General features: G+C 40.6%; 51 protein-coding genes. 34 read left to right on the top strand and 17 right to left on the bottom strand.

What is annotated here, in order from left to right:
• Positions 1-175 precede the first annotated feature (175 nt).
• The 4 genes from IQ264_RS13670 to IQ264_RS13655 all read left to right on the top strand — a co-directional run bounded on the left by IQ264_RS13670 (position 176) and on the right by IQ264_RS13655 (position 4167).
• Positions 176-853, top strand: a complete 678-nt coding sequence (locus IQ264_RS13670; RefSeq protein WP_193981335.1) for an energy-coupling factor ABC transporter ATP-binding protein — start codon at positions 176-178, stop codon at positions 851-853.
• A gap of 149 nt (positions 854-1002) precedes the next feature.
• Positions 1003-1551 (top strand): NYN domain-containing protein, encoded by a 549-nt coding sequence (locus IQ264_RS13665; RefSeq protein ID WP_193981334.1) that lies wholly within the window; start codon positions 1003-1005, stop codon positions 1549-1551.
• A gap of 453 nt (positions 1552-2004) precedes the next feature.
• Positions 2005-3213: an aminotransferase class V-fold PLP-dependent enzyme gene (locus IQ264_RS13660; RefSeq protein ID WP_193981333.1), complete on the top strand. Its 1209-nt coding sequence runs from the start codon at positions 2005-2007 to the stop codon at positions 3211-3213.
• A 66-nt stretch (positions 3214-3279) separates the two neighbouring features.
• The gene (locus tag IQ264_RS13655; RefSeq protein ID WP_193981332.1) at positions 3280-4167 is read left to right on the top strand and encodes an ATP-binding protein; all 888 of its coding nucleotides are present in this window, start codon (positions 3280-3282) and stop codon (positions 4165-4167) included.
• A gap of 139 nt (positions 4168-4306) precedes the next feature.
• On the opposite strand, the gene IQ264_RS13650 is transcribed toward IQ264_RS13655, so the two are convergent.
• Positions 4307-4552, bottom strand: coding sequence for a hypothetical protein (locus IQ264_RS13650; protein ID WP_193981331.1), 246 nt, complete (start codon positions 4550-4552; stop codon positions 4307-4309).
• A gap of 158 nt (positions 4553-4710) precedes the next feature.
• Here IQ264_RS13650 and IQ264_RS13645 point away from each other — a divergent pair, with 158 nt between their 5' ends.
• From IQ264_RS13645 to IQ264_RS13635, 3 genes are read left to right on the top strand one after another with little or no spacing between them, the layout of a single operon-like run.
• The gene (locus IQ264_RS13645; RefSeq protein ID WP_193981330.1) at positions 4711-5217 is read left to right on the top strand and encodes an SHOCT domain-containing protein; all 507 of its coding nucleotides are present in this window, start codon (positions 4711-4713) and stop codon (positions 5215-5217) included.
• Between the two features lie 19 nt (positions 5218-5236).
• Entirely contained in the window at positions 5237-5431 is a 195-nt protein-coding gene (locus IQ264_RS32975) for a hypothetical protein (protein ID WP_228061518.1), read from the top strand.
• A gap of 32 nt (positions 5432-5463) precedes the next feature.
• Positions 5464-5568: a DUF3368 domain-containing protein gene (locus tag IQ264_RS13635; protein WP_228061517.1), complete on the top strand. Its 105-nt coding sequence runs from the start codon at positions 5464-5466 to the stop codon at positions 5566-5568.
• A 316-nt stretch (positions 5569-5884) separates the two neighbouring features.
• Here the strand turns inward: IQ264_RS13635 and IQ264_RS13630 are convergent, their stop codons facing one another.
• The 3 genes from IQ264_RS13630 to IQ264_RS13620 all read right to left on the bottom strand — a co-directional run bounded on the left by IQ264_RS13630 (position 5885) and on the right by IQ264_RS13620 (position 9637).
• On the bottom strand, positions 5885-6589 hold the full coding sequence (locus IQ264_RS13630) for a pentapeptide repeat-containing protein (RefSeq protein ID WP_193981329.1): 705 nt from the start codon (positions 6587-6589) through the stop codon (positions 5885-5887).
• An 8-nt stretch (positions 6590-6597) separates the two neighbouring features.
• The gene (locus IQ264_RS13625) at positions 6598-7968 is read right to left on the bottom strand and encodes a DICT sensory domain-containing protein (RefSeq protein WP_193981328.1); all 1371 of its coding nucleotides are present in this window, start codon (positions 7966-7968) and stop codon (positions 6598-6600) included.
• Positions 7969-8068: 100 nt separating this feature from the next.
• Complete coding sequence (locus IQ264_RS13620; RefSeq protein ID WP_193981327.1) at positions 8069-9637, bottom strand: photosystem II high light acclimation radical SAM protein; 1569 nt, start codon at positions 9635-9637, stop codon at positions 8069-8071.
• A gap of 457 nt (positions 9638-10094) precedes the next feature.
• Between IQ264_RS13620 and IQ264_RS13615 the strand changes: the two genes are divergently transcribed.
• The 6 genes from IQ264_RS13615 (at position 10095) to IQ264_RS13590 (ending at position 13438) form a co-directional block, all read left to right on the top strand.
• Entirely contained in the window at positions 10095-10442 is a 348-nt protein-coding gene (locus tag IQ264_RS13615; protein WP_193981326.1) for a DUF1830 domain-containing protein, read from the top strand.
• A gap of 177 nt (positions 10443-10619) precedes the next feature.
• Entirely contained in the window at positions 10620-11057 is a 438-nt protein-coding gene (locus IQ264_RS13610; RefSeq protein WP_193981325.1) for a DUF4079 domain-containing protein, read from the top strand.
• Positions 11058-11200: 143 nt separating this feature from the next.
• Positions 11201-11470 carry a hypothetical protein gene (locus IQ264_RS13605; protein WP_193981324.1) on the top strand — a complete coding sequence of 90 codons (270 nt, stop codon included), beginning with the start codon at positions 11201-11203 and terminating at the stop codon, positions 11468-11470.
• A gap of 326 nt (positions 11471-11796) precedes the next feature.
• Positions 11797-12369, top strand: a complete 573-nt coding sequence (locus tag IQ264_RS13600; protein WP_193981323.1) for a hypothetical protein — start codon at positions 11797-11799, stop codon at positions 12367-12369.
• Between the two features lie 69 nt (positions 12370-12438).
• On the top strand, positions 12439-12624 hold the full coding sequence (locus IQ264_RS13595) for a hypothetical protein (protein ID WP_193981322.1): 186 nt from the start codon (positions 12439-12441) through the stop codon (positions 12622-12624).
• 55 nt (positions 12625-12679) lie between these two features.
• Positions 12680-13438 carry an ABC transporter ATP-binding protein gene (locus tag IQ264_RS13590; RefSeq protein ID WP_193981321.1) on the top strand — a complete coding sequence of 253 codons (759 nt, stop codon included), beginning with the start codon at positions 12680-12682 and terminating at the stop codon, positions 13436-13438.
• 168 nt (positions 13439-13606) lie between these two features.
• Here the strand turns inward: IQ264_RS13590 and IQ264_RS13585 are convergent, their stop codons facing one another.
• Positions 13607-14419 (bottom strand): response regulator transcription factor, encoded by an 813-nt coding sequence (locus IQ264_RS13585; protein WP_193981320.1) that lies wholly within the window; start codon positions 14417-14419, stop codon positions 13607-13609.
• A gap of 799 nt (positions 14420-15218) precedes the next feature.
• On the opposite strand from IQ264_RS13585, the gene IQ264_RS13580 reads away from it, so the two are divergent.
• Positions 15219-15467 (top strand): DUF6761 family protein, encoded by a 249-nt coding sequence (locus tag IQ264_RS13580; RefSeq protein ID WP_193981319.1) that lies wholly within the window; start codon positions 15219-15221, stop codon positions 15465-15467.
• 209 nt (positions 15468-15676) lie between these two features.
• On the opposite strand, the gene IQ264_RS13575 is transcribed toward IQ264_RS13580, so the two are convergent.
• Entirely contained in the window at positions 15677-16426 is a 750-nt protein-coding gene (locus IQ264_RS13575) for a phosphatase PAP2 family protein (protein WP_193981318.1), read from the bottom strand.
• A gap of 250 nt (positions 16427-16676) precedes the next feature.
• On the opposite strand from IQ264_RS13575, the gene pyk reads away from it, so the two are divergent.
• On the top strand, positions 16677-18098 hold the full coding sequence (gene pyk / locus IQ264_RS13570) for a pyruvate kinase (protein WP_193981317.1): 1422 nt from the start codon (positions 16677-16679) through the stop codon (positions 18096-18098).
• Positions 18099-18173: 75 nt separating this feature from the next.
• Here pyk and rbsK read toward each other — a convergent pair whose 3' ends face one another.
• Positions 18174-19094 carry a ribokinase gene (rbsK, locus tag IQ264_RS13565; protein ID WP_193981316.1) on the bottom strand — a complete coding sequence of 307 codons (921 nt, stop codon included), beginning with the start codon at positions 19092-19094 and terminating at the stop codon, positions 18174-18176.
• A gap of 16 nt (positions 19095-19110) precedes the next feature.
• Between rbsK and IQ264_RS13560 the strand changes: the two genes are divergently transcribed.
• From IQ264_RS13560 to IQ264_RS13510, 11 genes are all read left to right on the top strand, one after another.
• The gene (locus IQ264_RS13560; protein ID WP_193981315.1) at positions 19111-19650 is read left to right on the top strand and encodes a nucleoside 2-deoxyribosyltransferase; all 540 of its coding nucleotides are present in this window, start codon (positions 19111-19113) and stop codon (positions 19648-19650) included.
• 11 nt (positions 19651-19661) lie between these two features.
• Entirely contained in the window at positions 19662-20651 is a 990-nt protein-coding gene (locus tag IQ264_RS13555) for a nucleoside hydrolase (RefSeq protein WP_193981314.1), read from the top strand.
• Positions 20652-20905: 254 nt separating this feature from the next.
• Entirely contained in the window at positions 20906-21319 is a 414-nt protein-coding gene (locus IQ264_RS13550) for a gamma-glutamylcyclotransferase (RefSeq protein WP_193981313.1), read from the top strand.
• Positions 21320-21354: 35 nt separating this feature from the next.
• The gene (locus IQ264_RS13545; RefSeq protein ID WP_193981312.1) at positions 21355-22608 is read left to right on the top strand and encodes a Zn-dependent hydrolase; all 1254 of its coding nucleotides are present in this window, start codon (positions 21355-21357) and stop codon (positions 22606-22608) included.
• 74 nt (positions 22609-22682) lie between these two features.
• Positions 22683-23843 carry an FAD-dependent urate hydroxylase HpxO gene (gene hpxO / locus IQ264_RS13540; protein WP_193981311.1) on the top strand — a complete coding sequence of 387 codons (1161 nt, stop codon included), beginning with the start codon at positions 22683-22685 and terminating at the stop codon, positions 23841-23843.
• Positions 23844-23886: 43 nt separating this feature from the next.
• A complete protein-coding gene (gene uraH / locus IQ264_RS13535) occupies positions 23887-24246 on the top strand; it encodes a hydroxyisourate hydrolase (protein WP_193981310.1) in 360 nt (119 codons plus the stop codon).
• A 233-nt stretch (positions 24247-24479) separates the two neighbouring features.
• A complete protein-coding gene (locus tag IQ264_RS13530) occupies positions 24480-26519 on the top strand; it encodes a DUF4365 domain-containing protein (protein ID WP_193981309.1) in 2040 nt (679 codons plus the stop codon).
• Between the two features lie 168 nt (positions 26520-26687).
• Entirely contained in the window at positions 26688-26897 is a 210-nt protein-coding gene (locus IQ264_RS13525; protein WP_193981308.1) for a type II toxin-antitoxin system HicB family antitoxin, read from the top strand.
• Positions 26890-27117 (top strand): type II toxin-antitoxin system HicA family toxin, encoded by a 228-nt coding sequence (locus IQ264_RS13520; RefSeq protein WP_193981307.1) that lies wholly within the window; start codon positions 26890-26892, stop codon positions 27115-27117. Before IQ264_RS13525 ends, IQ264_RS13520 begins: the two co-directional genes overlap by 8 nt.
• Positions 27118-27339: 222 nt before the next feature.
• A complete protein-coding gene (locus IQ264_RS13515) occupies positions 27340-27867 on the top strand; it encodes a hypothetical protein (RefSeq protein WP_193981306.1) in 528 nt (175 codons plus the stop codon).
• Positions 27868-27887: 20 nt separating this feature from the next.
• On the top strand, positions 27888-28169 hold the full coding sequence (locus tag IQ264_RS13510; protein ID WP_193981305.1) for a hypothetical protein: 282 nt from the start codon (positions 27888-27890) through the stop codon (positions 28167-28169).
• A 77-nt stretch (positions 28170-28246) separates the two neighbouring features.
• On the opposite strand, the gene ilvD is transcribed toward IQ264_RS13510, so the two are convergent.
• Positions 28247-29920: a dihydroxy-acid dehydratase gene (gene ilvD, locus IQ264_RS13505; protein WP_193981304.1), complete on the bottom strand. Its 1674-nt coding sequence runs from the start codon at positions 29918-29920 to the stop codon at positions 28247-28249.
• A 394-nt stretch (positions 29921-30314) separates the two neighbouring features.
• Between ilvD and IQ264_RS13500 the strand changes: the two genes are divergently transcribed.
• Positions 30315-31151 (top strand): pentapeptide repeat-containing protein, encoded by an 837-nt coding sequence (locus tag IQ264_RS13500; RefSeq protein ID WP_193981303.1) that lies wholly within the window; start codon positions 30315-30317, stop codon positions 31149-31151.
• 217 nt (positions 31152-31368) lie between these two features.
• Here IQ264_RS13500 and sir read toward each other — a convergent pair whose 3' ends face one another.
• Entirely contained in the window at positions 31369-33399 is a 2031-nt protein-coding gene (sir, locus tag IQ264_RS13495) for a sulfite reductase, ferredoxin dependent (RefSeq protein ID WP_193981302.1), read from the bottom strand.
• 502 nt (positions 33400-33901) lie between these two features.
• Between sir and IQ264_RS13490 the strand changes: the two genes are divergently transcribed.
• Positions 33902-34444 (top strand): hypothetical protein, encoded by a 543-nt coding sequence (locus IQ264_RS13490; RefSeq protein WP_193981301.1) that lies wholly within the window; start codon positions 33902-33904, stop codon positions 34442-34444.
• A 136-nt stretch (positions 34445-34580) separates the two neighbouring features.
• Here IQ264_RS13490 and IQ264_RS13485 read toward each other — a convergent pair whose 3' ends face one another.
• From IQ264_RS13485 to IQ264_RS33870, 4 genes are all read right to left on the bottom strand, one after another.
• Positions 34581-35648, bottom strand: a complete 1068-nt coding sequence (locus IQ264_RS13485) for a tetratricopeptide repeat protein (protein ID WP_193981300.1) — start codon at positions 35646-35648, stop codon at positions 34581-34583.
• Between the two features lie 20 nt (positions 35649-35668).
• On the bottom strand, positions 35669-36397 hold the full coding sequence (locus IQ264_RS13480) for a 16S rRNA (uracil(1498)-N(3))-methyltransferase (RefSeq protein WP_193981299.1): 729 nt from the start codon (positions 36395-36397) through the stop codon (positions 35669-35671).
• 121 nt (positions 36398-36518) lie between these two features.
• On the bottom strand, positions 36519-36983 hold the full coding sequence (locus IQ264_RS13475) for an NADAR family protein (protein WP_193981298.1): 465 nt from the start codon (positions 36981-36983) through the stop codon (positions 36519-36521).
• The gene (locus IQ264_RS33870; RefSeq protein ID WP_413470350.1) at positions 36980-37111 is read right to left on the bottom strand and encodes a hypothetical protein; all 132 of its coding nucleotides are present in this window, start codon (positions 37109-37111) and stop codon (positions 36980-36982) included. The genes IQ264_RS13475 and IQ264_RS33870 overlap by 4 nt, the downstream gene beginning before the upstream one ends.
• A 353-nt stretch (positions 37112-37464) precedes the next feature.
• Here IQ264_RS33870 and IQ264_RS13465 point away from each other — a divergent pair, with 353 nt between their 5' ends.
• Both IQ264_RS13465 and IQ264_RS13460 read left to right on the top strand, forming a co-directional pair.
• Entirely contained in the window at positions 37465-37581 is a 117-nt protein-coding gene (locus IQ264_RS13465) for a photosystem II reaction center protein I (protein ID WP_073592861.1), read from the top strand.
• Between the two features lie 115 nt (positions 37582-37696).
• On the top strand, positions 37697-39973 hold the full coding sequence (locus IQ264_RS13460; RefSeq protein WP_193981297.1) for a DUF3769 domain-containing protein: 2277 nt from the start codon (positions 37697-37699) through the stop codon (positions 39971-39973).
• An 82-nt stretch (positions 39974-40055) separates the two neighbouring features.
• On the opposite strand, the gene IQ264_RS13455 is transcribed toward IQ264_RS13460, so the two are convergent.
• Positions 40056-41594, bottom strand: a complete 1539-nt coding sequence (locus IQ264_RS13455) for a hypothetical protein (RefSeq protein WP_193981296.1) — start codon at positions 41592-41594, stop codon at positions 40056-40058.
• A 157-nt stretch (positions 41595-41751) separates the two neighbouring features.
• Between IQ264_RS13455 and IQ264_RS13450 the strand changes: the two genes are divergently transcribed.
• Together IQ264_RS13450 and IQ264_RS13445 are read left to right on the top strand one after the other, a co-directional pair.
• Positions 41752-45069: an alpha-mannosidase gene (locus IQ264_RS13450; protein ID WP_193981295.1), complete on the top strand. Its 3318-nt coding sequence runs from the start codon at positions 41752-41754 to the stop codon at positions 45067-45069.
• A 225-nt stretch (positions 45070-45294) separates the two neighbouring features.
• Positions 45295-45765 carry a hypothetical protein gene (locus tag IQ264_RS13445; protein WP_193981294.1) on the top strand — a complete coding sequence of 157 codons (471 nt, stop codon included), beginning with the start codon at positions 45295-45297 and terminating at the stop codon, positions 45763-45765.
• A gap of 60 nt (positions 45766-45825) precedes the next feature.
• Here IQ264_RS13445 and IQ264_RS13440 read toward each other — a convergent pair whose 3' ends face one another.
• The 3 genes from IQ264_RS13440 to IQ264_RS13430 form a co-directional block, all read right to left on the bottom strand.
• A complete protein-coding gene (locus IQ264_RS13440) occupies positions 45826-47013 on the bottom strand; it encodes an anion transporter (RefSeq protein WP_193981293.1) in 1188 nt (395 codons plus the stop codon).
• Complete coding sequence (locus IQ264_RS13435; RefSeq protein WP_193981292.1) at positions 47013-47573, bottom strand: GNAT family N-acetyltransferase; 561 nt, start codon at positions 47571-47573, stop codon at positions 47013-47015. The genes IQ264_RS13440 and IQ264_RS13435 overlap by 1 nt, the downstream gene beginning before the upstream one ends.
• Positions 47574-47635: 62 nt before the next feature.
• Complete coding sequence (locus tag IQ264_RS13430) at positions 47636-48997, bottom strand: UDP-N-acetylmuramoyl-tripeptide--D-alanyl-D-alanine ligase (RefSeq protein ID WP_193981291.1); 1362 nt, start codon at positions 48995-48997, stop codon at positions 47636-47638.
• 595 nt (positions 48998-49592) lie between these two features.
• On the opposite strand from IQ264_RS13430, the gene IQ264_RS13425 reads away from it, so the two are divergent.
• Both IQ264_RS13425 and rpsU read left to right on the top strand, forming a co-directional pair.
• Entirely contained in the window at positions 49593-50882 is a 1290-nt protein-coding gene (locus tag IQ264_RS13425; protein WP_322744683.1) for a hypothetical protein, read from the top strand.
• Between the two features lie 280 nt (positions 50883-51162).
• Positions 51163-51342, top strand: a complete 180-nt coding sequence (gene rpsU / locus IQ264_RS13420; protein ID WP_073592868.1) for a 30S ribosomal protein S21 — start codon at positions 51163-51165, stop codon at positions 51340-51342.
• Positions 51343-51431: the final 89 nt, after the last annotated feature.

The raw sequence follows: 51431 nt of genomic DNA, 5'->3' as shown, positions 1-51431 counted from the left end.
GGGGAGGAGGGGGGACAAGGGGACAAGGAGAATTTTAACCTTCTGCCTTCTGCCTTTCTAACCTTCTGCCTTCTGCCTTCTGCCTTCTGCCTTCTGCCTTCTGCCTTCAAAAAGCCTTCTGCCTTCTCCAATAAATGTGGAAAAACAGAATAATTTAGTTTTTAGTGGTGATTACATGGCTGAATCTGCCATTACAGTGCGAGATCTCTGCTTTAGCTGGCCTAAAGGTGAATCCGTGTTCAAATCCTGCTCTTTGGATGTACCTAAAGGACAATTTTGGATGCTTTTAGGTACTAATGGCAGCGGTAAGTCAACTTTGTTGAGATTGCTAGCTGGGTTATTAACCCCCCTAGCAGGTGAAATTCAAATTTCCCAGCCTGTCGGCTTCGTTTTCCAAAATCCAGATCATCAGTTAGTCATGCCTACAGTTGGCGCAGATGTGGCTTTTGGACTAGTGGCGGAACGTCTTCCCCAAAGGCAAGTGCGTCAGCGCGTGGAAGAAGCTTTAGCTGCTGTAAATTTGTGGGCTTTACAACGAAGACCAATTTACGCTTTAAGTGGTGGGCAAAAACAGCGGGTAGCGATCGCAGGTGCGATCGCTCGTCGTTGCGAAGTCTTACTATTAGATGAACCTACTGCCCTGTTAGATCCAGACAGTCAGTTAGACCTAGTTAAACAAGTGCAACGCTTAGTTAAATCCCAAGGCATTACTGCACTTTGGGTAACTCACCGTTTAGATGAGTTAAATTACTGCGACGGTGCTTTTTTATTGGAAAAAGGTCAACTTGTCGATCGCGGCGATCCCGATCGTTTAAAACAACGCCTCATGCAGGTGGAGGGGATTAGTTCTTAGTGTAGAGGGAAAAGGTGACAAGAAGAATTTTTACCTTCTGCCTTCTGCCCTCTGCCTTCTGCCTTTCCTTTAAATGCAAACTTTGATTACTGAGAAGATTATGAATTACTATCAGATATATTAAGTTTAGAAAAATTTGGCATTGAACAATGACACCACCTTCGCCGTCAGCATTTTTGCTAGTGGACGGCTACAATATCATAGGATCTTGGCAAAAGCTGCTTACTTTGCGCGATCGCAAAGGATTAGAGGCCGCCCGTGAAGAGTTAATTGAACTCCTAATTGACTACACAGCCTATCAAGGCTATCACACTCAGATCGTATTTGATGCCCATTATCGCGCTTCTCCAGGGAATGCAGAAGAAATTACCAATAACTTATCTGTTCATTTCACAGATTTTGGGCAAACAGCAGACACATATATCGAAAAAGCTTGTGCTACCCTGCGCCATGAGTTGCAGAAATTTCAACGAAGGTTGATCGTAGCAACATCAGACAGAGCACAGCAACTAACTATTATCGGATACGGCGCAGAATGGATGTCCGCACACAAACTAGTGCAAGAAGTAGAATTTACTACTCATCGGGTGCGCCGGAAACAGAAATCTAAAAATCAATCCCCCAGTCGTTTTTTGTTCAGTTCCCTGGATGCAGAAGCTCAAAAGCGCCTTGCCCAAATGCGCTACGGGCTAAAGTGAACCACAATTTTCTGAAAATTTTCTCAAGTGCTTGACAACCCCTGTCGATTCAGCTAGTATTATTAATCGTGGCTCGAAAGAGCAAACATTCCTCGGTAGCTCAGTGGTAGAGCGGTCGGCTGTCAGGAACAGATGTAACTAGTTTAAGCTAGCTTGCATTTCCTAGCAGCGCTATCCGGAGACGGATAGTGGAAAATCGGGTGAATTCAAGGAAACCGCAGCACTTCGGGTGGCGGCAACCCTGATCCAAGTCTGGTGAAAGGCAGTGATTTTCACAGGTAGCCAGAAAGGAGCAGAGACTACGGATGAGGAGCCTAACCAATAAGTCCGACAGCGCCCGACATCCCAAGCGGATGATGAGATAGTCCACCCCCAACGGAAACGTAGGGATAAGTGTAACCGATTGGTCGTAGGTTCGAATCCTACCCGGGGAGTTTTCTATAAGGACGAAGTATGAAAGATCGAGTTTCTGACTTTAAACTTTCAACTTCTGATTTTGCTAAGTTATGGTTGCTAGAACCAGATGTCACTTTTTTAAATCATGGTTCTTTTGGTGCTTGTCCGATACCTGTGTTAGAAGCGCAGCAGCGGTTTCGGCAACAATTAGAACAGCAACCGCTAAGATTTTATCGAGAGTTTGAAGCATTACTAGATGCAACCAAAAATCAGTTAAGTGAGTTTGTGGGTGCAGATGCTTCCGATTTGGTATTTGTTCCCAATGCGACGACTGGGATAAATGCGGTTTTGCGTTCTTTGTCTTTTCGTCCGGGTGATGAGTTACTGACGACTAGCCAAGAATATAATGCTTGTCGCAATGTGTTGAACTTTGTGGCCCAAAAAACGGGGGCGAAGGTAGTAGTTGCAGAAGTACCTTTTCCCATTAATACGCCAGAACAAGTAATTGAGGCGGTGATAGAATGTGTTTCACCGCAAACCAGGCTGGTACTTTTAGATCATATTACGAGTCAGACGGGTTTAATTTTTCCGATTCGTGAGTTGGTTAAAGAGTTAAGAGATAGGGGAATTGATACCTTGGTGGATGGTGCTCATGCACTGGGAATGGTATCTTTAAATTTGCGGGAAATTGGGGCAACTTTTTACACGGGTAATTGTCACAAGTGGTTGTGTGCGCCTAAAGGTGCAGCTTTTTTGTATGTGAGGCGAGATCGACAGTCGTTGATTCGTCCGACAACTATTAGTCATGGTGCTAATTCTCCCCGTACTGATAAGTCGCGATTTCAGCTAGAGTTTGATTGGATGGGAACAGATGACCCAAGTGCTTATTTGTGTGTAGCAGAAGCGATTAAGTTTATGGGGTCTTTGTTACCTGGTGGATGGTCGGAATTAAGGGCGAGAAATCGATCGCTAGTGTTACAAGCTAGAGAGTTACTTTGCGAAGTTTTAGGTGTTGCGCCGTCTTGTCCAGAGGAAATGATTGGGTCAATGGCGGTGGTATGTTTACCGGATGATTGTACTGAGTTTGGGAAGACGAGAGCAATACCCCCGATCCAAGATATGTTGTGGGAAAAATTTAAAATTGAAGTACCTGTGATTTATTGGCCAGAGTATCCGCAACAGTTGTTAAGGATTTCAGCGCAGATTTATAACAAAATGGAAGATTATGAATATTTAGCAGAAGTGCTGACAAACTTATTGAAGTAGTGTAATGCTAGTTAGTTGGTAACTTTCTATTTTTGTACTGCTGCGATCTTCCACACTAGAGATAATATGACATCTGGATCGCCTTCTAATCCATTTTTAGCAGGATCGATGATTTCCGATCCCAGGTTTTTTGTCGGACGTAAAGCGGAACTGGATGCAATTACGGCAAGGATGACTGGTTCGCCACCTGTTAGTGTTAATGTGGTGGGAAAAGGTGGAATTGGTAGGTCTTCGCTGTTGTATCACTTTGTTCAGACTTACGAACAAAGGGTACAAAATCCGCAACGCTATGTAGTAAGTTATTTTAATTTGTCAAGTCCGCTGTTCCATCGGGAAGAGGGGTTTTATTTGACGATCGCTAGAGAGTTGTATAATTTGCCGAAGGTGCGATCGCAAAAAGTATTAACTAAACCATTTCATGTGAAAAACTTTGAACGCCACACTTTTTCGGTGGTGTTGGGAGAGTGGAAAAGACACGGAGTTTTACCTGTACTGTGTTTAGATCAATTTGAAGCTTTGTTCCATCATCCCAAAGAATTTAATGATGGATTTTTCGATAATTTGTCTTTTTTGCTGAACAGCAATATTTTAATGTTGGCGATCGCTTCCCACAGACCATTAAAATATTATCAACATCGCTACAAGTTAAGTTCTAACTTTTTCAACTTGGGTGATGCGATCAATTTAGGAGACTTAACCGAAGAAGAAGCTAGGGAGTTGGTAAGTTTGCCCGCCAGTTTGGGTGGTGAAGCTGCTTTAACTTCCGAAGAACAACTCCTTGCTAGACAATGGGGTAAAAATCATCCTTTGTTGTTGCAATTAGCTGCTAGTGTGTTGTGGGAAGCGCATCAGCAAAATTTAGATGTTCAATGGGCAAAAGAAAAGTTTATCCAAAAATCTCGCGGGATACCCAGAACTGGATTTAGTTGGAAGTTTTGGCCTTTTAGTAGTTAATATCAATTACTTAAATGTTTGCTACAGAGGCTTGGGATGGGCGGGTTTTGACTTCTATATTATTGCTGATTATTCAAATTGCTAAACCCGCCCCTACTCATTTGTATTCATCATTTATGTAAGGGATATAACTAATTGATTAATCAGGAAAATTTGCCCAGTCTTCCCAACGTGCTTGATCAACCTCTTGATTAGAAAGTCTTTGTCCTTCGGATGGGGGTGTCCAAGCAGGTGGCTGTGATTGATTCCAAGCTGGCGGTTGTGGGGGGTTAGATTGATTATTTCCCACTTCGCGTTCGATGTTTAAAGCCATTTGCTGAATTAAACGCACCTTGTCTACGGTGGAAAGCTGCATTGCTTGATTTAAAACGTCCTGAAAGTTCATGTGTCATCCCGGATTACTGGCCTGCATTGTAACATTATTGCAACAATTGGCAACTGGAAATGGGGGATTGCGGTGAATTTATTGATTGAGTATTCTAAATTGAAATAGTGAGATATGTAGTTAAATAGCATAAAAAAGTGAGTATTTGGTAATAGTAAATGAATATTGCTAGTGAAATTCAGAAGTTGCAAGATTTATATCGTAGTGGTGCGATTTCCGAGAAAGAGTATGCGATCGCCAAAGCTGCTATTTTAGCCAACTTTGTGCCCGGAAAAGCGATTACGGAAGATTCGTCTGTGCAAAAGCGTCTGGAGGAAATGAAGCTAATAGATGAAGTTAATCGCCTCGATTTAGATTGGCAGTCGGAACGGGAAAAGTATATGGTAACTGGCAAGTATGGAAATCGTTATGTCCCAAGAAAAGGCTTAGAGATATTAATAGGAATGCTTTTTGTTGGAGTAGGAATTTCCCTTATTTGTAAAGCAGCTTTAACAAGTAATCCGATACAGTTTTTAATGGGAGTTTTTGTAATTTTTTTAGGGGTTCTAGTTGGTATGTTTCGATATGGCAAGGCGTGTGAATATGAGCGGGCTTATCAAGCTTATTTATCTCGTCGGGCAAGAGTTTATAAACAGTATAATCGGCTAGGGAAAGATAAAATTTAGTAGTAACTCGATCGCCTAAGTGAATCGGGAAGCAATTGCTTTAGCGATCGAAACTGGCGAACAGCGAATTTTGTTAGATGAACGTGAAGCACGTCAAGTTGCCCAAAGTTTAGGATTGCAAGTAATATCATGTCCGGTCGATTACCCCCACTGTAGAGACGTTGCATGCAACGTCTCTACAGGGTTTCGGATTAAGGATATTATGGTTCATTAGCCGGACATGATATAATTGGTACTCTTGGGATTTTGTTATTGGCAAAAAATCAACAGATAATCCCTCAAGTAAAACCTTTGCTTGATGCAATGATTAATACTGCTCAATATTGGGTCAATTCCAAACTTTATCAATAAGTTTTACGACAAGCAGAAGAGTTTGTTGAGGATACCTAGTTTTTTGCTATTGTGAATTGATTTATTAACTAGGAATGCGATCGCAAATCCGTCAGCGTCGATTAAGCAAAGAATCTTGAAATAAGTTCTAAGTATTGTTTAGCAAATTGATCGTAGACGAATCGCGTCATTGCAGTTCCTTTCTCTCCAGTAGCCAAAATAGGAAGGCGAACAGGTGCTAATCTCTTACCAAATGGTATTTACTGCTGATAATTTTCCTGCACTACTTCTTGTATTCAGATCCCCGACTTCTTCAAGAAGTTGGGGATCTCAAAGTCTACTCTTCGATTTTACTATGCTCAATTTCTGCTATTTTCAAAGGTATTTTTATTTCCTGCGGTGGCGGTGTTACTGCTTCTAAAGAAGTACCAACTAAGCAAACTCCGACTAAACTAACTGCGTGTAAATTAGCATCTTCTAATTCAGCACAAAGTAAATTTGCCCCGGTTAAATTTGCCCCGGTTAAATTTGCTCCTCGTAAGTCTGCTTCTTCCAAATTCGCATTACTTAAAATCGCTCCTTGTAAATCTGCTTGACTCAAATTAGCCCCTTGTAAATTCGCACCACTAAGGTTAACTCCGCGCAAGTCTGCGGCGCGTAAATCTACTCCTTTTAAATTTACACTCATCAAATTTGCACCGCTTAAAAAAGCACCTGCAAACGATGATTGGGTTAATTTTGCTCCCATTAAATTTGCGCCTCTGAGGTTACTTCCCCGCAAGTCAGCACCAGTTAAATCTGCTTGCATTAAGTTGGCACCTAACAGAGTTGCTCTTAAATCTGCTGCGATTAATTGGGCGCTTAATAAGTTTGCGCCTTCTAATTTTGCGCCTTCTAGTTTAGCACCGCTTAAATTAGCACCAACTAAATTAGCACCAGCAAGATTAACTCCTCTTAAATTGCTGCCAGAAAGGTCTTCGTCTTCTAAGTTTGCTCCTGGCAGTTGTTTAACTTTTCCGGCGCGAACAGCTGCAATATCCATGAATTTAATTAACTGTTAGGTTGTAAAATTGTTTGTACTTCATTGGCAAATTCTGGATCGAGTAACCACATTCCAGTTGTGACTCTTGGTGGGATAACTTGCAAGTCTAATCCCTGTTGTAAACCCATGACTAATAAACTCAATGTTTCTACTAGTTTTGGGTCCCAACGTTCATTAGCTTGGGCTTGAAATTCTACTAAAGCTTTACTTAAAGCTTCTTCTTTACTCAAGTTTTCTGTATCTTTTAAGAGTTGATTTACTCGTTGTTCAAAGTTAATTATTAATCCCAAAATCCGCGATTCTAGTGGTATGGCATCATAAGCGAAACCACCGGGATAACCTTTGCCGTTCCACCATTCGGTTTGATGGGTTAGTATATGTGCGATCGCTTGCAATCGTGGCATCGCTCGTAAAGCTTGTACACTAGGTTCTAAATGACAACAAGGCGCTTCATCTAAACCTGTAACTGTTGTTACTCCTAAAGGTACTAAACCATGCAATAATCCAGCTAATCTTAACCGTTTAATTTGCCACGCTGGAAGGTCTAAAAGTTGCCCCATGACTTCAGCTAAAGCGGCTATTTCCGCTGTTGCCATTGGGTTTCCAGTATTGGCTAATTCCATTAATTGCGCCATCCGCACAAAGGCTTGCAATTCGTTGGAAACTAAGTTTATATCTAATTCTTCATGATGAGAAGTTTGTAATTGTTCGGCGCTTAAATCTTGTTGACTATGTTGTAAATAATCAACAACGCGAGAAACAATTTCTCCTAAATTATCTTGTTGAGCGTTAGCAGCTAGATCGGTGATCTCTTGAACTTGGGCGGTTAATTTTTGCTCTAATTCTGGGTTGGATTTGGCGATGTGCGCGATCGCTAATTCCACAGTTTCTAATACTAACCCAGGTTCAAATGTCCAAAACCCGTAAAATTTCCGTTCTCGATCTTCCTCTGGTAGTCCTTTTGCGCCATAATCTTGAGGAGATAATTCTTGACAAAGTACCATCGCTGTGTAGCTTGGCGATAGGATCATTAAATGCCATTCTTGGGCTACGGGATCGATCGCTTCTAAATTCACCAAAGCTACATTCGGCATCTGGCTGGTTGGATGTTCGGCAAAACCAGAGTCCGGTGCTGCCATAATGACAATTTGCCGCGATTTTTTGGCTATATCAGCATATCTGTCTGCTTCTTGAAGATACCATTTTCCCCTTTGAAAGGCGGTAATCATGAGGGGGGAGGTATTCGAGGTTAAAATGCTGTCTTCTAGGGCGTGGCAGAGGCCAACCAGCGTGTTTTTGTAGTAGACTCCAAATCGCAGCGGTCTGGGGCTGGATTTGTGGGCATCGGCTAGTTTTTGCAGAATTGAGCCTTGTAGCATGGTTTTGTTTATTAAACCGCAAAGAACGCAAAGAGCGCGAAGAAGATTAGAGAGAGTTTTTGGAGGTAAGGTGAGAGAATGCCCACCTTACTTGATTTTATTAGACTTTGACTAGTTGTTTTTCGGTGCGTTCTATTGGCGCGTTAAGTGCTTTTTCTAATTCGGCGCAACCGAGTTTTTGTTCTAAAATTCGCATGACTTCTCGCCCAAAATCATCGGGGTTTTGTCGCCATGCTTGTAAGCAAACTTCGCCAAAGAATGAACCTAGTGGTTCGGGATTCCACAGGAGTTTTTTTGCTGTCCAAGGCATTAAACTCATGGGATCGTATCCTGGTTTGAGGATATCATTTTTGAAGGCATATTCTTCTAAATGGGTATGGGGTTGTAACCCAATAAAAAATATGGCTGGTTCGACTTTTTCTTCGCCAAAAATTCGCTCTAGTTCCCGATGGTAAGCGATCGTTTGGCGAATTGTTTCTGGGGTTTCGTCAATGACGTTAAAGGAATAGTTTACTGAAACTAGGTCATTAAATCCAGCGGCTTTTAAGTCTCGACAGTTTTGTAAAACTGTACGAAGATTATAGCCCATTCGCATTTTTCGCACTAGTTCTTGAGAACCACTGGTAATGCCTATTTCAAAGTAGTTCATTCCGGTTTTTACCATCAAGTCACACAATTCGGGTGTCAAATTGTCGGCTCTGATGTATGCTGCCCAATGGATATCTTTCATGCCAGAATCGACGATTTTTTGTAATAATTCAATGGCATCGTCGATAAATTTCCGGGCGGGGATAAACTGAGCATCAGTAAACCAGAAATTGCGAATTCCTCGATCGTACAATTGGCGCATTTCTGCTACTACTTCATCCGCTGGATTAATGCGGACTTGTTTACCTTCAATTACTGTGTAAACGCAATAGCAGCAATTATGCGGACAACCTCGCTTGGTTTGTACGCCAATGTAAAAGTCTTTGTCTTGCAGATAATATGGAAATTCCGGCCAAATTTTTTCGATGTAATCGTAATTGCAAGCCGTTTTTTCAATGTTAGCTGGTGCTTCGTGAATCAGCTTTTCGCGTGGTGCGTTTTCTCCCACAACGTAACACTTTTCATTGCGAATATCTTGTCCGCGCAACAGCTTTTCTAACAGTGCTTCCCCTTCTCCCACAGAAACGATCGTTCCTTTGGGTAAGCTTTTTCCTAACTGTTCGTAAAATACACTGACTGCACCGCCGCCAACGATCGATCGCGCACCCGCATTATACCTCTGCGCCCGTCTCAATCCCCGCTTAATTAAACCCAAGTTGCGCCACAGTTCAGTGTAATACGCTGTTGTTACCCGCAACCCACCCAGCGCCCCCCGTAATTTAATTAGGGGATTTTTCGCATAGTAAAACTCAAAGGCGTTTTGTAATGGATTTCCCCCTCTACCTCCCACAGGCGCGTAAATTTGAATGTCGCGCCAAGAGAACACCAGCAAGTTAGGTTGAAACTCATCGACACAAGCATCCAACGCCGAACCAAAATCTAAAGGTGGTACAGTTCCTAAATCGAATATCCGCTGCTCCACTGCGGGAAACAGCTTTTGGACATGATCCGCTAAATAGACAACCCCAATGGGAAATATGGGATTACATGGGAGACGAACATAGAGTATACGAGTTTCCATCCTGCGACTCTCTCTAGTTAAGGATTTCTCTGGCTTTCCTAAGCAAGAAATTTGCACAGGAGCTCAGGGCTATCTTAATATAAATGCTATTATTTTTACATAACTTTACGATAGCATTGGTTACACTCATAATTCAGCCATTCATCTGAGATTTTTGCTACCCTAACTTCCCGATCGGCTGGTTTTGCTAGGCGATTTCTCATCCATTCAAGTTCTTGTGCTATAATTTAAGCTTATTTTAAGAATAACTAGCAATAATAAATAAAACAAATAGCAATAAAGAATACAATTACAAAAATAATATTTCTCCAACTATACCAATGGAGAGATTTAAAGCATATTTAAAGTAAAAATTTACGGAATTAATGGGGTTGGTAGTCGGATTTACAAATTATTGGGATCGCAAGTGTTAAGCTTGGTAATGTAACCCATTTTCTGACAAATCTCCGCATTACCTATGGCTCAAATTCTTGATCCCCTACCATCTAATTACCAAAATGGTATCGTTTGTTGCTATGTGAATGCAACTAGTAAAATACAAGTTGTACGGATTAGCAACATCCCAAATTGGCACTTTGAACGAGTAGTTTTTCCCGGACAAAGACTAGTCTTTGAATCTATGCCACAAGGTTTACTTGAGGTTCATACGGGTATGATAGCTAGCGCAATTTTGTCAGATAAAATACCTTGCATAACTCTCCGAATCGATATGGAACTAAATGATTCAGAAGATGAAGATGCAGAAATGGGAGAAGTTGCTACTACTGAAAGTGCTCAGAAGGAATTAGTAAACCTCCAGAGGTAATAAAGTTTTAAATTCTTGTGCTTTACCTAACTCTAGATAAAAATTTCTTTTCGATAACACTTTAGTTAATCAAGGTAAACGCCATAATTAATACTGGGAATGCTAAACAAGCTCGACATTATGTAAAAATACTGAAGAGCGCAACCTTTCTACTGTATCCAATTTTGGTTTTTTACCTTGAATTTACCCGATTTTATTTGGTTGTGGAAAATCGCCGCTTGGTCAATGGGATTGTCTTTAGGAGCTTATTTGCTGCTAGGGATGACCGGAGTTTGGATGTATTATGCTCGTTTATTCAGGCAACAGCGCCCTAATTGGCTGCGACCATTTCATTACCTGATTGGTGGTTTAATGGTCGCTTTGGTATTACTATTGTTAGCGATCGGCATTATCGGCACCTTGGGTCACTACGGCAGTTTAGGCCATTCTCCACACTTACCAATTGGCTTAGGAGTCGTAGCCTTAGTTTTACTTTCAGCTGGGAGTGCTACTCAAATCAGCCCCCGCAGACCTTGGATCAGATATCTTCACATTGGTACTAATATCGTGCTATTGGTCGGATTCCTGTTAGTTACCCTGACTGGCTGGAGTGTTGTACAGAAGTATTTGCCCTAGCACCTGTCGAGCCCTCCGAAAAAATACGTAAGTGTATACACGGGAACAACTTTGCATATCTATCTACAGATATATTTACGTCATACTATTTTTTCAGTGAATATACTGAAATAAAAGTAGGGAAAACTTTCAGGCGTGCAAAGATGTCTTACTCTCCGGTAATTTCGGGTTTTTTTGTGGTAGGAGTAAAAGGTTCACCTGTCATCGAGAAATCGCGGCAAGGTAATTACGCCTTAGTATTCTTAAAACAAACTGATGCTAGTCGCTATTTTGAGCAAATGTGTCAACTTCACCAAGTACCACAGCAGAACTATAAAATAAGTACTATGCCACTTCATCTCATCCAACGCTTACTCAGCCACGCGAGGGTACGAGTCTGCGTGATTGAAAACTGGGATCAGGTAGTTGCTTAAAAGCTGGTCAGCCAAAAAGCATAATTGAAGTAAAAGGGGAAAAATTACCCTGGTATCTATTAGACGTTTCTAATAAAGGCAACAGCTTCGATGCTGAGAAAAAATTATTAAAATTGTGCATCTACTTGCATCTACATCACAGGAAAACATTGATTGATGGGTGTCAATTTCTGTTAACAGAAACATTGGATTTTCAGCCCCAACTATAGCAAACTTAGTTGGGGTTATTTCATATCTGAGGAAGTGGGATCATTGGATCGGCTAATTGGATTTTCAGGTTAAATTATTAATAAAAGCGTCGCACTTTTCTTATCTCAGCAAATCCTGTGAATCAACTAACATCACAAACAAATCAAAAACCCGAAGTTTCCGTCTTTCGCATTTCTCCCCTGATTCGTTTCACCTTGTTGAGTTTGTACATTGCACTCACTATTCCTCTTCCGTTTTTGGCTCATGTGACCGATGCACCTGTACCACCCGTGTTACTTTGGATGGGAATTGCTCTAGGAGCAATTGCAGTTTATGGTGCTTTAAGTGAAAGAGTGATTTTGGATAATCAAGGCATTCAAGTCACTTACCCAAAATGGTTTCCTCAGTTTTTCCGCAAAGGTTGGTCTTTACCTTGGACAGAAGTTAAAGAATTGAAAATGCGTACCACCGGACAAGGAGGAATAGTCTATTATTTCCTGAATAATTCCGGTCAAGGGTTTTTATTGCCCATGCGTGTGGTAGGATTTGCCAAAATGGTCAAACTGGTAGAGGCGAAGACGGGTATTGATACCCAAGATGTCCGACCTTTGGCTCAACCTTGGATGTATTTGATTTTGTTAGTATTTACGCTGATCCTATTTTTAGCTGATAGTTGGACAATCTGGACGGCTGTTTCTCTAGGTGGTTAAGATAACAGCAGAAGATTCTGCTACCAGACTTTTGGCTCAACTCAGAATTGGGTACAACAACGTTTTAATGTGCGGACTAACAACTCTTGGGCAAAAATAATTTTGCTATTTACTCGCGATGAAAAGGATGGTTTTGATTGCTTTTATAAGTTGTTGAATGAGTTTAAGCAACGGAATCAAAGTTTAGATGAAAATGGGAAAAAGGCAATTCAAAGTTATCCGATAGTTAATCATGTAGCTGAGGAAGTGGGGTAAGGTTGATAGTTAACCAGAAGTAACTCAAAGACTGATTTTTGCCAGAGATTTATTTATGAGTACATCCCCAAATAATATTCCTCAATTACAAGTTTCCCAAGTTAGTTTGGCGGCGACGGTAGGGATGGGTTTTTTGCTTCAGGATATCTCTTTTGAGGTGTTGGCTGGGGAAAAAATTGCTATAGTTGGGCCATCTGGTGCGGGAAAAACTTCGCTATTAAGGTTGTTAAATCGCTTAAATGAGGCGAGTAGTGGCAAGATTTTGCTCGAAAATCAGGATATTCGGCAAATACCACCTACCCAACTGCGTCAGCAAGTAACTTTGGTTTTGCAAGAGGCGAAACTTTTGGGAATGACGGTACAGGAGGCGATAAGTTATCCTTTGGTGTTGCGGCGTTTCTCTGCGACGCAGATTAAGGAACGGCTAATTTATTGGATGGAGAGGTTACATATTCCTGAAGATTGGCAAAATCGCACGGAAATCCAACTTTCAGCAGGACAAAGGCAACTGGTTGCGATCGCACGCGCCCTAATCATCCAACCTAAAATTTTACTCCTAGATGAGCCAACTTCAGCACTAGATTCCGGTCGTGCATCTTACCTCATCCAAGTTCTCACTCAAATTTCCCAAGAATTTGGTACAACCATTCTCATGGTTAATCACCAATTAGAATTAGCGGAACAGTTTTCTACCAAGGTTTTACATTTACAGCAAGGAAAATTGGTCGAGTTTACTGCTTCCGAAAAAGTTGACTGGAAACAACTGCGCCAAACTTTTATTGACTTGGAACGGCGAGAAGCAGAGGAATGGTAAGCTTGGGGATTGGGGACTGGGTACTGGGGAATAGGGATTGGGGACTGGGTAAATTTATTAATTTAAAACCCTCTAAGGGAGGGTCTACTGATGAGTACATATTTATTCAACTGCTAAACCTATCCCTATAACTCAGAACTTTCCCAGTCCCCAGTCCCCAATCCCCAATCACTTACTAATTGGTAGGGGTTGACTAGCCGCAGTAGATTGAGAAAATCCCCTTTCGGTTGTTCCTCGGTTTCGCTGTTCCTCTACTCCATTATGATCGGAGTTGTCCGGCTGCGAATTGTAACCATTGAGAAACTCTGGATTAAACCGATAGCCAACATTACGAATAGTCTGAATAATACTCGGTTGGCGGGGGTCAGTTTCTAGTTTTTTCCGCAGGGAAAGGACGTGAGTATCAATAGTTCGGGGGTTATCTATTGCATCGGGCCAAGCTCTGTTTAATAATTCAGAACGGCTTAATGGTAGTCCTCCGGCTTGTGCCAAAACGTATAACAGGCTAAATTCTTGAGGTGTTAAATCGATTAACTCTTCTTGGAAACGTACCCTTCGCTGCACCAAGTCGATTTTTAAGTCGCCATAATCTAGGTACGCTGGGGGGATGTTCATTCTATTGCGCCGAATCAAAGCTTCGATTCTGGCGAGAAATTCTTGCATTCCAAAGGGTTTTGTTAAATAATCATCTGCGCCTGCTTTTAATCCCGCGACTATATCGGCTTCTGTGTTCCGTGCGGATAGCATGAGAATGTAAGGTTGATGCTGGCGCAATAACCAGCGACAAAATTCTAAGCCATCGCCGTCGGGAAGTTCAGCATCGAGAATTACTAACGTCGGTTGACGTAGAAGAAAAACTTCTCGTGCCTGGTAGAGGCTGGCAGCTTGATAGACGCGATATCCTACCTGCTGTAAGTGCCAGCCAAGTAGCGATCGCAGATGCGGATTACTTTCAACTATTTGAACACTAACTGATGCCACAGATGCTTGCCTTCCTTGGCCTTAGCGAACTTAAAATTAGCAGGAAATCTTGACACTTTTTGTAACGAATGTTACTGCTATCCCAGGTATACTAGTCGCCCTCTACAATATTGGCGAAAATCAATTAGCATTTGCATCTTGAACAACAAGAATTCTCAAAAGGCTACGAGAATCTAATCATTCTCCTCAAGTATGAAATCTTTACTCTATTTATGCCTTATCTTTAACATATCTTCAATTCTTTGTTTCTAATTACTTACGTGCGTAAGTACACCTTGCTTTCCAGGGATGCTACCCCCGTAAGACATAATGTTAAGGTATAGATAGACTGATAAATGAAGTTAAAATAGAAACATGGTAGTGATTCACCTGTAATCACTAGCTACTTGCACCTTAAACAATTCAACATTCCTGGTTTTGTCAATCTAGCCAATTTGTGGTCGTACCACAAATTTTAAACAACCTGTAACTTCTGCTAGATAGAATGCCAATGGTTTATTATACATTATTTGCCACTCAAAGACAAATTACTGGTTTACCAACCAGATAAGTTCAAGAGGAAGCTCAGCAAATTTAGAATAAACCTGACATTTAAAATTTTAGGGAAGCTTTGGTAAAAACGATTGACATTACTTTAAGATACTGTTTTACTCGTGACACCTATCGCCAAATAATCTACTTGTAGATAGTGTGGACAAAAGGAAAATCTCAGTTATCCTAATCAATAACCAGAATGAAACCAATCTTTGCACGTTTTCGTCAATTTATTTAGGAAAATAGTAAATTCCAAGGAAGTATTATGCTACAGGACACACAAACTATTCGCCATTACCAGAAACTTACTGATTCCCTAGTTGAAATGTGGAATCGGGGTTACAGATTCGATAGTTTACGGCTTTATTTGGACGGCTATTTAGCGGCTTTACGTCAGAGTAATGCTTTGGAACCCTATCAAATTCATCGTTTGGAAGAAGAAGCTACTCGTTACATTTACGACCCATCAAATTTTGAATTACCAGAACCTGAACCTGAATCTGATTATTATTAGTTTTTTTTCAGATGGGTGGCAAATGGTAATAGGAGGCTAGCGGCGCTACTTCCAAAACCAAGCGTCGGTAGCTGATGGTGTAGTTAAGTAAAAGATTGAAATATTTAATATAAATTGGGCAAAGCTGTTACCGATCCTGATGATTAGTTAACAATACCAAACTTGCTCGAAACCGATAGTTAAAGTTAAAATTGATTTTCCGTTGGTTGTTAATCTCGATCGATCGCTTCTTGTTCTTCGGGAAGTAAAGAAGTTTCTGCGCGAATTTCTGGCTGTGCTGGCTTTGAGGTAGTAATTGCTTTTGGTAATTGTGGCTTAATTAGTAAACTGACTCCCATTGCCCAAGCGACAGCAACCGCCCAACCTGCTAAAATATCGCTGGGGAAATGTACGCCTAAATATAAACGAGTCCAGCCGATAGCTAAAACAAATAAGCTGCCAAAAATCAGTATGGGTAAACACCAAATAGTCCCCCAAGTTAAAATTACCAAAGCTGCGACTAAAGTCATACTGGTCATAGCGTGACCACTAGGAAAAGCGTAATCTAATTCGGGGGCGGGTGACTGCCAAAGATGAGGACGGACTCGGTGCATGATTTCTTTAACTGTGCGATTAATGATAGTAGCGCCTAGTGCAGTAGTGACTAAAAAAGTGAGCGATCGCCACTTTTTTTGGAACAATAATATCAGCGAAATAATTAATACAATCGGAAAAACAATCTTAATAGAACCGAAATTGGTTAAATTAACAGCTAAAACATCCAATTGTCTTCTTGAGGTCTGATGAATCGCTAGTAAAATAGGTTGATCCCAAGGAAACCCAGCAGAATTTTCTCTAACTTGGATTGCTAATAAGGTAAAAGTTTGTAAGGGTAAGTAGATTCCTAAAAATAACAATAATAGACCTCGCCAACGAGCAATTAAAAGTTGTTTAATAAACCGGAAAAACTTTTTCAGCATATTACCAAGATTTAATAGGTTTCTTCTCTATGATATAACTAGCTAAGGTAACTATGATTACAAAATATACCTGACAATATAGCGGAAAATTTGGAGAAAGCTTACCTCACCTTAAAATTACCTTAAGATTAGAAAGATATGCTTTATGATGATAACTTCTAGATGTTAAAACAAGAGAGATTAACTCTAATTTGTCTGATACTTGACAAAAAATACCGTAATTATCATAGAGCAATAGTAATCTCAAATTATGCCCAAAGTAACTCACCGCACTAAAATCGTTGCTACTCTTGGCCCTGCTAGCAATTCACCAGAAGTCATTGAGAAACTGGTGAAAGCTGGCATGAACGTTGCGAGACTAAATTTTTCTCATGGTAGCTATGAAGACCACGCACGTACAGTTTCTCTGTTAAGAAAGATTTCGGAAAAATTAGACACGCCGATTACAATTTTGCAAGACTTACAAGGGCCAAAAATTCGGGTGGGTTTGTTGCCTAATGGTGCAACTGGTTTAATTGAAGGGGACAAAATTACGCTTCTACCCATTTCAGAATATAAAGATGAATTTAATACTGTGCCTATTGATTATCCTGATTTAGCAGCAGATGCCAACCCAGGAGAACAAGTACTTTTAGATGACGGACTTTTGGAACTGAAAATTAAAGAAATTTCGGGAAATGCAGTCATTTGCCAAGTGGTTAAAGGGGGGATTCTAAAAAATCGCAAAGGGGTAAATTTTCCTAACTTAAATTTACGCTTACCTTCTCTGACTGAAAAAGATCAACAAGATTTAGACTTTGGAATTTCCCAAGGAGTAGATTGGATTTCTTTAAGCTTTGTACGTAAAGCAGAAGATGTTCGCAACTTGAAAGAATTATTAGCTGCTAAAGGTGCAGATATCCCTGTAATTGCCAAAATTGAAAAACCACAAGCAATTGCCAATATAGAAGAAATCGTCAATGAATGTGATGGTTTGATGGTAGCAAGAGGTGATTTGGGTGTAGAAATGAGTCCCGAAAGAGTGCCGCTGTTACAAAAGCGAATTATTCGGATGTGTAATCGCAAAGGGATTCCGGTAATTACTGCTACCCAAATGTTAGATAGCATGATTAATAATCCTCGTCCGACTCGTGCAGAAGCAAGTGATGTTGCTAATGCGATTCTGGATGGAACGGATGCTGTGATGCTATCTGGTGAATCTGCGGTGGGAAGCTATCCAGTGGAAGCGGTAGAAATGATGGCGCGGATAGCTTATGAAGTGGAAAAAGATTTGCAATTTGAGAATAATCCAGCGGCTAAAAGTGATGAAACTCATGCTTTAAGTGAGGCGCTAAATTCGATCGACAAGACTATATCATTACGTTGTATTGTGGCTTTCACAAGTACAGGTTACACGGCGTTAATTGCTTCTGGAGAACGTCCGAAAGCGCCTGTAATTGCTCTGACGCATAATATAAAGGTTTACCACCGTTTAAATTTAGTTTGGGGTGTGACTCCTTTATTATTGAATTACGAAGTGGAAACTTTTGAAAATGCGCTTTGGCAGGCAGAAACTTTTTTGGTACAACGGAAACTAGCTGCGATTGGCGATCGTATTTTAGTTATGGGTGGGATTCCAATGCAGCATCCTGGAGGCACTAATTTCTTGAAAATTCACACAATTACTGTGTAGGGGGGCAGAGGGGCAGAGGGGACAAGGAGAAAATCAACCTTTAACCTTTCTTCCCTTCTGCCTTCTGCCTTTCTTTTAAGGGTTTGTTGCTAAGAAAGTATCAAAAGTTTGTTTGTTTGGTAAAGAGGGTTGTGCTCCTTTTTTAGTTGTGGCTAAAGCGCCTGCTGCTGCACCCCATTTAATCGCTTCTCGTAACGATAGACCACTATCAAAAGCTGCTGCCATCGCTGCATTGAAAGCATCGCCAGCGGCTACAGTATCGATCGCATTTACTTTAAAAGCTGGTAGGATAAAACTTTCGGTAGTGGTGGCACAAAAAACTCCTTTACTTCCTAGTTTTAAGACGACAGTTTTTACGCCTTTACTGATAAAAAATTCTGCGGCTTTTGTCATTGTTTCTTGATTAGTAATCTCAAATCCTACTAATCGACTCGCTTCTGTTTCATTAGGTGTGATTAAATCAGTTAAAGAGTAGAGCTCATCAGGTAGTTTTTCCGGCGCTGGTGCGGGGTCGAGAATTACTTTTACTTTGGCTTTTTTTGCGGCTTCTGCGGCGGCGATAATTGCTGGAATGGGAACTTCTAATTGTAATAATAAAACGCTGGCATTAGGTAATAATTTTTCTAATCTTTCGACATCTGTATGGTTAACTTTTCCATTGGCACCAGGAATTACTATGATGGTGTTTTCGCTGCGATCGTCAACGGCAATTACTGCCACACCAGAACTTGTTGTATCATCAATTAAAATTGAGTCAGTTTGCACACCTGCAACTTTTAAAGATATCAGTAATTCTTGCCCAAAACTATCATTACCAACACGCCCGATCGTGTAACTAGTTCTGCCTAAAAGTGCGGCACCAACTGCTTGATTTGCGCCTTTACCTCCGGGCGCTGTAAAAAAATCCAGACCCAGGAGAGTTTCCCCGGCTACTGGTAAACGAGGTGTCCGGGTGACGAGATCCATGTTGATGCTGCCGAAGACAATTATACTCATATTTTGGAGCTTAATTATGCGAATTTACCTTGCTGGGCCTGATGTATTTTTACCCGATCCAATGAAAGCTGCTAATGCGAAAAAAGAGATTTGTCAGAAGTACGGTTTTATCGGGATGTTTCCTTTCGATAATAATCTAAATTTAACCCATTTGTCTCCTAAAGAGGCGGGTATTACGATTTATAAAAGTAACATTCAACTTATGGATAGTTGCGATTTAATTGTTGCTAATATGACTCCGTTCCGGGGGTCAAGTATGGATGTGGGGACGGCTTTTGAAATGGGTTATATGACGGCGCAAGGAAAGCCTGTTTTTGGTTACACTAATGATGGTCGTTTGTTTGCTGACAGGATTCCGCAAATTTCTGCTGATTTGGATAATTGGGGAATGGCGATCGAGCATTTTGATATGGTAGATAATTTAATGTTGGAAGCTGCGATTATTGTCAACGGGGGAGAGTTGAGAAGTGAGCAAATAGTACCAGGGAATTATTACACGGAATTAAAGGTTTTTGAAGAAGTAGTAAAAGTCGCTGCCAAAAAGTTGCTTGCTTAAAGGTTAATATAATGACTCAAAAATCTAAACCTAAAATTATTCTCGATACCGATCCCGGTGGGGATGATTCTATTGCTTTGCTTTGGTTATTGAGTTTAGTAAAGCAGGGATTTGCGGAACTAGTTGCTGTTACTACGGTTGATGGAAATGTTCATGCAAGATACACTTTTCTTGGTGCTAGCAAACTTCTAAAATTAGCAGGTTTTCCATCAATAGAAGTTGGCAAAGGTGTAATTGGGGGATCGGAAAGCGATCTAGAAGATGCAGGAGGGATTCATGGTGCTGATGGGATGGGAAATCTTTCTCATACTTTGCCGGAAATTGATGTTAGTTATCAAGATGCGGCTTATTCTGATGATATTTTAATTGATAAATTGCAGGCTGAACCAGGGGAGATTGTTGTTGTTGCGATCGCACCCCTAACCAACTTAGCATCTGCTGAAAAAAAATGTCCAGGTATCCTGAAAAAAGCTAAGGAAATTATCATTATGGGAGGTGCTTTTAAAGTTCCAGGAAATATTAGACCAGAAGCAGAATTTAATATTGCTTATGATGTGGAAGCTGCCGCGACAGTTTTCGCTAGTCGAGATGATATTGTCGTTATCCCACTTGATGTGACTAAAAAGCTAATTTTTAGTAATGAAATGGCTAAACAAATCAGTCAAATTAACCCAGAAAGTAAAATTTCTAAGTTTATTGTTTCTCTGTGCGAATTTATGACTAAAACTGCCCTTGCTTTTCGAGAAACTCAAGGTAAACAAGGGTTTTTGGTGCATGATGCTGCGACTTTAGCTTATTTGTTTTATCCTGAAACTTTGTTGTTTCGTCGCGCTGAGGTGATGATTGAAACTAAGGGGGAATGGACTAAAGGAAAAACTTTGTTTGATAGTCGGAATAAGACGAAATTTGGTGCTAATGCTTGGGTAGCAATGGAAGTTGATAGTGTTAATCTTTTGGCGGTGATGATTGAAGATTTAAAAATACTTATCTGTGATATTTGATTTATAAGAGGGTTTTTTTATGAACCGCAGAGACGCAGAGAACGCAGAGAGAAGAGAACAGAGAAATTTAATAAGAAAATGTCTCTAAAAAACTCTTCATTTCTTCCTTTGTACCCTCTGCGTCTCTGCGGTTTATTATAAAAAGTATCATAAATTACAAAAATTATTAAACTAAATTTGTATATAGCAAGTAAACTTAGAATTATTGGGGATTGAGAACAAGTTTTTGTAAATTGTAGCTTTCACCTAAAAAAATGATTCAAACTAACAGCGACGGGAAAATAATTTTTATTTGTGGGTCTGCTTTAAGAGGGCAACCAGATCATAAAAACTTACAAAATGCTAAATTTATTAAATCTGCAAAAACTCAAGCTTTATATCGCTTACACGCAGCAGAAAATGGTTGGCATCCTGCAATTTACCGAGTAGAGACAGGAGGAATTAGTATTCCTGGTGAAGTTTATGAAATGACACAAAAGGAATATGAATATCTGTTAGCTAATGAACCACCAAATATGTATCCTGGGGATGTAATTTTAGAAGATGGCGAAACTTTAACCGCTATGCTTTATCCGCAAGAATTAGTAGAAAGATACAATTGGCCTGATATTTCTCATTATGGTGGTTGGGCAGCATATAAACAAGATAATCAGAAAGTAAAACCGTAAAAAATATCATTTTTTGCTTTTAGGAGGCAACAACAATGATGATAGCTTCCACTTTATCTGTTAATAGCGATCGATTTAACGAAAGTATAGAAAAATTGGCAGAAATTGGTCAAATTGCTGATGGTGGAGTAACGCGAATTGCCTTCAGTCAAGAAGATATTGCCGCACGAAATTTAGTGCATAATTGGATGATTGAAGCGGGGATGAATGTTCGCATTGATGCAGCGGGAAATATTATTGGTCGTTATGAAGGAAAACAACCAAAAATTCCGGCATTAGCAACAGGTTCTCACATCGATACTGTACCTAATGGAGGTCGTTATGATGGCAATTTAGGCGTGTTAGCGGGAATCGAAATAGTGAGAACATTTAATGAGAATAATATCAGACTACAACACCCAATTGAAGTAATTGTTTTCACTGACGAAGAGAGTACAATGATTGGTAGTAAAGCAATGTCGGGAACAGCTAAAAATGATGCTGAACTTTACCGACTTGCTGATGGTACACCAATAGAAGAAAGTTTAGCAAAAATTGGGGGAAATTGGGCGGAAATTGGGACGGCAAAACGCGATCGCACACAAATAGCCGCTTACATAGAATTGCACGTCGAACAAGGGGGAATTTTAGACAATCTCAACAAACAAATTGGAGTAGTTGAAGGCGTTGTCGGCGCATATCGTGGAATAATTACTGTTACCGGAAAAACCAATCATGCTGGAACTACCCCCATGGAAATGCGCCAAGATGCTTTAGTAGCAGCCTCGCAAATAGTTCTAGCAGTCAACGATTTAGGCAAAACAATGCCAGGAAAACAAGTAGCAACAGTTGGTAAATTTAACGTATTTCCTAACGCTACAAACATTGTACCAGGACAGGTAGAAATGAGCATTGATGTGCGGGATTTATCCGCAGATAATGTAAAAAATCTGATTGCCAAATTAGAACAACAATTAATAGAAATTGCCGCTAACACCCAAACTAAAATTACCTTAAAACCTTACTTATGGGTAGATCCAACCTTATCAGCTAGTGAGATTGTAAAGGCGATCGCAAACACCTGCAATCAACTAGGATTATCCCATTATAGTTTACCCAGTCGTGCCGGACACGATGCCCAAGAAATAGGACGTTTCACCGACATGGGAATGATATTTGTTCCTAGCATTGAAGGAATTAGTCACTCCCCCAAAGAATACACCACACCCGAACAATGTACCCAAGGAACAAACGTATTACTACAAACATTTATACAATTAGATCAACATTATTCAAAAACTAATAAATAAATCTCTTCTCTTCCTTCGTGTCCTTCGTGTCTAATTCGCTATCGCTCATCGCTGCGCTAACGTGGTTCAAAAAAATGTACAACTTAAAAATCATAATCATTGGCGCTGGTATCGGCGGACTAACAACAGGAATAGCCCTAACAAAAGCTGGCTACCAAGTCGAAATATACGACAGAGTGAAAGAACTACGCCCCGCAGGTGCAGGAATTTCCCTCTGGTCAAACGGCGTAAAAGTTCTCAACAAATTAGGACTTGGTGATAGAATGGCTGCCATTGGCGGACAAATGGATCGGATGCAATATCGCAATTACAAAGATGAATTACTCAACGATATTAGCCTGCAACCATTAATAGCACAAGTCGGACAACGCCCTTATCCAGTCGCCCGAACAGACTTACAACAAATGCTATTAGAAGCATTTCCTGGAACGGTTAAATTAGGTAGTAAATGTGTAGGATTTGAAGATTTTGTTGATAGCGTTACCGCAATTTTTGAAGACGGAAATACAGCAACAGGAGACTTATTAATTGCTGCTGATGGCGTGCGTTCTACCCTGCGTCCTTACATTTTAGGAACAGAAATCGAACCTCGTTATGCTGGATATGTTAACTGGAATGGATTAGTAAAAGCGAGTGAAGATTTAGCACCAAAAAACACTTGGATGATTTACGTTGGCGAACACAAACGCGCCTCAATGATGCCAGTGGGTGGCGATCGCTTTTACTTCTTTTTCGATGTACCATTACCAAAGGGTACATCTACCCCACCAGAAGCAAGACAACAGGAATTAGCTAATTTTTTTCAAGGTTGGCCTCAACCTGTGCAAAACTTAATTAAACAGGTTAATCCCTTAGAAACTAATCGTTTAGAAATCCATGATATCGGCCCAATAGATACTTTTGTACGTGGTCGAGTCGCCTTACTTGGCGATGCTGCCCATACTACCACACCCGACTTAGGACAGGGAGGTTGTCAAGCGATGGAAGATGCAGAAGTCTTAACTCGCTATCTTTTAACAACAAATATCAGCGTGGAAGATGCGCTAAAAAGATACGAAAAAGAACGTAAAGAACGTGCTAATGCTATTGTTTTAAAAGCCCGAAAACGTGCCGATCAAATTCACGGTAAAGACCCAGAAATTACTGAGCAATGGTATCAACAATTACGGCAAGAAAGTCCTTTTGATGTGACTAATGCGATCGGCAAAATTATTTTAGGAGGGCCGTTGCGTTAATCTGGTTTTTTACCACAGATATCCACAGATAAACATAAATAATATGGCAGGAAAATTAACTACTCATGTTTTAGATACTGCCCAAGGTTGTCCGGCGCAAGATTTGGCGATCGAACTTTGGTCAATTATACCTGAAACTAATGAAAGAATCCTCCTAAAAACCACTCGTACCAATCAAGATGGACGTACAGATTCACCTTTAATTGATGGCGAACTTCAGCAAGGAATTTACGAACTAGTCTTTCACGTTGGTGAATATTTCAATCAACACTTAAAAGACTTACCACAACCTCTATTTTTAGATACAATTCCCATTCGTTTTGGCATTGCAAATCCTCAAGCACATTATCATGTTCCTCTTCTAACTTCACCTTGGTCGTACAGCACATATCGAGGAAGTTAATCTAAACTTAATTGCGTTGCTCCTGCGATCGTCAATGCTGTTGTAAATGCTACCGGAATTAGACTCACTCAAGCAATTACCAATAACACCCGAAAGATTATGGCAAGCGACACAGGCGCAAACATATTAAGACTCATAAAAGTGAATATTTGTTTACACGAACAAAGGTAGTGCAAGCTAAAATAGCTACATTATATTGCTACCTATAACTTCTCTCACTAATTGGTTAAAATATGACTGACATACACAATCCACTTCCTAAAGCAGATCGCTATTCTCAATCACAAAGACGAAGTATTCTGAGTTTTCAGAAAGTTTTACCAGCCGAGCTATTTGTCTTTCGAGATGAACGAGTTGATGATGCTGGTGTAGATGGATCTCTTGAAATTCTGATTGATGGGTGCTACACCAATATGCGTGCCCAAGTCCAGCTTAAAAGTTCTCAAAAGAAGAATGCAAAACAAGATGGAATTGTTATGCTTGCTGGAATCGAGACAAGCAATTTCAACTATTTACTAAACGGTCAGCTTGGCCTATACGTTTTGTATGTTGAAGAAACAGATGAGCTATTTTATGTATGGGCTGCTGATGAAAATCGTCGTCGTATTAAGATGGATTCCGATTGGAAGAGTAAGAAAGAAATTTCTATTCCTCTTCAAGAACTTAACGAACTCGCGATTTATAGTATATATGAAAGAATTCGCCGAGAAGCTGAATTACGCCGCGAAATATTGGAAGCTTTAGCCCATGCCCCTACAAATGACAATATATCAGTTTCAATCAATCCAGAAAGTCTTAAAAGCAATAATTCTGTTGAAATTGAGAAGGTTTTAGGTTCTTCTGGTATGACTTTAGTAGCAGCAGGATATTCTAATTTAGTTATTGAAAAACTAAATTTAGTTAGTCAGAAAGCATCTGTTGAACCAAGATTCAAGCTGATAAGTGCTTATGCGAATTATTCTACTGGTCGGTATCAACTTGCTTTAGGTGCTGTTGCTGATGCAATGATTTCTAATGAATTAAAAACAGAAGATCGACGATTTGCAGAAAAAATCCATTTAGCTTGTCAAACAAATCTTGGAATGATTACAAGCGAACAATATTTTCAAGAGATGGAAGCTAAAGCCACAGATGATGAGCTGCTAGATGCAGAAATTAAATTACATAAACTAATAGACAGATTTCGTTCTCAAATGGAACGAGATGAAGAAGTTTTGTATCAAATTAAAGAACTCAAAAGAAAAATTATTACTTCTGCAAATTCACCATATAATTTAAAGCTAGGAGTAAGGGTCAAATATCTTGAAATAATAGGTTTTGATGCTATAAGAGAAATTTTATCGGAAATATTTAAGGCTAACGCCAGAAAAGATAGTCGAATTATTGTGCCATTAATCGATCAGATTTATGATTGTAAAAAGGCTTTTAATCGATTTGAAGAATACTACGAAGAAGCCACAAGCCTTATTCAGGATGCTATTAATATTGGTCATCCGATATTTTTGGCTGATGCCCTTTCAACAAAAGGTTTTATAAGCCTAATGGTGCTTATTTCCAAAATAGCCTTTATGGAGTTTGAAGGATCATACATTGACCAATCTACCATTCAAAAGGACACGCTTTTGATTCTTGATTGCTGTGAAAAAGCTCAAAAAATATATAAACAAGCCAATATGATAGAAGGAGAAGTTCGTATTCAATTGATAATGGCTCAAGCATTTGAGGTTATGGGTCAGATAGAGTCAGCTAGGAATCTTGCTCAAGGCGTTTTTGGCAAGGCTAAGTTTCTGGGATACAAGCGACACATAGAAACTGCTAATGAAATTTGCTCGGGAAAAAGCTTTTTTTCTAAGCATATTCAGAACTTGCGCGAGATGCTGCGTCAGAAAAAGTCTGATAAATACGATCCATCAGCTTTGGAAACCGAAGAAGATATACAACATTCTGCAAATTTCCTGATGGCAACTTACAAAATCCCGGAAGATCGTAGAAAATATGTGGTAAAAGATTTACTCTGCATTCGTGATAATACTAGAGAAAAAAATCACTGGTGTCGGCATATAGAAATACAACAAGATTTAACACATTCTTCTTCACCAACAACACTTTACGCTGAAGACCCGAATAGAAGAGTCGTTTGTTCAAAGTTTGATTGTTTTGTGGATAAACTATCTCCAGAATGGATTGATTTGATTAAAGAGTTCAAAGAAATCAACTGCTCTAACTGCCTTGATAGAGAGCCAGCTAAGGTTACAACAGACCGAGAAAGCTAAAAACTGAAATTTAGCTTACTGTAGCGGTTATAAATTTAAGATCGCTCTAGCCCTCCCCCCAACAACAAACAAAATCATTTCCACAGATGGATCGATCGCAATAAAAACTGCTAAAACTAGTTACACTACAAGAACCAATAAAATCAAGTAATTTTAGGATAAAACACGATGAAAACTCGTAACTTTACAGTCATTGTCTACAAAGAAGAGGATACATACATAGCCGAATGTCCAGAAGTTGGCACAGTTGATCAAGGCGAAACTATTGAACAAGCAGTTGCCGGACTCAAAGAAGCAACACGCCTCTATCTTGAAGAATTTCCTTTACCTGAAACCTCTCCCAGATATATAACTAACATCGAGGTTAGCTATGCCTAAATTGCCACGAATCTCAAGTAGAGAGGCAATTCGCGCACTAGAGCGTTTAGGATTCGAGCAAGTTCGTCAAACTGGTAGTCATATTGTAATGAAAAAGGCAACCCAGGAAGGGACTATTGGCTGTGTTGTCCCTTTGCATCAAGAATTAAAGGTTGGTACATTGAGCGGCATTCTTAAGCAAGCACAAGTTACAGTTGAAGAGTTTATTGAGAATTTGTGAGTTCTTACTTTTGCTGATTTCTGGATAATATGATTTCCACAGATGGAGCGATCGCCCTCCCCCCCAACAACAAACAAAATCATTTCCACAGATCGATCGCACAATCAACAAATTTCCTCCTATAAACCTAATAATTTTCTAAAAACTAGGATAATCGCTCAAAGACTAGCGTATATTAAATAACAACCAAATTATTCTTTAAAGATATCAAAGACAGCAAACATGGCAAAGTTTCATCTTTTTCTAACTAGTCTTTCCCTGTTCTCTCTCACAACTCTCTCTGGTAGCAGTTTTGCTCAAATTAAGCCCTTTAATCAGCAGACCTTGCAGGCGCAAGAGACTACAACAACCACAACAGCTACTTGTCCTTTAGATCCGAGTATTGCTGTCACTTTCTTACGCTCCGAGTGTCGGGAAGTTCAACTCCAAGAACCTAGAACTTACTACCGCTACTACAGCAACGATGGTAATAAATTTGGTCGATATCTCACCACCAATCGCTACGAAAAAAATGTAGATGTAATCAGGAATTTAGCCTTAAAACAAGAGTGGGGAAACCAAGCAACGATTATGTTAAAGGTTACTGTACCCGCAGGAACTAAGGTGTATGAAGGTATAGTTGCGCCCCAAGATCCGCAATCTTGTTATCCTGGTGGTGGTCAGCAGACTTTTATTAAAGATTCAAAAGATCCGAATATAAAATGGTCTGAAGGTACGCCAATGCAAGTTGAACAATTTAAATGTCCTTAAACAGTTTCTAGACAAATCAAATGGAAGCGAAAAAACAAGAATTTTTGCAGCTAATCGATCGCGCGATCGCCCTAAGTGAGAAAATGCAAGGTACTACCTCGAATAGTACAGAAAAATTAAACACATTGGTGAGCGAATTACAAAGAATCAAAGCCAATGTTATGAGCGATCGACTTCAGCCCTCGGAAGGAACCCTAACCTTGGGATTAGCCCGTGCAGTAGCTGATTGGGTAGAACCTTTGAACTCACCTTTGTTAGATGCTGTTGGCGCAATAGAGCTTTATTATCAGCAACAATTCTAGGTTTAGTAATCATTTGTCATTGGTCATTAGTCATTGGTCATTTGTTTAACCAATGACTAATGACAGATGACTAATTACTAACAAGTAACCGCGCCAATACTACTAGAAGAAACTAACTTGGCATATTTATACAAAACACCAGTTGTATAACGTGGTTCTGGGGGTTGCCATTCTGCACGACGACGGGCTAATTCTTCATCAGAAACGTGCAATTGTAACAACCTAGCATGAGCATCTATGGTAATAGTATCGCCCTCTTGAACGAGAGCGATCGCACCACCCACAGCTGCCTCTGGTGCAACGTGACCTACCACCATGCCGTAAGTCCCACCAGAAAATCTGCCATCAGTAATTAACCCAACAGAATCACCTAATCCAGCCCCAATAATAGCCGAAGTTGGTGCTAACATTTCCCGCATTCCCGGCCCACCTTTCGGCCCTTCATAACGGATAATAATTACATCTCCAGCTTTAATTTGATTCCCTAGAATTGCCTGTAAACACAACTCTTCTGACTCAAATACTCTGGCAGGGCCAGTAATTTGTGGATTCTTAATTCCGGTAATTTTTGCCACCGCACCTTCAGTCGCCAAATTACCTTTTAAAATTGCCAAATGTCCTTGAGCATACATCGGATTATTCCAAGGACGAATTACATCTTGATTAGCTGGTGGTTCATCAGGAATATCTTTTAAAACTTCGGCAATAGTTTGACCTGTAATTGTTACACAATCTTCGTGTAATAGATCGTGTACCAACAGCATTTTCATTACTTGGGGAATGCCGCCTGCTCTGTGCAAATCAGTTGCCACATATCTACCCGATGGTTTCAAATCGCAAAGAACCGGAACTCTAGCGCGGATAGTTTCAAAATCATCCAAAGTTAACTCTACACCAGCAGCGCGAGCGATCGCCAAAAAATGCAACACCGCATTCGTCGAACCACCCACCGCCATAATCACAGAAATCGCATTTTCGATCGACTTCCGCGTAATGATATCACGGGGTAAAATTTGCTTACGAATCGCCTCCACCAAAACATAAGCCGACTTTTCCGTACTCTCTGCCTTTTCCGCATCCTCAGCTGCCATCGTCGAAGAATAAGGCAAACTCATCCCCAACGCCTCAAAAGCAGAAGACATCGTATTTGCCGTATACATTCCCCCACAAGAACCAGCACCAGGACAAGACTTGCGTTCAACTTCAATTAATTCCGCCTCATCAATTCTGCCCGCGCTGTACTGTCCCACAGCTTCAAACGCACTCACAACAGTCAAATCCTTACCATTGTGATGACCAGGCTTAATCGTACCACCATAAACAAAAATAGCCGGAATATTTATCCGTGCGATCGCAATCATCGCCCCTGGCATATTCTTATCGCAACCACCAATAGCCAGAACACCATCCATACTCTGACCATTACACACAGTCTCAATGGAATCGGCAATCACCTCCCGCGACACCAGGGAATATTTCATCCCCTCCGTTCCCATCGAGATACCATCGCTAATGGTAATAGTGCCAAAAATTTGCGGCATTGCCCCCGCAGCACGACAGCCAGCTTCCGCTTTCAGAGCTAAATCATTAATACCCATATTGCAGGGCGTAATCGTGCTAAATCCGTTAGCAACACCGACAATAGGTTTAGTAAAATCTTGATCGCCAAAACCAACAGCACGCAACATAGCGCGGTTAGGAGTTCGCTGTACGCCTTGGGTAACAACTTGGCTTCTCAGATTATCGGGCATGGGAAATCCTTATATGCTTGATCAACTGTCATTGGTCATTAGCCATCGATCGTTAGTTATTGGTTAGCAAAATCGCAAAACAAGGGAATATTAAGAGTAGTGGCAGTACATGGGAAAATTAATCTTCCCTCTTTTAATGCCCTCTCATTCACCGACCAACAACTCATCACCTCTCATGACCAATGATGCTCGTATCTGATTGTCTCAAATGCACTGTGGTTTGGACGCACAAGATCAGGAAACTTTACCAAAATCGTCCCTTAATTGGGAATTATCTATAGGAAGAGATCTTTAATTCGGTATGCAGAGCATTTAGTTTTTGCAGAGCTTCTCCGATTCGAGAAAATTTTCTTAGGGCAAATGCTCCGCTGTTAAATTTATGAGGCAAAGAATAATGAATGCTGATGAACTGTTAGAACGATATGCTGCCAATGAGAGAGAATTTTTGGATCTCGACCTGCATGGTATATCTCTGATAGGTGTTAACTTGAGTGAAATAAACCTGCGTGGCTCAGATTTAAGCGAGGCTAATTTAACCGGAGCTTCCTTAGTCGGGGCAAATTTACGCGAAGCCAATCTTAAAGGAGCAATTCTCCGGGCTAACCTTTGCGAAGCTAATTTAATTGGTGCCAATGTCGCTGGAGCGGACTTAAGCGCCGCTAACCTTACTGGAGCTAGTTTAAGAACTGCTCAGTTAGAGGATAGCAAACTCATGGGAGCTAACTTGAGTGAAGCTAACCTGAGTGAAGCCAACTTGCGCCGCGCCAATCTCAGCGGCGCTAAATTAATTGATGCACCCATGAGTCGAGCCAACTTAATCAATGCTGTCCTCAGTGGTGCGATTTTAGAGGGAGCTAACCTAACTAATGCGATTCTCAGCGGCGCTAACCTAGAAAAAGCTAAATTGGTGCAAGCTATTCTCAACGGAGCAGTTTTAGAAAGAGTTAACTTGAGTGGAGCAGATTTAAGCCGCGCTAAAATGATTGGCTGCAATTTAGCTGGCGCAGACTTGAGCAACACTAATATGAGAAGTGTCAGCGTCAGTTGGTCAACTTTGCGTGGTGTTAATTTACAAGGAGCCAATCTTTACCGTGCTAAACTCACTTGGTCTAATATGACAGGAGCTATTTTACGGGGAGCAATCATGATTGATGCTAATATCAATCGAGCAAATCTGAAAAATGCTGAATTAGATGGCGCAATCATGCCCGATGGCAGAACTTATGAATAAACGAATGGCTATTACTAAGGGTGCATCAATCGATTTTAGATTTTAGATTTTAGATTTTAGATTGATTCCAATTCTACTCTTGCCTTCTGGAATAACTTTGTTTTTCTAAAAAAGTCAACCCCTAATACTGATTTTTTTACTCAAATCTTGCACCAAGAGGCAGAGCCTCTGTTGCTGCAAGATCTGAGTTTTAGGGATTTTTCCCCTTTAGAGCCGTTTAGGAGTCACCATTCTCCTTTAAATAGGCTTCTATGGCTTCGGTTGCTAACTGAACCAGTGGCTTACCTTGACGAGCAGCCGTTTGTTTTAGACGATCGTACACATCATCGCGGACGCTAATCCGACGGCGAATTTTGTTTGGTGTCGTACTTTGAGAGGTTGCAGTTGTTTCGGTTGATTCCACGGGCGTTAGAACTTCTGTTTTCTCCATACCAGATTTAACTAGATGACCATTGGCTAACTCTACATCAGCTGGTGCAGTCTGGTATGAGGTACTAAAGCTTCTCAGTGCTTCAAATCCTACTCGATCGCAAAAATCACCGAAGCTTTCGGGTTTTTCTTGTTCTAATTGTTCTTTGCGGAAATAAACCAATAATGGTTCTAAAGCTGTTTCTAGGTTATTAATGTTCAGCTTGTCCATGTAGGGTCGTGCTAACCGCGTTTGATGAGGATCTGCACCTAACCAAATTTGATAGGCATCCGGCCCTTGACCTACGAAGCCTATTTCTGCTAAGTATGGACGGGCGCATCCGTTGGGGCAACCTGTCATTCTGACTACGAAATGTTCTTCTTTGAGTCCGACTTTTACTAGTAATGCTCGCAGTCTTTCTAGGATACTGGGGATAATTCTTTCGGCTTCGGTAATTGCTAAACCGCAGGTGGGTAAGGCGGGACAAGCCATTGAGTAGCGAACTAGGGGATCGATTTCGGTTTCGGTTTTGATGCCGTTGCGATCGAGTATTTCCTGAATCTCTTCCTTAAATTTTCCCTCAATTTCCGCCAAAATTAAATTTTGATGCGGTGTCAAATACATGGGTAATTGATATTTCTGCACGATTTCTTTTAGTGCAGTTTTCAATTTAAAATCCCCTTCGTCTTTAACCCGCCCATTTTCAATGGAAATACCCAAAAACAGTTTACCGTCTCCCTGTTCGTGCCAGCCTAAAAAGTCTAAATATTTGAATTCTGGCAGGGGTTGAAACGGTTGTAATTTTTTGCCAAAATATCCTTCTACTGTTTGCTTAAATTTTTCTAATCCCCAATCTTCAATCAGGTATTTCATCCGTGCATGACGGCGGTTTGCGCGATCGCCATAATCTCTCTGCGTCGCTACAATTGCTTTCACTAAATCGTAAACGTCGGCTTTGTCTACATAACAAATCGGATCTGCTAATCTGGGAAATGTTTCTTCTTGATTATGTGTCCGACCTAAACCACCACCCGCAAAAACATCAAATCCAATTAATTCTCCTTGGGAGTCAGTAATAACTACTAAACTCACATCTTGGGTAAACAAATCAACTGAATTATCCCCCGGTACAGTCACAGAAATTTTGAATTTACGGGGCATAAATTTAGTCCCGTAAATTGGTTCTTGTTTGTCTTCTAAATTTGTCCCGTTAATGTTGCGTTTTCTCGCAGCTACTACTTCGGGATCTTCCTCACCAGAAATCGCTTTTTCCCCATCTAACCAAATTTCGTAGTAAGCTCCACTCTGGGGAGTTAGTAAGTCAGCGACGTTGTTGGCATATTCCCAAGCGTATTTATATTCTGGGCGATTTTTGTAAGGGGCTGGCGGTGCCATCACATTACGGTTGATGTCGCCGCAAGCGCCCAGGGTTGAACCCATGTTTTTGACGATCTCTGCGATCGCTGTTTTCAGATTTTTCTTTAAAATGCCATGTAATTGGAAACCTTGGCGAGTAGTTGCTCTGATTGTCTGGTTGCCATACTCATCTGATAAGCGATCGATCGTCAAATAAAGTTGCGGCGGAATAAATCCTCCCGGACTACGGGTACGCAGCATAAACTGGTAGTCCTTTTCCTGACCTTTCACCCGATTATCCCGATTGTCTTGCTGATAAGACCCGTGAAATTTTAAAATCTGAGTGGCGTTTTCGCTAAAAGAGTTTGTATCTTGTAAAAGTTCAGTGGCAACTGGTTCGCGCAAATAATTACTCTGTTCTTTTAAACCTTCTACTTTAGAAAGTTTCCGTGCTGTGGCTGTTGGTGTGGCAAACTGGGTCATGGAACTATTCTGAATTTGAACTTAGGACTTTCCCTCAGATTTTCTTTTCCACCCTCAAGTCTGGATGGTGAATCTCTGATTTATTAATCCCGGTAATCCGGTCGGAATTATGGATATTACCATATTTTATCACAATTAGGAGGCAAAAGTTTGTTAATATAGAAACTTTTGTTAGTTACTAATTTTCTTAACATTTACCAGACAACTACTCAGGAATAATTACCTAGAAGAATTTAGGGATTTGGCGGAATGATATTAATATTTTTTAAGTAATGTCAAAAAATCTTGCAAATTGTTACTTTATAACTTGATAATTAAACTCTAAGGACAACAAGTTCTAATTTTTTTAATGTCACAGTTTGAAAATATGACAACTGTGGAGTAGTCTGCCTGTCTTTGCGATCGCGCTGATTATTAATTAAAATCGCACCTCAGCAAAGATTTTTCCCCAAATTCTTCAGATCATACCAGTCCATTTACATCACTTTCAGGAGTACTCCTAATGTTTGGTTTTATCAAAAATATACTCTCTTCCGACAAATCAGATTCAACTGCACCCAAAGGGAAAAAGCAGAAAGGTTACTTTTTGGAACTAGATGAATCAGCGATCGCGCAAACCAATAATGGCGCTAAATCAGCAGAACCAGCCAAAGCCGAACCCGCACCCGCACCAGAGGCAAAAGCTTCACCCGCTAAAGCAGCAGAAACTGTAACAGTAGTTGAACCAGCCCCAGCTGAAACCCAACCAGAACCAGCTAAAGCTGAAACAGTAGAAGCCAAACCAGAACCAGCTAAAGCTGAAACCAAGCGAACCAAAACCTCGATCAAAAAAGCAAAACCTGCACCCGCGCCCAAAGCTGAAGCTGCCCCAACTCCAGCGCCAGCGCCAGTAGCGGCTACTCCAGCAAAAACTCAACCCGAACCAGAAAAAACCTTTGCGCCTAAGTATCTCGTATCTACTGGCAGCAATAGTCGTCGTCGTCCAGGTGCGAATATGAGTTCCTTCTTGCAAATGGCGCGTCAGGTCAAAACTCCTAACCAGTAGAAAGGGACAAGGGGACAAGGGGACAAGGGGACAAGGGGATAGGGAGAAAATATAACCTTCTGCCTTTCTTTCCTTCTGCCTTCTGCCTTCTGCCTTCTGCCTTCTGCCTTTCTTCACTTCTGCCTTCTGCCTTTCACTACTGCTTGAGGAAAGCGAGGCTGCTGTACAACTGAAAAGCTGGGTCCCAGTGAGTTGGTTCTCTGCGGAATAAAGTTATGTGGGATGGAATTTGGTTTAAAAGTTCAACGTGGTCGAGTACGGTTTCTGCAAAAGCGGTGAAATCAGACCAGACTTTTGCTTGTGGCGTTTGATGACGCAAGAAATCGAGTAAGCCGTTCCAGTTAATTCTAGTGGTAGCTTGCTCTGGATCGGGAACAAAGGTAATACCCTGCTGAAACTGGTAGCTACTATCCCACATCCGCAAAATGCAGTTTCTCGCTGGTAGGTGTAAGTCACAAAATTGAGCGTAGTCTTGGGTTTGTACCTTGCGTTGGAGTTTTCTGCGGAAGTCGAGGTCTACAACTTCTTCAAAAATGGGCAGTTGTCCAAGGACAAGTTGAGTTACTTCTTGCCAGTCAAAAGTTAGGGAACCTAGCTGACTCTGTTGGTTGTAGCAAACTATGGTGGGGTGGGGATAAATTGATTGGAAGTAGCTGACACGGAAGACATTGATTTTCTCAATATCAGCTAGTTTGATCCAAAAGCAGGGAATTTGAGCATTAAGTAACTGTTGACCGTAAAATCGCAGTTCTCCGATCGCACCTGTTCGGAATAGCCGCCAACCTCTACTCTGTAATTTTAGTCTGGCACTGTAGGGGTCAATATTCATAATTTGGGCAAAGCTTTGGGCGGCTTGTTGTTTAGCTTCACTACTTACTGGTTCTATAATCAGTACGCCTGGTTGAGTATCGCTAGGATCGGCTTTGGCTTTAGCGATTTCCTCCCGGCGTTTTTCTTTTCGGGTTTTTTCGATGTTTTGTAATGCCTGACGCGCTTGGGAGACTATTTTCGGGTTGGTAGTATCCCGCAATAGCTGACGATAAATAGTTTCGGCTTTCTCCAGTTTGCCTGTTACTTCATGCAAACGGGCGGCGTACAAGTGTCCCCAAGGGTTTTGGGGTGATTCTTTGAGTAGAAGTTTGAGTAAACGTGCGGCTTCCCGGTAGTCTTTCCGGTCAAAAGCGGCGGCAACTTGGTTAATCATTATTTTCCCTGAAAACCTTTTTATAATCTCTCTGTTTTAATACTTCCCATTTCTGCGACTGCTGCTACTAGGGAAAGGGCAACTATTGGGGCGAGTACGGCGGTCAGGATACGCTTTCCTAATGATACTGTTTGAAATTCGGCTGCTTGTGCTTCTTCAATTTCCCTTTCTGTCCATCCTCCTTCTGGCCCTGTTGCTATGGTAATTGCTGTGTTGGAAGATGGGATTAAATAGTTTAGTAAATGGGGCGAGTTTCCTCTGGCATAGCAGATATATTTTGACCCATTAACTAAGGAAAAGCTATTTTTAAACGGGATTGGTTCGAGGATTTCGGGAATTATTTGGCGTTCTGATTGTTCGGCTGCTTCGTTGGCGATGCGTCGCCAGCGATCGATCTTTTGCGGGCTGGGTTTTAAGAGAGTGCGATCGCTAATTACTGGGATAATTTTAGTTACTCCTATTTCGGTTGTTTGTTTAACTACTTCATCAAATCCGTTTTTCGGTAAGGCAATGATTAGGGTAATTGCGATCGGTAATTCGGTTTTAATGGGGATTTGTTCGATAATTTCTGCTTGTTGTCCTAATAGTTTAGCTAACCACCATTCTCCCTGTCCGTTCATGGCGATAAAGCGATCGTCTTTTTGTAAGCGTAAGACTCGACTTAAATAATGATATTGTTCGGATGTTAGGGTGATTAGTTGGTTTTGGATTTGGGTTGAGGAAATGGTTAGTCTTTGCAGTTGAGTCATTTTAAACCGCAGATGAACGCAGATGTTTTTATAGGTTTTTGGTGGGAATTTGAGATTTAGGATTTTTTAACCACAGATAGACACAGATAGACATAGATAAACACAGATGTTACCGTTATCTTTATTGTTGGGAAGCAGAGGTTTTTTCGGAATTGCTGCGAATTATTTCTCTAATTTCCATTAGAATTACTCCTAGTCTGTTTTTACCACTGCCGTCAGCGCCACAACCCCAATAATAATCTATTGGTGAATTTTCTATTATTTCTTCTTCACCTGTGGAAAGTAATATTTCCCGAATATCTGCATGGGTTTGAAATTTTTTTAATACGGCTTTTCGCATAATTTCTTCTTTGACTTGTTCCCAATCGGGACGCAAAGGACGTTTTCTGTCTCGTCCCATTTTAGCAGCGTCTTTGGGCGTTTTTACTTGGCGGATTTTCTCACAATGAGGTGTTCCGGGAAATTTTTGGGCTTGGAAATAATGTTCGCTTGTTGGCCAATAAACTCCTTCTAATTCAAAACCATGAGGAGAGAAATTGGAGAAACAACCATAAGCATCACGAGTGCTGTAAAAATAAATAGTCATAGTTTTTCACTTTTGGCAATTTTCCAGTATTCTATCGCTGTGTTAAAGAAATTTTTCGCAGCTTCGGGATCGGCAAAGGCTTTTTTGGGAATAACATGAGCACGAAGCTCTTCTATAAATATAAAAATATAATTTTTGTTTATCCTAGTAAAAAATTAGCAATAGTAATATTCCGAATTTTTGGAACTTTTAGCCTCAAAAACTTGCTGTATTCCCAAGCATCTTCGAGAGTAAGTTCAAATTTGATTTCCATAATTTAGATGATTTCTTAACCTGTATGTTGGTTAATTGCTCTGGCAGACAGTGCTAATATACTCTACCTGGAACTATTGCCGCGCCATGTCGTCTTCAGTTTAGGTCAAATTTTTCACTAGTTTGTCCGCAGAAATTCAAAAAGGGGACGATCTTTCGGTATTATAGAGAACTGTCTTACCTAATAGACCGATAGGTTCGGCTGTTCACACCTTCTGGAGATACCGCAATGTTCACCCTTAAAGTCGTTGTCAATGTTGTTGTTGCCTTCTTTGTCTTACTATTCGTCTTTGGATTCCTATCTAATGATCCTTCTCGTAACCCCAAACGTCGCGATTTGGAATAATACGCAGTTAAACTACCTCCTAGCTTTTCTGGGCGGGGGTTTCCTCGCCCTCACAGCTATTTTTGCTGTTGAGGTGATGCGTCTGGGTTGTTCGATCGCTTCGTTGGGGTGAAAAATGCCCTACCCAGATTTGCCACCTAAACCGCCTGCGATCGTGCAACATCTACAACCGGAACAGCTTGTCCCCACAGATACATCTTTGTCTGCTAAAGATTTGGGCAAAAATTCCGGTGACGTTGCACCAAATTCTGAATTTACGGCAAATTCGCCGGAAAAAACTGATGCTGCGCCGCTTCCTGCTAGTACAGCCACTAGCGCCGCTTTGTTGAGTGAAACCCAAGGTTTGGCAGTCCCACTACAAAGAGAAGCGGTAGTTACTGATTGGCAACAAGAACAGGCTTTTCCTGATGGCAAAAGTCTCAGTTTTCAGTCCCAAGAAACTGCTGAAGAACTATACTTTCTCCTAGAAGGACATATCGCCCCCATTATTGGCCCGATTGAGATAGGGTCTCCAAGTTCCCAATCACCGGGAAATGTTCCGGCTTTGGTGGGGATAATTGAGGTGTCCTCCGACAGCCAAGAGTTCGATTTATTACGGCAAATTTTTTCGGCAGAAGGTAATGTACTCGTGCGCTACCAAGGCGGGGTGCTCAATGCTGACCGGGTACAGGGGAATTTGGCAAGTCGCGTGACTGTGGCTGAAGGTAATGTGGCTTTTCGGCGCGGGAATCAGCTGTTACGTGGGGAAAGGTTGGTTTACAATTTTGTCCAAGATACTGGCACCCTGCAAAAAAGTCGGGGGGAAATTTTTTCCCCTACTAGTGGTGTGGAGTTGACTTTTGATGCCCAAACTGCTTTGGCGAATCCGGCTTTATTGGGTCAGCGTCCGTTAAGCGATCGCCTACTCTTAGATCAACCAGCACAGGGCGTTACAGGAGCAGGCCCTGGTTTAACTGTTCAAGTCGGCGGGAGAAGCGGTCGTCGGGGTACGATCAATCGCATCCGCTTTGAGGCGGAAAATTTAGATTTTTACCCTAGAGGTTGGACTGCTACCAATGTCCGAATTACCAATGACCCATATTCGCCACCAGAATTGGAAATCCGCACCCCCAGGGCTGTATTAACCCAGGAGTCGCCGCTGCGGAGTGTGGTGAATACAGTAAATCCTCGGCTTGTTTTCGATCAGGGTTTGTCTCTCCCGCTGTTACAATCGCGTTTTGTGTTCGATCGCACGGAAAAAGAACCTCCACTTCTGCGTTTTAATTATGATGGTAGCGAGCGGGGTGGTTTGTTTATTGAAGCACCTTTAACTTATTATTTAGCCCCAAACGTTAAATTAAATGTCACTCCACAATTCTTTGTCCAAAGAACAATTGTTGAGGGTTTAAGTAATCCAGCAGAACTGTTTGGTTTAAGAACTAACCTGAGAGCAGATTTAACAGAACGAACTAGGGTTGTAGCTGCGGTAGTTGTGCGAAACTTTGACCTTTTTGACGATGCAGAATCTAAAATTCGGGCTTCTTTAAGGGCACAACAAATTATTGGCACTAATTATCCTCATCGCTTAACTATTGAATATAGTTTTCGCGATCGCTTATTTAATGGTTCTTTAGGTTATCAAGATATTTACAAATCTTGGGGTGCCATCTTACTTTCTCCTACTATACCCATCGGAAAAACAGGGATTAATCTTAACTATCAAGTAGGCGCACAATATATTAATGCGAATACCGATCGCTTAGATTTATTACCCCCTGTATTTGATCCGGGAAATCCTCGCATTCAATTAGGTCGTTTTCAAGCTGCTGTTAGTGCCAGTCAAGGCATATATCTCTGGCGCGGTAAACCTTTACCAGCAACCCCAACCGAAGGTTTAAGATATACTCCCTATCCAGTCGTTCCTTTCGTACAATTAGTGCCGATAATATCTGGTAATACTACTTATTACACTAGTAACGATTACCAAAATACTTTAACTTTTAGTGTTGGCGTACAAGGTCAATTCGGACATTTTTCCCGTCCATTTTTAGATTATACTGCTTTTAATCTTCGGTTTACTAAGGTATTTTTAGACGGTTTATCTCCATTCTTTTTTGATCGAGTTGTTGATAATCGAATACTTAGTTTTGGGCTTACTCAACAAATTTATGGGCCATTTAGAATCGGGTTTCAATCAGCATTTAATATAGATACTAAAGAAAGCATTAGTACTGACTTTTTCTTGGAATATAGTCGCCGTACTTATGGCGTGGTAGTTCGTTATAACCCTGATTTACAATTGGCTACTGTTCTCCTCCGAGTCAGCGACTTTAATTGGAATGTTGGCGCTGAACCCTTCCAAGGTTCTGGTGTTCGTTTTGTTGATACAGGTGTGATTTGGGACTCAGATTAGTTGGGGACTGGGGACTGGGGACTGGGAAATTTTAGATTTTCGATTTAATCTTCCCTTGTCCCCTTGTCCCCTTGTCCCCAATCTATCTAAAAATGTGTTGAATTTCTCGCCAAAGTGTAAGCAATAATTCTTCAATAAAAAACATTGTGCGATCGAGAATTTCTAAAACTTCCTCTAAAGGATGTTTAATATAACCTGTGGGAGTAGCTTGAATTTCTATAAAATTTGAGCTATTATTAGTATCAGAATTGCTTGAATTGCTTAGAGAATTTTCAGTCAAAGCAGGACTAAATACAGTTGTTTGAATTAAGTTACTAGTAGCAGCTTTTTCCTGGGTGAGTACTCCTGAATCTTGAGATGCAATCTCAAATTGTTGCAGTTCTCTTTCCAGTGGTACAGATTGGGAAAATAAATCTTCTTCGGTTAACCAAAAATCAATATCGCTAGAATCTGAATTGGAATTATTAGGGTTAACGAGGCTGTCTTCAGCAGTTAATTCGGCTGTTCTTCTAGAACTAAAAAAGTATTCAACGGCGGCTTTAATTAAAACTTCAATTCTTAATTTTAAATCCGGGGAATAGTTTGTTTCCTCTGTGAGGGACTCCTGCATTCGAGCTTTAAATAACTGGCTGAAGTCTTGAGAACGATGAACTAAATAACCAGGGACATTCGCAACAGCCAAACTACCTGTTTCGATGATAGCGATCGCGCGATCGACTTTTGCCAAAAAAGATGTATCATTAACTTCGGGTACTGCTATTGATTCCAGACCGAGTTGATTTTGAGTTCGGACATTTAACGCTTGCTGACGTTCTTTTAACTCTTGAGTTCTCTGTTTTAACTGCTGCGTTCTATATTGTAACTCCCGATTTTTTACATCTTGATGCAGTTGCAAAGTCTCTTCTTGAAACAAATTAATTGCACCAGCAACTTTTCCCCTTTGCATCCAAGCCATGAAATTTTGCCATAAGCGAATCGGCGGTAAAGCATTTTCGCTGCTAGCTGGCGGGGGTAAATACATTGTTGGGCGCAAAGCATCTTGAACTAAACGTTGATGATGCCAATATTGGGCTAACTCTAAACTAATTTGTTTTTCCAGCTGTTTTTGCTGTTGTTGACTGAGAACATCTAAAATTTGATTTTGCCTATTTATCAATACTAAAAGCCGATTTTCCGGTAAAGTAGCTATTCCCTGAATTTCTTGATGATGAAGACTGGGATTTTCAACTGTTAAAATCCCACTTTTTTCCGTACTTACCACCAACTCCGCATTCACCAAACTTCCCGACAAACTTTCTGGTAAATTAGTATTAGAAAGATTCGCAGGTAAAGCCAAAGATTTGACAGTCTCTAATACATTTTGAATTGGAGTATCAGCAGGGAGGGGTTGTAAATCTGATTGCGAACCAGTTAAGCCTTGCAAAAAATGTTGTAATTGCTTGCCAGCTAATCTCGCAGATTGAAATAAAAGATAAATTGGATAAACGAGAATTTGCACTCCCCAGACAGTAGCAGTTGTCACCTGTCTAGTAGCACGTTCCCCACGATCTATCCAACGGCGGGTTTGTCGTGAAACAAAATTGAATAATCTACTACGATAGCGACCAGCGGAAGATGGCATAGTACGATCACTGGAATGTGGGATGAGAAACTCTAAAGCAGAGGTTTACTGTTTGACTATCCCCTTTTTATTGTAAAGTATACAGGTTTCGGGCAGTAATATTGCCAAATTTTTGATTTTACCTAAAATTTTAAGTTAATTTCTAAGGGTGATTGGGATGAGCGAAGAAAACTTATGTAATCAGCAAACTAATTTTGCCAAGATTTCTGATTCTCAATCTCAAAGCGAACAAATCTTAGTTGCGATCGAAAAATTACGGCAACTATCTCAGGTAGATATCATATCCAACTGGCGCTATTCGCCAACAGATATCAATTTATCCGACTTGTCAAATTCTAGCTTTTGGGAAAATGCGCCCACCGTCCAATTAAATAACAAAGGTCATGTAATTTGGGCAGCAGGTAAAAAGGTTTTATGGCTAGCGCAAAAATTGGTAATTCCCAAAACTTTAACAGGCTATACTTTAAAAGGATTATCTTTACGTTTAGCCTTAACTTGGTGGGCGGAAGATGCACAAATTTTTGTAAATAATCAGTTCGTGCAAGCGGGGGATTTATTGGATTACTTTACCAGAGTTTTGTTGAGTAATTCAGTAACTCCGGGCGAGGAAATTATGGTAGCTTTGCGGTTAGTCAGTCCGGGACATGACCGAGGAGCATTGATGCGTGCTTGCTGCGTTTATGAATCTGGGGAAACTGAAAATTTAGAACCAGGTTTTATAGCTGATGAGTTAGCAGTTATCCTCAAACATTGCGAAACTTTTGCCAGAGACAAGTTAAATATTTTAGCAACGGCTATTTCGCAGATTGATTGGTCAGTCCTGCCAAACAAAGAAAAGTTTGACGCTTCATTAGCGGTTTTACGAGAAACTTTAAACTCACAAATCCCCAATCGCCAAACGAAAATTTCCCTGTTAGGTCATGCTCATTTAGATATGGCTTGGTTATGGCCTGTAAGCGAAACTTGGTTAGCGGCACAACGAACTTTCACCTCCGTTCTGAATTTACAAAAAGATTTTCCCGATTTAATTTTCTGCCACACTTCCCCAGCTTTATATGCTTGGATAGAAACCCATCGACCCGACTTATTTACAGAGATTAAAAAACAGGTGGAAGCGGGAGTTTGGGAATTAATAGGCGGGATGTGGATTGAACCTGATTTAAATTTGATTTCCGGGGAATCAATCGTCCGACAAATCCTTTACGGTCAGCTTTATTTTCAAGAGAAATTTGGGCAATTGAGTAAGGTGGTTTGGGTTCCAGATAGTTTTGGTTTCTGTGCGACTTTACCCCAATTTCTCAAACTTGGGGGAATTGAATATTTCGTGACGCAAAAGTTGACTTGGAACGATACGACTAAGTTTCCTTACGGCGCTTTTTGGTGGCAATCTCCTGATGGCACGCGAGTTTTTAGTTTGATGTCTGCTTTAATTGGCGAGGGAATTGAACCGATTAAAATGGCGAATTATGCGGTTGATTGGGAGATTAAAACTGGGGTAAAAAATGCGCTTTGGCTACCGGGTGTGGGAGATCATGGGGGAGGGCCGACTCGTGATATGTTGGAAACAGTTCAACGATGGCAGAAGTCGCCGTTTTTCCCGCAGTTAGAGTTCACGAAATCCGAGAGTTATTTAGAGAGTTTGCGCGAACAACTGCAAGGAGAACCGCAGCCAATTCCTTACTCTTCAATTCCGGTTTGGCAAGATGAATTATATTTGGAATTCCATCGGGGTTGCTACACAACTCATGCAGATCAAAAGCGATCGAATCGTCGGTGCGAGGGGTTGTTGTACGAAGCTGAGTTATGGGCGAGTTTAGCAACTCTAACGACTGGCGCGGTTTATCCGAAACTCGAATTGGAAAATGCCTGGAAGCAAGTTTTGTTCAACCAGTTTCACGATATTTTGCCGGGAACCTCGATTAACCAAGTGTTTGTCGAAGCGAATCAAACTTGGCAGGAAGTGGAACGAGTGGGGGGAGAAATTTTAGAGAATGCTTGGAGAGCGATCGCATCTCAAATCGCCTTCCCCCCACCCCCCAAACCAGGGGCTTTACCGATCGTCGTCTTTAACTCTCTCAATTGGCATCGTTCCGAAGTCGTCACCGTGACTTTACCCGCTGCGGAAACGCTGTGGCAGGTTTGTGACTTAGAGGGAACACCCCTTCCTAGCCAGGATATCACCGCCGAAAATAACCAAAAAAGGCTAATTTTTGTCGCACATGATCTGCCGTCAGTGGGTTATCGGGGCTTTTGGTTATGTCCTCGGCAAGCTGAAATGCTTGATTTACCGTTGGTTGAGGGCGAAAATCCAGCAGAAAGTAATAGAACAGCTAATCATACTATATATATAGTAGCAAAAAATGAACTGGTTAGTTCAAATGACAATTTCGGGGCAAAAGATTGGGTTTTAGAGAACGAATTTCTCCGGGTAGAAGTGAGTGGGGAAACGGGAAATTTAGGGAGAGTTTTCGACAAAGTTAATCAGCGAGAAGTGTTGGGAGAAGCAGAGGGAAATCAACTGCAAGCTTTCCAAGACAGTGGACAATATTGGGATGCTTGGAACATCGCTCATAATTATGAAAAAAATCCCTTACCGCCAGCAGAATTAGAATCGATAGAATGGGTAGAAAAGGGAGAGATTAGACAAAGGTTGCGGGTAATTAGAAAAATCGGGAAATCGGAGTTTGTTCAGGATTATGTGCTGTCAGTGCGATCGCCAATTTTAAAAATCAGCAGCAAAATAGATTGGCAAGAAAGGCAAGTTTTAGTCAAAGCAGCATTTCCGCTGAATGTAACTGCGGAAAAGGCGACTTACGAGATAGCTTGCGGCGCGATTCAAAGAAGAACCAAACCCCAAGAACCAAGAGAAACAGCGAAATGGGAAGTCCCCGCTTTGCGTTGGGCAGATTTAACTGAAGATGAGTACGGCGTAAGTTTGTTGAATGATTGTAAATACGGCTATGATAGTCAACCAAATCAACTGAGATTAACCCTTTTAAGAAGTCCGAATTGGCCCGATCCGGAAGCCGACAAAGGCGAACATGAATTTACTTACGCCCTGTATCCGCACAAAGGAAATTGGCAAACTGCCCAAACAGTTCGGCGGGGTTATGAATTAAACTTACCATTAAAAGTAATGTTGCTAAACTTGCCAAAAGAAAACCTAAACCCAACCTTACCTGCGGTTGGTCGATTGTTAGATTTAACAGACGAGAATCTGATTTTAATGGCATTCAAACAGGCGGAAGGAAACTCTAATCAATGGGTAATGCGCTGTTACGAATGTCACGGGGAAACAGCGGAATTAAAACTGCAAAGTGACTTAGTGGAGATTGTGCGATCGATAGATTTGTTAGAAAGACAAATAGACTCCCCTGAAAAGTCATCGGCAGGAGAAACCTGGAAAATTGCCCCTGGGAAAATCGCCAGCTTTGAGTGTAAAAAGGCAGAAGGAAATAGAAAAGGTAAAATCTAGAAAACAAATCAAAAATATTTATCTACATCTGCGTTCATCTGCGTTAAAAAAAAGAACTAGCAACCCAACCAAAAATATTGAGCTACATCTGTGTTTATCTGTGTTCATCTGTATTTCATCTGTGATTAAAAAAATAACCCGCAACCCAACCAGAAACATCAGTAAACATCTGAGTGAGGTCATGATAAAATCATCTAGATTTGTGAAAAAAGCAGAGATAAAGAAATGAGTAAAAAGACATGGGGAAAAATTAGCGATCGCATTTTGCCAAAGAAAGTAGTTGGATTGGCGATCGCACTTACCCTAATCCTCACCACTTTCGTCGTTGCACCTGCCAATGCCGCCACTAATGCTGAATTCCAAATTCATTGCATGAATCGTATGATGTATTACGGAAATCGCCGCCGTTCTGAAATTAGTGAAACTGCTGCGAGTAACGCTTGTCAAAAAGCCTCAACAGCCGCAGAAAGTAACTATATTACTAGTTGTCTGAACGACTTAATGTACAAACCGAATTCTGTAATAAGAGAGAAAATGAATGCTACTGCTGCTGCGTCAGTTTGCCAAAAAGCTACAACGCCAATGATGGTACAAAAAGTTACAAAATGTATGAAAGATAATATGTATGATGCCAATGGTCACTTAAAAAGAAGTGCCAATGCTAATAGAGCAGCGAAACAGTGTACATTTTCCTAAAATTAAAGGTGAAAGTCAAGCATCAATATAAAATAACAAACTTGCATCCCAACCAAAAACCTAATAAATCCAAAAATAAGCAATTATCAAAGTTACCAAAGTCAAAGGCAAACCGAAGCGAAAATGTTCGCCAAAAGATAACCGATAACCTTGCTTACTACCCAACTCTGCCACAATCAAATTAGCTACCGAACCCAAAAGCGTCAAATTCCCCGCCAAAGTAGAACCCGCCGCTAAAAGTAACCAAGCTTTCGTATCACCAGGAGGAATCATTGATTGTAAAACTAAAACTGCTGGAACATTAGAAATCAAATTAGAAAGTACTACCGTCACCCCCAACAAACTCAAAGGTGCTTTCACTAACTCAGTCAAATCATATAAAATTCCTAATTTTTGAGTTGCCTTAGTAATCACAAACAATCCGGCAAACATTACCAATAAATCCCAATCAACCGCCTTTAAAATTCGCTGTGGTTTCAGTCGCCGAGTGATGAATAAAAAAGTTGCTGCTACCCAAGCTGATTCTGCTAAAGGTGCGCCTGCTAAAAACGCTGCTAATAGTCCGATCGTAACTACCAAGCTTTTAATCAATAAAGGTTTATACAAACGGTAACGAATTTGGGGAGATGTAACAAAAGGTTTAAAAGAACGCACTTCAGGATATAGCCAACATAACCAACCTACTTGTACAATTAAACAAATAAAAGCAACTGGTGTCAGATAACGCGCAAATTCTAAATAACTAATCCCCGAAAAAGAACCAATCAAAATATTTTGGGGATTTCCACTCAAAGTTGCTACCGAACCTAAATTCGTTCCCCCCGCTAAAGCTAACAGATAAGGAATTGGATTAATTAATAAAGTCCGACATAAACTAATAGTTAAAGGTGTTAAAAGAATCGCCGTTGTATCATTGAGAAAAAACGCTGATAAAATACCACCGCCAAAAGTAATCGCTACCAAAATCCCTAAAGGACTGTTGGCAAAGCGAGTAAAAAATCCCAATGCTAACTGAAAAAAACCCGCTGCACCCAAACAGGAATTTACCACCATCATTCCCAGCAAAAATACAATTGTTCCGGGATCAATTGATTGCCATGCTTCTTGAAGATTTAATACACCTAAAGCTACCATAAAAGCTGAACCTGCCATTGCAATAGTGGCGCGATTCATTCGTAAGGCGGGTAAATATCCCAAACCTAAACCGAGATAAGTTAAAGCTAATACAATATATTTAACAAATAACATCACTTCACTCTTTTTGCCATGTAAATATCTGGTTTTCCCCAACCATTAGCATCTGGCATGACTCCGACAATTACAAAACCTATTTTTTGGTAAAATTCGTAGGGATGACCATGTAAATTTTTAATGTTAGCGAGATGTTCAAATACATTGGGATAAAGGTCAATATTTGCCAGAGAAGTCATGCCATCTTCGTCATCCGTACCCACCCAAAGAGTAATTCCCCCCCGTTGTTTTACTTGTGCTTCTAAGTCAGTAACTAATGCCTTACCAATTCCTTGTTTTTGCCAGTCCGATCGCACTACCAAAGGATGCAACTCCCAAACATTACCATCATAATGACTAATCCCCCCAATCCAACCTAAAACTTGATGATTTTCATCAATAGCAATTCTACTAATTCTATCTTCTTCCAAAGATAATTTTACCTCTGCCAAAGCATCTGTTAAACTAGGCCAAGCATTTGCCCAATGAGTTTTAAACCCTTCAAATAATAAAGTAGCTGTTTGTGCAACAGCTTCTTTATCCTCAGTAACTAAATCAATAATGTGCCAATTAGCCATCTTTCATATCTCATTAGGTAGTAAATAGCTGATTTTAACAATTACCCACTACCCACTACCCACTACTTAATTACTTCCCGAAACTGATTGACAACTTTATCTAATGCTACCGAATGGGAAGCTTTAAATAAAATGCGATCGCCTGGTTGCACCAATTCTTTTAGTCTATCCACAATTGCTTGATGATTAGTAAAACATTCCGCAGAAATACCTGCTGCACCATGAGCAATTTCTGCTGTTTCTGGTTCATCCACTAAAATCAACAAATTATCTAACTTTAATTCCTTGACTTTTTCACCAACTTGATAATGTAATTTTGCCGATCGATCTCCCAATTCCTTCATCGTTCCCAAAACAGCAATATGCCTTTTTCCTGGTGTTTCGCCCAACAAATGCAACGCCGCCACCATTGATTCTAAACCTGCATTATAAGTTTCATCTAAAATCACCAAATCATTAGGTAAATCGTAACGTTTCGCCCTACCTTCTGGTAACTGTACCGCCAAACCATTACTAAATTGAGTCAAATCAATCCCCAAAACCTTCGCCACTGCCAAAGCAGCTAAATAATTTTGGGCATTGTGACGACCTGGTAAAGGTAAAGGTAACTTTATGCCCTCCACCATCATAGTCTGCGAGTCAATTAACTTACCTTGGAAATCCCCATTTTCCAAACCATAAGTTACCGTTTTTCCCCGCCAAACTTTCCTTGCCGTTTCCATTAACAACTGATTATCTGCATTCAAAATCGCCACACTATCGCTAGGCATTTCTACTAATAATTCACATTTAGCTTGTGCGATCGCTTCTTCCGATCCCAACCTGCCAATATGTGCCGTTCCCACATTCGTAATTACCCCAATATTAGGACGTGCTATTTTTGACAATAAAGCAATTTCTCCCCGACCGCGCATCGCCATTTCAATTACGGCAAAATTATCTTCTAAACTTAGTTCTAATAAAGTTTTTGGTACGCCAATTTCGTTATTATAATTTGCCTGAGTTTTCCACACTTTTCCCTGAGTTGCCAGCACCGCCGCGAGCAATTCCTTGGTGGTAGTTTTACCGAAAGAGCCTGTGACAGAAATTACCGGAATAGTCAGCTGATTGCGCCACCATTGTGCGATCGCTTGATAAGCTTCTAGGGTATCTTTTACAACTAATTGTGGTATCCCATCTCCCACCTGACTACTGAGGTCTTTCTCCGTCACCACTGCGATTGCACCTTTGGCTACAGCAGCTTGCACAAATTCGTGACCATCAAAGTTGCTACCCCGCAAAGCGACAAACAGATCCCCTTTCTGGAGACTACGAGTATCTGTAGAAACGCCTTTTGTTAAGTAATTCCTCTCTAAACTGGTAAAATTTATAGGTGTAGCTAATAAAACTTCAGACAATTGAGATAGACTAATTAAACAGGGCATGGTGAAAAACTAAACCTCGGTAAAACTTGAATCACAGCCCGTAAGTTAACAGAATCTTTAAATAAAATCTAGCTTTTTTAGTAATGTCTTTATCAAAAAGACTAGGTACTAGTCAATAAACTATGCCATCTTAGTAGTGAAATTATTTTTTTTGTTGTAAAAAACACAGGGGGTGATGACCCCTTGACAGACGCGGCTTTAGTTGGAAACCTTGTAAGGGTGATATTTTCATCGATTAATTTCTCGGTAAAGCGCAATGAAAGAGTACAGGGCAAACAGCCTGAGTTAAAGTGACTTACATCACTTCTAATCTTTCTAGAGTCTGGCTAGGATCAAGGCAATATATGGAAAAAAATCAAGGGAACTTAGCTTTCAAAGCAATAACAGCAAGCATCTACTTTGCTTCCAATGCGCTGAAAAATCGCACTCAGAAAAAATCATGCACCTAACCTCAAATCCGAAAGAGGGAAATGCTTGTTTGACATCCTCTTTGGGATAGATTCAAAATCGACCAGAGAGTAATAATTAATAATCAGGATACAAAAACTGTGGTTGCCAGAATGATATGCGCCCTGGGAAACGAAAGGGAAAAAAAGTGACTACTTGGAACGAACCGTACACACGCCAGTCCTCTGCGGCGGAACAGAAACTGTATCAATACTGGCTGAAATTAGTACAAGTCGAACCGCCAAACTCCATCATTGAACGCTTTAAAGTTTTGTTCATTGAAGGGGGAACTTATCCAGATAAAGAAATCATGCAGGCGTTGGATGAGATTATAACCTCGAAATACGCCGAGGCACAATTTAAATTTGTGCTGAACCGTTGCTGCCATATATTAATCAACCGTTGGCAAATTCATCCGCAACACCGATCGACAATTCCCCAATTAATCGCCTGCTTTGAAATTAAACCTGCTTTTCTTGACCACACCTTGCGTTACAAGTCAGCCAGACGCTTGCGGGAACTAATAAAAAACTTCCGCAACACTGAACAATACACTACCTTACAACGGTTATCCGAAGCAGTTAGTAAAACAATAGCCCAAAAAAGTGAAGTTAAAAACACACCTTTAGTCAAGTTAATAAATCGCTACCCTTACTTATATGAGCATTGCTTACTCAGCGAGGATAGCACTTACGAAGACCAGCAAGCGATCGGGAAAATGCGAACTGAAGCACAACGAAATTATGAAATTGAATTATCGCAATATATAACTCACCAAGTAAGACAAACCCAAGTAGCACGTCTTCGACCAGAATTGCATTCTAAACAAATCGATCGGACAATTCACAACCCTACTTTATTGAATGATAACGAACTGTTTTGTGCTGTGAAACAATATGTTGGTAAAGTCGAAGGTTCCTCTAGCTATCGTGACTTAGCTCATAGTTTCATCACTCATACTAGCAAAACTCGTACTTACAAAGACTTTAAAAATCAACTCTATGCTTATTTGACATCTTCGATCGATCCAGGTTATGGAAAACGTCAGTTTAATAAACAATTATACACTTATCTGCAAAATACCCTACCCCACAACGATTCCCAACCAGTCAGCGAATTTTTAATCATTAGAACCTGTACCAACTTATTAAACTTTTTGGTAGTTAACAATCAAAAACAACCCCAACATTTTGTATTTATAGATTTGGTAGCTAATTTAGGTACTACCAAAACAGTTGGTCTGTTACTAAAACTGGTACTAATTTGCCGCAAAGTTAAACCTTACTTAGAAAAACGGTTTTCAATTTTATTTAATCATTATGAATCAAACATTGGAGATGCAGTAATGTGGCTGATTCAATGCCTAGAAAATTTAAATATTGCCTTAAGCATTCACTTTGGCGCAATAGACCTTTCTTACCTAAGCCGATTGAGATAAGCATGGCTGTAACCTCTGCTGTCCTTCAGAGCTAAGGATTTCATGTTAAAGTACTAGTCGTGAATCAAGTTTGGTTATAAGCTTTGTTCTTTGTTGCAGAGTATAGGCTTCTGTTTTAGCGGGCATATCTCCGAAACTAGGTTCCTGAATTGATCTGCATTATTTAGGAGATGTTGCCGTGCCGATTTATCTGTTCTTTAGGTAAACCTAATTAAACTTACAGCAAAAACCAAACCGATCGCACAAAATACTACCAATCGTAATACATGGAGAAGAAAAAATGACCCAAGTCCTGTTAGGTGAAAATGAAGGATTAGAGTCCGCGCTACGTCGATTTAAGCGTCAAGTTTCTCGCGCCGGAATCTTGGCTGATGTCAAAAATCATCGTCATTTTGAAACACCCCTAGAAAAACGCAAACGCAAAGCAGTCGCAGCACGACGGAAAAGAAGGATGCGTTAATTTAGAAGGCAGAAGGGGGAAAGTTTTGAGTTTTGAGTTAAGGAGAAAGTTTTGAGTTATCCCCTTGTCCGCTTATCTCCCCATCTCCC

This window comes from [Phormidium] sp. LEGE 05292 (genome assembly GCF_015207735.1).
Taxonomy (GTDB): Bacteria; Cyanobacteriota; Cyanobacteriia; order Cyanobacteriales; family Aerosakkonemataceae; genus Floridanema.
This window is presented reverse-complemented; position numbering and strand designations above follow the sequence as displayed.

Coding starts and splice junctions, on each gene's coding strand:
- IQ264_RS13670 (WP_193981335.1), top strand. CDS start 176: ATGGCTGAATCTGCCATTACAGTGCGAGATCTCTGCTTTAGCTGGCCT.
- IQ264_RS13665 (WP_193981334.1), top strand. CDS start 1,003: ATGACACCACCTTCGCCGTCAGCATTTTTGCTAGTGGACGGCTACAAT.
- IQ264_RS13660 (WP_193981333.1), top strand. CDS start 2,005: ATGAAAGATCGAGTTTCTGACTTTAAACTTTCAACTTCTGATTTTGCT.
- IQ264_RS13655 (WP_193981332.1), top strand. CDS start 3,280: ATGACATCTGGATCGCCTTCTAATCCATTTTTAGCAGGATCGATGATT.
- IQ264_RS13650 (WP_193981331.1), bottom strand. CDS start 4,552: ATGAACTTTCAGGACGTTTTAAATCAAGCAATGCAGCTTTCCACCGTA.
- IQ264_RS13645 (WP_193981330.1), top strand. CDS start 4,711: ATGAATATTGCTAGTGAAATTCAGAAGTTGCAAGATTTATATCGTAGT.
- IQ264_RS13630 (WP_193981329.1), bottom strand. CDS start 6,589: ATGGATATTGCAGCTGTTCGCGCCGGAAAAGTTAAACAACTGCCAGGA.
- IQ264_RS13625 (WP_193981328.1), bottom strand. CDS start 7,968: ATGCTACAAGGCTCAATTCTGCAAAAACTAGCCGATGCCCACAAATCC.
- IQ264_RS13620 (WP_193981327.1), bottom strand. CDS start 9,637: ATGGAAACTCGTATACTCTATGTTCGTCTCCCATGTAATCCCATATTT.
- IQ264_RS13615 (WP_193981326.1), top strand. CDS start 10,095: ATGGCTCAAATTCTTGATCCCCTACCATCTAATTACCAAAATGGTATC.
- IQ264_RS13605 (WP_193981324.1), top strand. CDS start 11,201: ATGTCTTACTCTCCGGTAATTTCGGGTTTTTTTGTGGTAGGAGTAAAA.
- IQ264_RS13590 (WP_193981321.1), top strand. CDS start 12,680: ATGAGTACATCCCCAAATAATATTCCTCAATTACAAGTTTCCCAAGTT.
- IQ264_RS13580 (WP_193981319.1), top strand. CDS start 15,219: ATGCTACAGGACACACAAACTATTCGCCATTACCAGAAACTTACTGAT.
- IQ264_RS13575 (WP_193981318.1), bottom strand. CDS start 16,426: ATGCTGAAAAAGTTTTTCCGGTTTATTAAACAACTTTTAATTGCTCGT.
- pyk (WP_193981317.1), top strand. CDS start 16,677: ATGCCCAAAGTAACTCACCGCACTAAAATCGTTGCTACTCTTGGCCCT.
- rbsK (WP_193981316.1), bottom strand. CDS start 19,094: ATGAGTATAATTGTCTTCGGCAGCATCAACATGGATCTCGTCACCCGG.
- IQ264_RS13560 (WP_193981315.1), top strand. CDS start 19,111: ATGCGAATTTACCTTGCTGGGCCTGATGTATTTTTACCCGATCCAATG.
- IQ264_RS13555 (WP_193981314.1), top strand. CDS start 19,662: ATGACTCAAAAATCTAAACCTAAAATTATTCTCGATACCGATCCCGGT.
- IQ264_RS13550 (WP_193981313.1), top strand. CDS start 20,906: ATGATTCAAACTAACAGCGACGGGAAAATAATTTTTATTTGTGGGTCT.
- IQ264_RS13545 (WP_193981312.1), top strand. CDS start 21,355: ATGATGATAGCTTCCACTTTATCTGTTAATAGCGATCGATTTAACGAA.
- hpxO (WP_193981311.1), top strand. CDS start 22,683: ATGTACAACTTAAAAATCATAATCATTGGCGCTGGTATCGGCGGACTA.
- uraH (WP_193981310.1), top strand. CDS start 23,887: ATGGCAGGAAAATTAACTACTCATGTTTTAGATACTGCCCAAGGTTGT.
- IQ264_RS13530 (WP_193981309.1), top strand. CDS start 24,480: ATGACTGACATACACAATCCACTTCCTAAAGCAGATCGCTATTCTCAA.
- IQ264_RS13525 (WP_193981308.1), top strand. CDS start 26,688: ATGAAAACTCGTAACTTTACAGTCATTGTCTACAAAGAAGAGGATACA.
- IQ264_RS13520 (WP_193981307.1), top strand. CDS start 26,890: ATGCCTAAATTGCCACGAATCTCAAGTAGAGAGGCAATTCGCGCACTA.
- IQ264_RS13515 (WP_193981306.1), top strand. CDS start 27,340: ATGGCAAAGTTTCATCTTTTTCTAACTAGTCTTTCCCTGTTCTCTCTC.
- IQ264_RS13510 (WP_193981305.1), top strand. CDS start 27,888: ATGGAAGCGAAAAAACAAGAATTTTTGCAGCTAATCGATCGCGCGATC.
- ilvD (WP_193981304.1), bottom strand. CDS start 29,920: ATGCCCGATAATCTGAGAAGCCAAGTTGTTACCCAAGGCGTACAGCGA.
- IQ264_RS13500 (WP_193981303.1), top strand. CDS start 30,315: ATGAATGCTGATGAACTGTTAGAACGATATGCTGCCAATGAGAGAGAA.
- sir (WP_193981302.1), bottom strand. CDS start 33,399: ATGACCCAGTTTGCCACACCAACAGCCACAGCACGGAAACTTTCTAAA.
- IQ264_RS13490 (WP_193981301.1), top strand. CDS start 33,902: ATGTTTGGTTTTATCAAAAATATACTCTCTTCCGACAAATCAGATTCA.
- IQ264_RS13485 (WP_193981300.1), bottom strand. CDS start 35,648: ATGATTAACCAAGTTGCCGCCGCTTTTGACCGGAAAGACTACCGGGAA.
- IQ264_RS13480 (WP_193981299.1), bottom strand. CDS start 36,397: ATGACTCAACTGCAAAGACTAACCATTTCCTCAACCCAAATCCAAAAC.
- IQ264_RS13475 (WP_193981298.1), bottom strand. CDS start 36,983: ATGACTATTTATTTTTACAGCACTCGTGATGCTTATGGTTGTTTCTCC.
- IQ264_RS13465 (WP_073592861.1), top strand. CDS start 37,465: ATGTTCACCCTTAAAGTCGTTGTCAATGTTGTTGTTGCCTTCTTTGTC.
- IQ264_RS13460 (WP_193981297.1), top strand. CDS start 37,697: ATGCCCTACCCAGATTTGCCACCTAAACCGCCTGCGATCGTGCAACAT.
- IQ264_RS13455 (WP_193981296.1), bottom strand. CDS start 41,594: ATGCCATCTTCCGCTGGTCGCTATCGTAGTAGATTATTCAATTTTGTT.
- IQ264_RS13450 (WP_193981295.1), top strand. CDS start 41,752: ATGAGCGAAGAAAACTTATGTAATCAGCAAACTAATTTTGCCAAGATT.
- IQ264_RS13445 (WP_193981294.1), top strand. CDS start 45,295: ATGAGTAAAAAGACATGGGGAAAAATTAGCGATCGCATTTTGCCAAAG.
- IQ264_RS13440 (WP_193981293.1), bottom strand. CDS start 47,013: ATGTTATTTGTTAAATATATTGTATTAGCTTTAACTTATCTCGGTTTA.
- IQ264_RS13435 (WP_193981292.1), bottom strand. CDS start 47,573: ATGGCTAATTGGCACATTATTGATTTAGTTACTGAGGATAAAGAAGCT.
- IQ264_RS13430 (WP_193981291.1), bottom strand. CDS start 48,997: ATGCCCTGTTTAATTAGTCTATCTCAATTGTCTGAAGTTTTATTAGCT.
- rpsU (WP_073592868.1), top strand. CDS start 51,163: ATGACCCAAGTCCTGTTAGGTGAAAATGAAGGATTAGAGTCCGCGCTA.